General features: G+C 72.6%; 46 protein-coding genes and 7 pseudogenes (1 of these 53 cut by a window edge). 35 read left to right on the forward strand and 18 right to left on the reverse strand.

All coding sequences use genetic code 11. From position 1 onward, the window contains the following. Window positions 1–73: 73 nt before the first annotated feature. Both ACQEVS_RS20535 and ACQEVS_RS20540 read right to left on the reverse strand, forming a co-directional pair. Window positions 74–619, reverse strand: coding sequence for a class I SAM-dependent methyltransferase (locus tag ACQEVS_RS20535; protein ID WP_433027745.1), 546 nt, complete (start codon window positions 617–619; stop codon window positions 74–76). 183 nt (window positions 620–802) lie between these two features. After that, window positions 803–1249, reverse strand: a complete 447-nt coding sequence (locus ACQEVS_RS20540) for a glycine-rich domain-containing protein (RefSeq protein WP_433022420.1) — start codon at window positions 1247–1249, stop codon at window positions 803–805. A gap of 191 nt (window positions 1250–1440) precedes the next feature. Here ACQEVS_RS20540 and ACQEVS_RS20545 point away from each other — a divergent pair. From ACQEVS_RS20545 to ACQEVS_RS20560, 4 genes and pseudogenes are all read left to right on the forward strand, one after another. Beyond that, window positions 1441–1620: pseudogene (locus tag ACQEVS_RS20545) on the forward strand (helix-turn-helix domain-containing protein); the annotation flags it as partial. A 208-nt stretch (window positions 1621–1828) separates the two neighbouring features. After that, on the forward strand, window positions 1829–2728 hold the full coding sequence (locus tag ACQEVS_RS20550; RefSeq protein WP_433028184.1) for a transcriptional regulator: 900 nt from the start codon (window positions 1829–1831) through the stop codon (window positions 2726–2728). Window positions 2729–2944: 216 nt separating this feature from the next. Then, a complete protein-coding gene (locus tag ACQEVS_RS20555; protein ID WP_433022422.1) occupies window positions 2945–3652 on the forward strand; it encodes a toxin-antitoxin system YwqK family antitoxin in 708 nt (235 codons plus the stop codon). Window positions 3653–3997: 345 nt separating this feature from the next. After that, window positions 3998–4516, forward strand: a complete 519-nt coding sequence (locus tag ACQEVS_RS20560) for a cupin domain-containing protein (protein WP_433022424.1) — start codon at window positions 3998–4000, stop codon at window positions 4514–4516. 4 nt (window positions 4517–4520) lie between these two features. Here the strand turns inward: ACQEVS_RS20560 and ACQEVS_RS20565 are convergent, their stop codons facing one another. From ACQEVS_RS20565 to ACQEVS_RS20575, 3 genes are all read right to left on the reverse strand, one after another. Further along, window positions 4521–4931: a VOC family protein gene (locus ACQEVS_RS20565; RefSeq protein ID WP_433022426.1), complete on the reverse strand. Its 411-nt coding sequence runs from the start codon at window positions 4929–4931 to the stop codon at window positions 4521–4523. Between the two features lie 134 nt (window positions 4932–5065). Next, complete coding sequence (locus ACQEVS_RS20570) at window positions 5066–5470, reverse strand: helix-turn-helix domain-containing protein (RefSeq protein ID WP_433022428.1); 405 nt, start codon at window positions 5468–5470, stop codon at window positions 5066–5068. Window positions 5471–5518: 48 nt separating this feature from the next. Then, window positions 5519–6067: a protease inhibitor I42 family protein gene (locus ACQEVS_RS20575; protein ID WP_433022430.1), complete on the reverse strand. Its 549-nt coding sequence runs from the start codon at window positions 6065–6067 to the stop codon at window positions 5519–5521. Window positions 6068–6187: 120 nt separating this feature from the next. Between ACQEVS_RS20575 and ACQEVS_RS20580 the strand changes: the two genes are divergently transcribed. From ACQEVS_RS20580 to ACQEVS_RS20610, 7 genes and pseudogenes are all read left to right on the forward strand, one after another. Then, the gene (locus ACQEVS_RS20580; RefSeq protein WP_433022432.1) at window positions 6188–6919 is read left to right on the forward strand and encodes a hypothetical protein; all 732 of its coding nucleotides are present in this window, start codon (window positions 6188–6190) and stop codon (window positions 6917–6919) included. Window positions 6920–7185: 266 nt separating this feature from the next. Then, window positions 7186–8463 carry an APC family permease gene (locus ACQEVS_RS20585; protein ID WP_433022434.1) on the forward strand — a complete coding sequence of 426 codons (1278 nt, stop codon included), beginning with the start codon at window positions 7186–7188 and terminating at the stop codon, window positions 8461–8463. A gap of 436 nt (window positions 8464–8899) precedes the next feature. Further along, a pseudogene (locus ACQEVS_RS20590) lies at window positions 8900–10401 on the forward strand (aldehyde dehydrogenase family protein). Window positions 10402–10772: 371 nt separating this feature from the next. Beyond that, window positions 10773–12335, forward strand: coding sequence for a GMC family oxidoreductase (locus ACQEVS_RS20595; RefSeq protein ID WP_433022436.1), 1563 nt, complete (start codon window positions 10773–10775; stop codon window positions 12333–12335). A gap of 323 nt (window positions 12336–12658) precedes the next feature. Beyond that, window positions 12659–13759: pseudogene (locus tag ACQEVS_RS20600) on the forward strand (quaternary amine ABC transporter ATP-binding protein); the annotation flags it as partial. Beyond that, window positions 13756–15705, forward strand: coding sequence for an ABC transporter permease (locus ACQEVS_RS20605; RefSeq protein WP_433022438.1), 1950 nt, complete (start codon window positions 13756–13758; stop codon window positions 15703–15705). The pseudogene ACQEVS_RS20600 and the gene ACQEVS_RS20605, both read left to right, overlap by 4 nt. Next, window positions 15695–16657 carry an ABC transporter substrate-binding protein gene (locus ACQEVS_RS20610; RefSeq protein ID WP_433022440.1) on the forward strand — a complete coding sequence of 321 codons (963 nt, stop codon included), beginning with the start codon at window positions 15695–15697 and terminating at the stop codon, window positions 16655–16657. Before ACQEVS_RS20605 ends, ACQEVS_RS20610 begins: the two co-directional genes overlap by 11 nt. 3 nt (window positions 16658–16660) lie before the next feature. On the opposite strand, the gene ACQEVS_RS20615 is transcribed toward ACQEVS_RS20610, so the two are convergent. The 3 genes from ACQEVS_RS20615 to ACQEVS_RS20625 form a co-directional block, all read right to left on the reverse strand. Continuing rightward, window positions 16661–17566 (reverse strand): aminoglycoside phosphotransferase family protein, encoded by a 906-nt coding sequence (locus ACQEVS_RS20615; RefSeq protein WP_433022442.1) that lies wholly within the window; start codon window positions 17564–17566, stop codon window positions 16661–16663. Between the two features lie 342 nt (window positions 17567–17908). Continuing rightward, window positions 17909–18628: an isocitrate lyase/PEP mutase family protein gene (locus ACQEVS_RS20620; RefSeq protein WP_433022444.1), complete on the reverse strand. Its 720-nt coding sequence runs from the start codon at window positions 18626–18628 to the stop codon at window positions 17909–17911. Continuing rightward, entirely contained in the window at window positions 18628–19125 is a 498-nt protein-coding gene (locus ACQEVS_RS20625; RefSeq protein WP_433022446.1) for a carboxymuconolactone decarboxylase family protein, read from the reverse strand. Before ACQEVS_RS20625 ends, ACQEVS_RS20620 begins: the two co-directional genes overlap by 1 nt. Before the next feature lie 218 nt (window positions 19126–19343). Here ACQEVS_RS20625 and ACQEVS_RS20630 point away from each other — a divergent pair. From ACQEVS_RS20630 to ACQEVS_RS20640, 3 genes and pseudogenes are all read left to right on the forward strand, one after another. Further along, window positions 19344–20785: pseudogene (locus ACQEVS_RS20630) on the forward strand (PLP-dependent aminotransferase family protein). Between the two features lie 81 nt (window positions 20786–20866). Further along, window positions 20867–21238, forward strand: coding sequence for a hypothetical protein (locus ACQEVS_RS20635; protein WP_433022448.1), 372 nt, complete (start codon window positions 20867–20869; stop codon window positions 21236–21238). A 5-nt stretch (window positions 21239–21243) separates the two neighbouring features. Then, a pseudogene (locus ACQEVS_RS20640) lies at window positions 21244–22490 on the forward strand (glutathionylspermidine synthase family protein). A gap of 140 nt (window positions 22491–22630) precedes the next feature. Here the strand turns inward: ACQEVS_RS20640 and rocD are convergent. After that, window positions 22631–23836 (reverse strand): ornithine--oxo-acid transaminase, encoded by a 1206-nt coding sequence (rocD, locus tag ACQEVS_RS20645; RefSeq protein ID WP_433022450.1) that lies wholly within the window; start codon window positions 23834–23836, stop codon window positions 22631–22633. Window positions 23837–23938: 102 nt separating this feature from the next. Between rocD and trpS the strand changes: the two genes are divergently transcribed. The 3 genes and pseudogenes from trpS (at window position 23939) to ACQEVS_RS20660 (ending at window position 26715) form a co-directional block, all read left to right on the forward strand. Next, on the forward strand, window positions 23939–24952 hold the full coding sequence (gene trpS / locus ACQEVS_RS20650) for a tryptophan--tRNA ligase (protein WP_433022453.1): 1014 nt from the start codon (window positions 23939–23941) through the stop codon (window positions 24950–24952). A 194-nt stretch (window positions 24953–25146) separates the two neighbouring features. Further along, window positions 25147–25737: a 2'-5' RNA ligase family protein gene (locus ACQEVS_RS20655; RefSeq protein WP_433022455.1), complete on the forward strand. Its 591-nt coding sequence runs from the start codon at window positions 25147–25149 to the stop codon at window positions 25735–25737. A gap of 88 nt (window positions 25738–25825) precedes the next feature. Further along, window positions 25826–26715 (forward strand): annotated as a pseudogene (locus ACQEVS_RS20660) (YihY/virulence factor BrkB family protein). Window positions 26716–26760: 45 nt separating this feature from the next. Here ACQEVS_RS20660 and ACQEVS_RS20665 read toward each other — a convergent pair. After that, complete coding sequence (locus ACQEVS_RS20665; protein WP_433027748.1) at window positions 26761–27864, reverse strand: D-alanyl-D-alanine carboxypeptidase family protein; 1104 nt, start codon at window positions 27862–27864, stop codon at window positions 26761–26763. Between the two features lie 381 nt (window positions 27865–28245). Here ACQEVS_RS20665 and ACQEVS_RS20670 point away from each other — a divergent pair, with 381 nt between their 5' ends. From ACQEVS_RS20670 to ACQEVS_RS20690, 5 genes are all read left to right on the forward strand, one after another. Further along, the gene (locus ACQEVS_RS20670; protein WP_433022457.1) at window positions 28246–28527 is read left to right on the forward strand and encodes an SCO4848 family membrane protein; all 282 of its coding nucleotides are present in this window, start codon (window positions 28246–28248) and stop codon (window positions 28525–28527) included. 123 nt (window positions 28528–28650) lie between these two features. Beyond that, on the forward strand, window positions 28651–30219 hold the full coding sequence (locus ACQEVS_RS20675) for an ABC transporter substrate-binding protein (protein WP_433022459.1): 1569 nt from the start codon (window positions 28651–28653) through the stop codon (window positions 30217–30219). 267 nt (window positions 30220–30486) lie between these two features. After that, window positions 30487–30918: an SgcJ/EcaC family oxidoreductase gene (locus ACQEVS_RS20680; protein ID WP_433022461.1), complete on the forward strand. Its 432-nt coding sequence runs from the start codon at window positions 30487–30489 to the stop codon at window positions 30916–30918. Window positions 30919–31023: 105 nt separating this feature from the next. Then, on the forward strand, window positions 31024–32016 hold the full coding sequence (locus tag ACQEVS_RS20685) for an aldo/keto reductase (protein ID WP_433022463.1): 993 nt from the start codon (window positions 31024–31026) through the stop codon (window positions 32014–32016). A gap of 38 nt (window positions 32017–32054) precedes the next feature. Continuing rightward, a complete protein-coding gene (locus ACQEVS_RS20690) occupies window positions 32055–32594 on the forward strand; it encodes a PadR family transcriptional regulator (RefSeq protein WP_433022465.1) in 540 nt (179 codons plus the stop codon). Between the two features lie 59 nt (window positions 32595–32653). Here ACQEVS_RS20690 and ACQEVS_RS20695 read toward each other — a convergent pair whose 3' ends face one another. Genes ACQEVS_RS20695 through sdhC form a run of 4 tightly spaced genes read right to left on the reverse strand, consistent with a single transcriptional unit; the run spans window position 32654 to window position 36046 of the window. Next, a complete protein-coding gene (locus ACQEVS_RS20695; RefSeq protein WP_433022467.1) occupies window positions 32654–33412 on the reverse strand; it encodes a succinate dehydrogenase iron-sulfur subunit in 759 nt (252 codons plus the stop codon). Continuing rightward, window positions 33412–35166 (reverse strand): succinate dehydrogenase flavoprotein subunit, encoded by a 1755-nt coding sequence (sdhA, locus tag ACQEVS_RS20700; RefSeq protein WP_433022469.1) that lies wholly within the window; start codon window positions 35164–35166, stop codon window positions 33412–33414. The genes ACQEVS_RS20695 and sdhA overlap by 1 nt, the downstream gene beginning before the upstream one ends. Window positions 35167–35186: 20 nt before the next feature. Beyond that, entirely contained in the window at window positions 35187–35657 is a 471-nt protein-coding gene (locus ACQEVS_RS20705; protein ID WP_433022471.1) for a succinate dehydrogenase hydrophobic membrane anchor subunit, read from the reverse strand. A gap of 8 nt (window positions 35658–35665) precedes the next feature. Next, the gene (gene sdhC / locus ACQEVS_RS20710; RefSeq protein ID WP_433022473.1) at window positions 35666–36046 is read right to left on the reverse strand and encodes a succinate dehydrogenase, cytochrome b556 subunit; all 381 of its coding nucleotides are present in this window, start codon (window positions 36044–36046) and stop codon (window positions 35666–35668) included. Between the two features lie 334 nt (window positions 36047–36380). Between sdhC and ACQEVS_RS20715 the strand changes: the two genes are divergently transcribed. From ACQEVS_RS20715 to ACQEVS_RS20745, 7 genes and pseudogenes are all read left to right on the forward strand, one after another. Next, complete coding sequence (locus tag ACQEVS_RS20715) at window positions 36381–38048, forward strand: beta-N-acetylhexosaminidase (protein ID WP_433022475.1); 1668 nt, start codon at window positions 36381–36383, stop codon at window positions 38046–38048. Between the two features lie 219 nt (window positions 38049–38267). Beyond that, complete coding sequence (locus tag ACQEVS_RS20720; protein WP_433022478.1) at window positions 38268–40346, forward strand: glycosyltransferase; 2079 nt, start codon at window positions 38268–38270, stop codon at window positions 40344–40346. Window positions 40347–41145: 799 nt separating this feature from the next. Beyond that, window positions 41146–42372 (forward strand): DUF4328 domain-containing protein, encoded by a 1227-nt coding sequence (locus tag ACQEVS_RS20725; protein ID WP_433022480.1) that lies wholly within the window; start codon window positions 41146–41148, stop codon window positions 42370–42372. A gap of 34 nt (window positions 42373–42406) precedes the next feature. Next, entirely contained in the window at window positions 42407–43132 is a 726-nt protein-coding gene (locus ACQEVS_RS20730; protein ID WP_433022482.1) for an RNA polymerase sigma factor, read from the forward strand. Next, complete coding sequence (locus ACQEVS_RS20735; protein ID WP_433022484.1) at window positions 43132–44298, forward strand: hypothetical protein; 1167 nt, start codon at window positions 43132–43134, stop codon at window positions 44296–44298. Before ACQEVS_RS20730 ends, ACQEVS_RS20735 begins: the two co-directional genes overlap by 1 nt. Window positions 44299–45071: 773 nt before the next feature. Continuing rightward, window positions 45072–46672: pseudogene (locus tag ACQEVS_RS20740) on the forward strand (acyl-CoA mutase large subunit family protein). Window positions 46673–46712: 40 nt separating this feature from the next. Then, window positions 46713–46925 carry a hypothetical protein gene (locus ACQEVS_RS20745; RefSeq protein WP_223768675.1) on the forward strand — a complete coding sequence of 71 codons (213 nt, stop codon included), beginning with the start codon at window positions 46713–46715 and terminating at the stop codon, window positions 46923–46925. Window positions 46926–46963: 38 nt separating this feature from the next. Here the strand turns inward: ACQEVS_RS20745 and ACQEVS_RS20750 are convergent, their stop codons facing one another. Continuing rightward, window positions 46964–48478 carry an alpha/beta hydrolase gene (locus tag ACQEVS_RS20750; protein ID WP_433022487.1) on the reverse strand — a complete coding sequence of 505 codons (1515 nt, stop codon included), beginning with the start codon at window positions 48476–48478 and terminating at the stop codon, window positions 46964–46966. Between the two features lie 182 nt (window positions 48479–48660). Beyond that, window positions 48661–49020, reverse strand: a complete 360-nt coding sequence (locus ACQEVS_RS20755; RefSeq protein ID WP_433022489.1) for an ADP-ribosylation/crystallin J1 — start codon at window positions 49018–49020, stop codon at window positions 48661–48663. A 221-nt stretch (window positions 49021–49241) separates the two neighbouring features. Between ACQEVS_RS20755 and ACQEVS_RS20760 the strand changes: the two genes are divergently transcribed. From ACQEVS_RS20760 to ACQEVS_RS20775, 4 genes are all read left to right on the forward strand, one after another. Continuing rightward, window positions 49242–50675: an amidase gene (locus ACQEVS_RS20760; RefSeq protein ID WP_433022491.1), complete on the forward strand. Its 1434-nt coding sequence runs from the start codon at window positions 49242–49244 to the stop codon at window positions 50673–50675. A gap of 320 nt (window positions 50676–50995) precedes the next feature. Next, on the forward strand, window positions 50996–51265 hold the full coding sequence (locus tag ACQEVS_RS20765; RefSeq protein ID WP_433022493.1) for a hypothetical protein: 270 nt from the start codon (window positions 50996–50998) through the stop codon (window positions 51263–51265). Window positions 51266–51572: 307 nt separating this feature from the next. After that, window positions 51573–51890: a hypothetical protein gene (locus ACQEVS_RS20770; protein WP_433022495.1), complete on the forward strand. Its 318-nt coding sequence runs from the start codon at window positions 51573–51575 to the stop codon at window positions 51888–51890. A 126-nt stretch (window positions 51891–52016) separates the two neighbouring features. After that, the gene (locus ACQEVS_RS20775) at window positions 52017–53483 is read left to right on the forward strand and encodes a hypothetical protein (RefSeq protein ID WP_433022497.1); all 1467 of its coding nucleotides are present in this window, start codon (window positions 52017–52019) and stop codon (window positions 53481–53483) included. A gap of 14 nt (window positions 53484–53497) precedes the next feature. Here ACQEVS_RS20775 and ACQEVS_RS20780 read toward each other — a convergent pair whose 3' ends face one another. Continuing rightward, entirely contained in the window at window positions 53498–54199 is a 702-nt protein-coding gene (locus tag ACQEVS_RS20780; RefSeq protein ID WP_433022499.1) for a FadR/GntR family transcriptional regulator, read from the reverse strand. Window positions 54200–54336: 137 nt separating this feature from the next. Here ACQEVS_RS20780 and ACQEVS_RS20785 point away from each other — a divergent pair, with 137 nt between their 5' ends. Both ACQEVS_RS20785 and ACQEVS_RS20790 read left to right on the forward strand, forming a co-directional pair. Next, window positions 54337–54900 carry a gluconokinase gene (locus ACQEVS_RS20785; RefSeq protein ID WP_433022501.1) on the forward strand — a complete coding sequence of 188 codons (564 nt, stop codon included), beginning with the start codon at window positions 54337–54339 and terminating at the stop codon, window positions 54898–54900. A 320-nt stretch (window positions 54901–55220) separates the two neighbouring features. Next, window positions 55221–56618: a GntP family permease gene (locus ACQEVS_RS20790; RefSeq protein WP_433022503.1), complete on the forward strand. Its 1398-nt coding sequence runs from the start codon at window positions 55221–55223 to the stop codon at window positions 56616–56618. An 83-nt stretch (window positions 56619–56701) separates the two neighbouring features. Here the strand turns inward: ACQEVS_RS20790 and ACQEVS_RS20795 are convergent, their stop codons facing one another. Continuing rightward, a protein-coding gene (locus ACQEVS_RS20795; protein ID WP_433022505.1) for an FAD-dependent monooxygenase crosses the window boundary here: on the reverse strand, window positions 56702–56751 show its end. Its footprint extends 1471 nt past the window's final position; 50 of the gene's 1521 nt are visible here — the last part of the coding sequence; its start codon lies beyond the right edge, outside the window — the gene reads right to left on this strand; the stop codon is at window positions 56702–56704.

Consider the following 56751-nt stretch of genomic DNA (forward strand, 5'->3'; position numbering starts at 1 on the left):
GAGCAGCGTGCCCAGGGCCTCATCGCCCGGCGGGGGATGATCCGGGCGTCGACGTCGTCGAAGCCGTGGCGCTTCAGCAGCTTGGCCCACATGTGGGGGCGTACTGCCAGCGCAGGACGGTCAGTTCGCGCTCGCGTCCTTCCAGCCACTTGCCGTGCATCCGCTGGGGCCCGTACACGTCGGGGGCGGGCTCGGCGTGGCTGAAGACGAAGATGCCGCCGGGGGCGAGCCGCTTGGCGACCAGAGGCAGGAGCCGGTCGGGGTCGGTGAACCACGCCGCGCCCCACATGGAGTAGATCGCGTCGTACTCGGTGGCCTCGGTGACGAGGAAATCGCACACGTCGGCGTGAACGAAGGTGACGTTCGGCTCGTCCGTCCACCAGCGGCGGGCGCGCTCGACCTGGTAGGCGGAGAAGTCCACGGCGGTCACCTGGGCGCCGCGACGTGCGAGGTAGACGGCGTCTGCCCCTTCTCCGGGCCCGAGTTCCAGGACGGTGCGCGGTGTGCCGAGAAGTTCCGGGCCGGGACCGTGGCCGGGGAACTGCGTCCACTCGAACCGGTCGGGCGCGGGGGCGGGCTGCTCGCCCTCCCCCGGTATGGCTTGTAGAGGTTCCAGTATTCGGCGGGGGTGAGGGGCGGGCGGGGCATGGAGCTCCTCGCGGGGAACGGCGGGCCACGTGAGTTCGCCACCGTATCGGCGCTGCTCTGTCGCCGAGGCGTGTGCGCCGAACTCCGTCCGCTTGGCCCATGGAACGGCCCGGAGACGCTCGCGGCGTCCCCGGGCCTGACCGTTCCGGTTCGCTCAGTGGCAGCTGGTGCCCTGGGCGCACGGCCCGCACTTGGCGTAGTCGGCCTCCCAGAGCTTCCAGTCCACCTCAAAACCGTTCCCGGCGATGATCTTCGCGGTGCGTTCGACTGACCCGTCGTACTTGAACTCGATCTCGGGGATGTGCTCCAGGAACCGGCCCTGGAAGTGCTCGTGGCAGAACTGCCTGTAGTTCTTGGTGTCCAGGATGAAGGTGTGCACGGCGATGTCCACGGTTCGTCCGCAGCACATCTCCAGCTTCTGCCCCCACTTCTCCATCGCCGTGATCAGGTACGAGACGGCCGCGTGGAACAAGCGGTTGGCGTACACCTCGTCGAACGGGTAGTCCCGCATCAGCAGCTGGATCTCCCGCTCCCACACCTCGGGCTTCACGTAGTCCCGAGGGTCGCGGACCTTCGGCCTGGCCTCGACTGCCGTTGCCATGCTGTCCTCCCTGCTGCTCGAAGCTGCCGCCCCGCGAGCCGGGGCGTGCCTCCAGTTCACCGTCGGCAGCGGGCCTGTGGCGATCGATTGCCGCTGGTCGCACACGGTGTGCAGATGCTGCACGCGCTCTCGACGGCCGCCGGGCCCGCGCGTACGGTAAGCGCGCCGGTCCTGTGCCCGCTGGAGGTGTGGTGAGCACCGATGCGCTGTGGAGAACCCCGGAAGCTGTCACCCTGGTCGCCCGCCGTCAGGCTGGGGCGCTCATCCGGCTCGGGCGGATCCACCTCGGGTGGCGCCAGGCCGATCTCGGGCGCCGAGTGGGCTGTTCGGCCTCGACGGTCTCCCGCCTGGAGCGCAGCGGCACGCCCGACATCGGGCTACTGCGGCGCGCCGCCCGCGAGGTGGGGTTACCGACAGATGTTCTGGCCGCAGCCGTCGGCCTCGGACCGGGGGCGCCTACTACAGTGGCGCCGTCCGGTCAGTGTCCCGTCGAGGAGGACCCGTTGCGCCGCCGCTCACTTCTCGCCGCAGCCGGAGCCGCCGTCCCTCTCCCGCGCCTGGCCGGTATCGACGAGGCGCTTGCCGCTCCTCCCGAGCCGCACAGCCCTGCGATCGCCGTCGCCCCGCGCCTGGCCCGCGCACGCGTTGTTCGACGCCGGCCGCCACGCCCGGCTCCTCGACGCGCTGCCCACGCTCCTGACTGACGCCGGCGCCGCCACCGCCACCCGCACGGACGCCACGTACGCGACCCTTTCATCCTGCTACGCCCTGGCCTCGCGCGTCCTGACGAAGATCGGCCAGTACGAGCGTTCCCGAATCACCGCCGACCGGGCCATCACATACGCGGACCTCTCCGGCGACCCCATCGCCACCGCCGCCGCGTCGCGCGAGCTGAGCATCGTCCTGCGGCACCAGGGCCGGCCGGAGGCCGCCCAGCGCCTTGTCGACAGCGCCCTGGTCGCCGTCGAACGGACCGGCCTGGCCACCCAGGCGCAGGCCATGGCGTACGCGCAGATGCTGTGCACCACCTCGTACACCGCCGCCCGGGCCGGCCACCGCGACCAGGCCCTTGCCCTGATCGCCGAAGCCTCGCGGGCGGCCCGCCGGCTGCCGGACGCGCCGCCGGCGGTAGCCGCGTTCTCCATCAGCCCGGCGGCCGTCACCCTCTACGAAGTCGGCGTCCACTGGGCACTCGGCGACGCCGGCGCGGCCCTCCACGTCGGCCGCGAGCTGCGCCCCGGCCAGTTCCCGACGGCCGAACGGAAGGCCCGCATGCACACCGACCTCGCCCGCGCCTGGTGGCAGTGGGGCAAACCCCAACAGACCGCCGACGCTCTCCTGGAGGCCCTGCGTGCTTCCCCGGCCGAGGTCCGGGATCGGCCGGCGATCCGCCGCGTTGCTGTGGATCTGGTCCACCGGCACCCCCACACGGCGGGGCGGCGGGAACTCGCCTCGGGCATCGGGCTGCGTGCCCGGTAGCGCTCACCGTGTCCCATGCCGGGAGGGGGCGTTACGACGGCATGGATGAGCTGGAGCAACTGCCCGGCGACGGCTGGGTGACGACGGCGCTGCTTCTCTGCGGCGAGCCGGGTGTATCCGCTGCGCTGCGGTTGTCCGGTGGCGGGAACCCGCCGGATCATGCCGGGCGTCGTACAGCAATAGGGCGGTTCGTTCGCTCCAGGGAGAGGTGGATCCATGCGCCGTGATCGGCCGACCGACGATCAGTTGACGAGGGTTTTCGCCACCGTGCTGAAAGAGGTGCTGAGCGGACAGGGTCTGCGGAACCACACCGGCCTCGACATGGAAACGGATGACGCCCTGTGGGAGATCGTCAAGTATGGCCCGGGGGCCCCTCCCGAGCTCGTCGACGCCGCCCGTGCCGCCTTCGCCGGACAACTGGACGGCAGCAACGCCGCGCGTTGGCGCGCAGAGCTCACGCGCAAGTTCGGACCCCGCCGGCAGCCCGCCGCCGAGCATGAGCCAGGGCCCAGCGGCTCCGAGGCTCGCGGTGGTGCCGAGCTGCCGGTGAAGCCGCTCAAGGCGACGCCGACCTCCGTGCGGGCGGTACGCATCAAAGGCGATCAGACCTACTTGGATGAGTACGGGCGCACCTGCTACGAAGGGCAACTCTTCACCGGTGAAGTCGAGGAACTGGCGGACAACGGGCACATCTTGTCGCTCGGCACCTACTTCCAGGGCATCGAGCACGGGCGGCAGCAGGAGTGGTGGCCGGACGGGACCAAGCGGGTCGAGGGCGTGACCATCATGGGGGCCGCGGTAGGTGAGTGGCGGTACTGGCATGCCAACGGTCGGCTGTCGGAGTTGGTCGCCCTCGACGAGAACGGCCGGGAGAAGACGAGAAAGCGCTGGAATGCCTTGGGTGAGGTGAGCATGGATCTGTGACGCGACGGGCCTGATCCTGAAACAGGATCACCGAAGAGCTCGCGCCACCCGCCAGGAGGGGCAGGCCGGTGCATCTCCGTGGAAGCGGATGGCGCCCACCCCAGACGGGCGTCCGCCATGGCCGCGGTGGACGCGGCTCGGCGCCCAAGCGAACCCCGTGGGCGCGGCAACTGCCGCCGGTGTAGCTGGCCTGACGCCTCGTGCAGACGTCACACAACCTGGGCCAGGCCCTGCGAAGTGGCCCATGTTTCCCTGGCGGAAGTGGACCAATCCCTTGGGGCGGTCTGCCCCTAGTCTGATCGACGAGCGGCGGGAACGCGCCGCACGATCAGGGGGAACGCCACCATGGCCAGCACCAGCACCAGCACCAGCACCAGCACCAGCGCCGGCTTCGCCGCCGTCCTCACCCGGGCCGCCGAGGCCGAGACCGCGAGCGACCCGAGCAGCGTGATGACGCTGCTGGCGGACTCCGACACCACCGGCGGTCTGCTGACCAGCTACCGCTCGACCTTCGCCGAGGGGGCCGTCGGGGCGCCGGCGCACTTCCACACGCGTGCCGCCGAGATGTTCTTCGTCGTCGACGGCTCGCTCCGCGTGCTGGTGGACCAGGAGATCAAGGTTCTGAACAGCGGGGACTTCCTCCTCGTCCCGCCGAACATGCCGCATGCCTTCGCCGCCGCCCCGGGCCGCACGGCCGACGTCCTGTTCGCCTTCACGCCCGGCATGGCGCGTTTCGACTACCTGCGGCTGCTGGGACGGGTCATGCGCGGCGAAGCCGGTGTCGACGAGATCAGGGAGTCCTCGGAGCGGTTCGACAACCACTACGTGGACAGCCCGGTCTGGAACGCCGCGCTCGGCGTGTGACGCGTCAGTTCTTCGGCTGAGTGAAACGGATGCGGTTTCCGAAGGGGTCGCGAAGGCCGCAGTCCGTGCCGTACGGGCGCTCGGTGGGCTCTTCGGTGAACTCGACGCCCTGGGCGAGCAGCGTCTCGTACGTCTTGCGGCAGTCGTCGGTGGTGAGGATGAGCCAGCCGGCCATCGCGCCCTTGGTGACCAGGTCGCGGACCTGGGCGGCGGTCTCCTCGGACATGGCCGGGGCGCCCGGCTTCTCCAGCAGGATCTGGCGGTCGGGGTGGCCGGGGACGTGGACGGTGAGCCAGCGCATGAAGCCCATGTCGACGTCGGCGCCGACCTCCAGGCCGAGCTTGCCGACGTAGAAGTCGAGGGCCTCGTCCTGGTCGAGGACGAATATCTGCGAGTGCGTGATGGCGGTGAACATGCGTCTTACGTTAGTGAGCGGACGCGGCGGAAACTTATCCGAAACTGCTCTGTTCCGCCGGATCGGGTGCCGGACGCCGGGCGTCGGACGCTGAGGGCCGGGACTGAGGGTAGGACGCCCATGCGCTCTCGCACTCAGGCGCTCGGCCGCGCGCTCGGCCGCGTCCAGGCCATCGCGAAGCACGTCGGCACCCTCGCGGCCGTCGCCTCCTTGCGGTACGCGCGCGGCGAGCGGCCGACGATGTCGCGGAAGGTGCGGCTGAAGGTGCCCGGGCTGCCGAAGCCGACCTCGAAGCAGATGTCGGTCACGCTGCGGTCGGTGTCGCGCAGCAGGGACATGGCGCGTTCGACGCGCCGGCGTTGCAGGTAGCGGTGGGGCGTCTCGCCGAACGTGGCCCGGAAGACGCGGATGAAATGGGCCTCCGACACGTGGGCGATCCGGGCCAGTGCCGGAACGTCCAGCGGCTGCGCGTAGGCGCGGTCCATGGCGTCCCGGGCGCGGAGCATGCGGCGGTTGGTCTCTTCGGTGGCGCGGCTCACAGGGGTATCCCACCATGCCCCTCGGTGACGCCGAAGCCCGGTCCGGGCTCAGCGCACGGTCACGGGGTACGTGACCGACCGGGCGAGGTCCGGCGAGTAGCAGCCCGCCTTGCGATCGGAGCCACAGCGGTTGGTGAGGACGATGCGTGTGGTGCCGGTGCCGGCGGCCTCGAACGTGAAGTACAGGGTGTGGCTGGAACCGATCAGTTCCCTCTCCTGCGCCGTCTGGTAGCTGCTGGTGCCGGTGGGGCGGGTGATGCCACGGTCGGGGCCGGGGGCGGACAGTTCCCAGTGCAGACGCGCGGACGCGCTCTCCCGCATCGCGATCGTGAAGCGTTCCCCGGGCCGGACGGTGAGCGTGCCCTCCGTGCGGTCGCGCGGGTTCGGCCGCGCCGGGTCGTACGGCGGCATCCGGTCCTCGTGGACCGTGCCGAGCCCGGCGGGACGCCGCCGGTCGTGGTCTCCGCCTCCGGTTTCGTGCCGGCCCTTGCCCTGACCGGTCTCCCCGCCCCCGCAGGCGGTCAGAGTGAGCGTCAGCAAGGCCGCGCCCAGGGGCAGAAGGGCGGTACGGCCGGAGGGTCTCTTCGTGCTGTTCACGCGGCCATGTTCGCGGGTGCGGACGGAAGATGACCATCCGGATCCGCTCGCCACGGCGTCGCCACGGTCTCGCCGCGACGTCGCCCCGGCGATGTCAGTGGGTGGCCTTAACGTGCTGCCATGACGTCGTTCTTCACGCGCTACGCGCGGCAGGGTGAGCACGAGCAGGTCTGGAACGAGCTGCGCGCGCTGGGGCCGGTGCCCGGGGCGCTCCGGGAGGATGTGGAGGCGGTGGCCGCGGCCACCATGGAACGGGTGGCGCGGCACGTGGTCCGGCTCGCGGAGGCGCTGCCCGAGCTGGGATTCGTCCCGGCCGCGGAGGGCGTAGCGCCGCATCGGCCGCCCACGGCGGGCACGCCGGACCTCGTGCGCGCGATGGAGGAGACCGTCGGCGTCCTGCCCGCCGCGCTCAAGGCGAGCTTCCTGACCGTGGGCGACGTGTCGTTCCTCGGCGACTGCCCGGCGCTCGGGCTGCACTACCACGAGGGCCCCCTGCCCCGGACGGGCCCGCCCGGCGACGGTTACCCCGATCCCCTGGACGTCGCGGGCGTCGAGCACCTGCGGTACGAGTGGGACGCGTACGCGGAAGACGAGGAGGAAGAAGGCGAGTTCCTCTTCTCCCTCGCGCCCGACGAGTACCACAAGGCCAACATCAGCGGCGGCACGCACGACGTCGTCCTCCCCGACCCCCGCGCCGACCCCGAGGTGTACGGAGTGAGCGGCCGCAAGGGCATCACGCTGGTCGAGTACCTGAGGACGTCCATAGCCTGGGGCGGGCTCCCCGGCTGGGAGTTCGCCCCGGGCCCGGCCCCGGACGCCCTCGGCCGGCTGGCCGTCCGCCCCGACTTCTGAATCGCCCGGGCGACTTCCCGGCCACCGGACGGCCCTCGCCATCAACCACCGGTCACTTGACGTGAGTTGGTCGTGTCACCGGGTCAACGTGGGGATGGTGGGGATCACGTGGGGAACGCGTACGTCACAGCACACGGGGATACCACACGGGGATACCGCTTTCACACGCGTTTCCTCCTTGCCGGAGTCCTGATCCCTCCGGCTCTTTCCAGGACGTGCGGCGCCCTGCCGCCCGTCACGCTCCGGCCGCGCGGAGGAAGACGCGTATGAGCGGGTTGCGGAAGTCGCTGGGCGGTGCCGTCGGCACCTTCCTCGCGCTGTCCACCATCCTGGGCAGCGGCATGATGATCCTGCCCGGGACCAGCTACCAGGAGCTGGGCCGGTCCGCGTGGCTGCCCTGGGCCGTCGCCGCCGTGTCGGTCGTCCCGCTGCTGTACTGCTATGCCTGGCTGGGGCGCCGCCACCCGTCGGCGGCCGGGGTCGCCCACTACTCCGAGGTGGCGTTCGGCCGGTCCGCCGGGCGTTCCGCCGGCCTGCTGGCCGTTCTCGCGCTGGTGGCCGGCATCCCGGCGACCGCCGTCACCGGGGGACGCTACGCCGCCCGGTTCTCCGGTCTGCCGAGCCTGACCTGGCTGTTCCCGGTCGCCGTCCTGGTGGTCGCCACCGTGATCGGGTGCCTCGGAACCAGTGTGTCGGGAAAGGTCCAGGTCGGCCTGGTCCTCGGGTTGTTCGCCCTGGTCACCTGTATCGCGCTGGTCGCGCTCGGGGCGCACGGAGTGCGGGCACCGAGCACCGCGCTGCCGCCGGCCGGGAAGCTGGGCGGCGTCCTGACCGCCGTCTACGTCGCCTTCACCGGCTGGGAGACGGTGGCGTTCACCTTCGAGGAGCACAAACGGCCCGACGCCATCCCGCGCATCTTCGCCGCCTCCTACGTGATCGTGGTGGCTCTGTACGGGCTGGTGCTGCTGGGTCTGTTCAGCGCGGTGGACCCGGGGGACAAGGCCCTGGGGGAGGCCCCGCTGCTGCGGCTGGCGGAGCGCTCACTCGGTGATCTCGGCCGGCCGGTGACACTGGCGCTGGTCGTCGCCGCCATCGCCGCGAACGTGTGCGCCTCCGTGCTGGCGCTGTCCCGGCTGGTCTACGGCATGGCGCGCGACGGCTACCTGCCCGGCCCGCTGGCCCGAATACGCGACCGGGACGGCAACCCGGTGACGTCCGTGCTGGCGGCCGGTGCCGTACTGACCCTGATCGCGCTGCTGGGCTCGACGGGCGTCATGTCGTTCCGACTCCTCTTCGTGCTGTCCGGAGGCATCTACTTCGTGCTCTACGGCCTGGGGGCGGCCTCGTACGCGAAGCTCGCCGGCCCCGGCGCGCCCGTGGCGGTCGCCGTACTGTGCGCGGCCACCGTGATCGCCGTGACCGTGCTCGCCGGTCCGTCGATGTGGGCGTGCTGGGCCTTGCTCGCGGCCGTCTGGGCGGTGACGGCCGTCCTCGCACGACGCCCGGCCCCGGCCGAGCCCGAACGCGAGACCGCGGACCGGTGAGGGCGAGCGGCTCCGGAGCGGACCGGCGACGCGGCGCGGGCCGCCGAAGCCGGCGACGCTGCGCAGGCCGACGAAGACCGTCCGTCGGGGCGCCGTCGTGGGCGCTGCCCTGTCCTCCTCCGGGCGGCCGGTCCCCGCTGCCCGGTTCCCAGGGCAGCGCCTCCCGGCCCGGGAGGACCCAGGAGGCGATGACCGGCCGCCCGCCTGCTCGCTCGCCTGCCCGCCCGCCCGCGGATGCCGCCTACCGGACCACCGGACCACCCGACGAAACGGAGGTGATTCCAGTGACTTAGGTCACTCTATGGGTAAAAGGAGGCATGGGTGCCCCGCATTCGGTTAGGCGCGGCCCGTTGACGGCCGAGCTCTGTGCTCTCCGGCGAGCTCCTCGCTCCGGCCGTCGGCGGCACCGCACGAAGACCGGAAGCAGAGGAAGAACATGTCGGCAGTCGAGACGATCCACGTGAACGGGAGGTGGCGTGCCGCCGCCTCCGGCGCTCAGCGGGAGGTGCTCGACCCTGCCGACGCCAAGGTCCTCGCCGTGGTCTCCGAAGGGGGACGGAGGACACGGACGCCGCCGTGGCCGCCGCCCGGGCCGCGTTCGACGAGGGCCCCTGGCCGGGAACCCCCGTCGCCGAGCGTGCCGCGCTGCTGCGCCGCGTCGCGGACCTGCTCCAGCGGGACCGCGAAGAGATCGCGCTCATCGAGAGCCGCGACACCGGCAAGACGCTGGAGGAGGGCCGGGTCGACGTCGACGACGTCACCAACGCCTTCCGGTACTTCGCCGACCTCGTGGTGAACGAGAGCGGCGGCCGGGTCGTCGACGCGGGCAGCCCCGAGGTGCACAGCGTGGTCGTGCACGAGCCGGTCGGCGTCTGCGCGCTGATCACGCCGTGGAACTACCCGCTGCTCCAGGCCAGTTGGAAGATCGCGCCGGCGCTGGCCGCGGGCAACACCTTCGTGATCAAGCCCAGTGAGGTCACGCCGCTCTCGACCGTGCACCTGGTCCGTCTCCTCGCCGAGGCAGGACTGCCCGCCGGCGCCGCCAACATCGTCACCGGCGCGGGCGACCCGGTCGGTGCCCGGTTGTCCGAGCACCCCGACGTCGACCTGGTCTCCTTCACCGGCGGCCTGGCCAGCGGCACCCGCGTGATGCGCGCCGCCGCTCCCACGGTGAAGAAGGTCGCGCTCGAACTCGGCGGCAAGAACCCCAACGTCGTCTTCGCCGACGCCTGCGCCACCGACGAGGGCTTCGACACCGCCGTCGACCAGGCGCTCAACGCCGCCTTCATCCACAGCGGCCAGGTTTGCTCGGCCGGCTCCCGGCTGATCATCGAGGCGTCCGTCCGCGAGCGCTTCGTCGCCGAACTCGCCCGCCGCGCCGAGCGGATCCGCCTCGGCCGCGGCACCGAGCCGGGTGTCGAGTGCGGACCGCTCGTCTCCGCCGCGCAGTTGGAGAAGACCGAGGCGTACGTCGCCTCCGCGCTCGCCGAGGGCGCGGTCCTGCGCTGCGGCGGCGCCCGCCCCGAGCCCAGCGACGTCCGGCCCGCCACCGGCTACTTCTACGAGCCGACCGTCCTCGACCGCTGCACGCGCGGCATGAAGGTCGTCCGCGAGGAGACCTTCGGCCCCATCCTCACCGTCGAGACCTTCCGCACCGAGGACGAGGCCGTCGCGCTCGCCAACGACACCGAGTACGGGCTCGCCGGCGCCGTCTGGACCCGGGACGCGGGCCGCGCCCGCCGGGTCGCCGGCCGGCTGCGGCACGGCACGGTGTGGATCAACGACTACCACCCCTACCTGCCGCAGGCGGAGTGGGGCGGCTTCGGCAAGTCCGGCACCGGCCGCGAGCTGGGGCCCTCCGGACTCGCCGAGTACCGGGAGGCCAAGCACATCTACCAGAACCTCGCCCCCACGCCCGTGCGCTGGTTCGCCGGCTGACCCGGCCCCACGCACGTCGTGACCGAAGGGAGTCCGGGACCGTACCGCCGCCACACCCCGCGGCGTACGCACCCGGACGCCGGCCAAGCAGGACACCGGCGAGGCAGGACACCGGCGAGGCAGGACATCGGCGAGGCAGGACCCCGGAAAGGCGGGACGCCCGCAAGGCAGGGCACCGGCCCCGCGCGACGGAACGCACCACCACCGGAGCGCGGGCCCGGCCCGTCACACCCCGGTACGTCCGGCCGGCCGCCTGCCCCGACGTTCGGCCCACCCGTCCTTCACTCCCCACCCCCTCTCAAGCCACGCACAACAGCACGACCCAGCGCAGTACCTTCCGCGACAACTCCACCCCAGAGGAGCACTCCCGTATGCCCCCCGCAGTTGAGAAGATCACGGCTGACTACGTCGTCGTCGGCGGCGGAACCGCCGGCTCGGTCATCGCGTCCCGCCTCGTCGAGGACCCCGGCACGAGCGTCGTCGTCATCGAGGGCGGTCCCACGGACATCGACCGCCCCGACGTCCTCACCCTGCGCCGCTGGCTCGGTCTGCTCGGCGGCGAGCTCGACTACGACTACCCCACCGTCGAGCAGCCGCGCGGCAATTCGCACATCCGGCACAGCCGCGCCCGTGTGCTCGGCGGGTGCTCCTCGCACAACACCCTGATCTCCTTCAAGCCGCTGCCCGGCGACTGGGACGAGTGGGCCGCCGCCGGTGCCGAGGGCTGGGACTGGGCGTCCATGGACCCGTACTTCGAGCGGTTGCGGAACAACATCGTCCCGGTCGACGAGAAGGACCGGAACGCCATCGCCCGCGACTTCGTCGAGGCCGCGCAGGAGGCCGCCGACGTGCCGCGCGTGGAGGGCTTCAACAAGGAGCCGTTCCACGAGGGCGTCGGCTTCTTCGACCTCGCGTACCACCCCGAGAACAACAAGCGTTCCTCCGCGTCCGTCGCCTACCTCCACCCCCACATCGAGGCCGGCGACCGTCCCAACCTCCGCATCCTGCTGGAGACCTGGGCGCACAAGCTGGAGCTGGACGGCACCCGGGCCACCGGCGTCCGCGCCCGCACCAAGGACGGGCGGGAACTGCTGGTCGAGGCCGGCCGCGAGGTGATCCTCTGCGCCGGCGCGGTCGACACCCCCCGGCTGCTGATGCACTCCGGCGTCGGTCCCAAGGCGGATCTGGAGGCGCTGGGCATCCCGGTGGTCCACGACCTGCCGGGCGTCGGCGAGAACCTGCTCGACCACCCCGAGTCGGTGATCGTCTGGGAGACGAACGGGCCGATCCCCGAGAACTCGGCGATGGACTCCGACGCGGGCCTCTTCGTCCGCCGCGACCCGGACTCCGACGGGCCGGACCTGATGTTCCACTTCTACCAGATCCCGTTCACCGACAACCCCGAGCGGCTGGGCTACGAGAAGCCCGCGCACGGCGTGTCGATGACGCCCAACATCCCCAAGCCGCGCAGCCGCGGCCGCCTCTACCTCACCAGCGCCGACCCCGAGGTCAAGCCGGCCCTGGACTTCCGGTACTTCACCGACGAGGAGGACTACGACGCGCGCACGCTCGTCGACGGCATCCGCCTCGCCCGTGAGATAGCGAAGACCGAACCGCTGGCCGGCTGGCTCAAGCGCGAGGTGTGCCCCGGTCCGGAGGTCACCTCCGACGAGGAGATCAGCGAGTACGCGCGCAAGGTCGCGCACACCGTCTACCACCCGGCCGGCACCTGCCGGATGGGCGCGGTGACCGACGACCAGGCCGTCGTCGACCCCGAGCTGCGGATCCGCGGCCTGGAGGGCGTGCGGATCGCCGACGCGTCGGTCTTCCCGACGATGACGGCGGTCAACCCGATGATCGGCGTGCTGATGGTGGGGGAGAAGTGCGCGGAACTGCTTGTGTCGGGCCCGACCGAGAGGGGTGACGGCCAGTGAGCGGAGCCGACACCGTCGACCGTACGCCCGACGCCGGTTCCTCGCGGACCGCCGCCGCCAAGTCCACCCGCCGCGAAGCCACTTCGGCCGGGCGGACGCCCACCGCCGAGTCGGGGGCCCGTCGCGCCGCCGAGTCGGTGGCCCGTCGCGCCGCCGAGCCGGCCGGGACGAACGCCGCGGCCGAGCCGGCCGGGAACCCCGCCGCCGAGCCCGCGACGAACCCCGGCGGCGAGTCCGCCCGCACCGCCCCGGCCACTGCCGCCGACCGCGCCACTGCCGCCGGCCACGCCACCACCGCCGACCGTGCCCCCGAGCCCGGCCACGCCACGGCCGCCGACCGCGCCCCCGACCACGGCGGCACCGCCGCCCCCGTCTTCTCCGTCCGCAACCTGTGGAAGGTCTTCGGCCACCGCCCCGACCGCGTCCCGGGCAGCGACCTGGCCGACCTCACCCCCGAGGAACTGCGCGAGAAGGCCGGCTGCACGGTCGCCGTCCGCGACGTGTCGTTCGACGTCCGGCCGGGTGAGGTCTTCGTCGTCATGGGCCTCTCCGGCTCCGGCAAGTCCACGCTCGTCCGGTGCCTCACCCGCCTCATCGAGCCCACCAGCGGCAGCATCGCCATCGACGGCGAGGACGTCCGCTCCATGGACAAGAACGCCCTGCGCGAACTGCGCCGGCACCGTGCCGCCATGGTCTTCCAGCACTTCGGCCTGCTGCCGCACCGCACCGTGCTCGACAACGTCGCCTACGGCCTGGAGATCCAGGGCATGGCCAAGGCCGAACGCCGGGCCCGCGCCGCCGAGATGGTCGACAAGGTCGGCCTGGCCGGCATGGAGGCCCGCCGCCCCGGCCAGCTCTCCGGCGGCCAGCAGCAGCGCGTCGGCCTGGCCCGCGCCCTCGCCGCCGACCCCGAAGTCCTGCTGTTCGACGAGCCGTTCAGCGCCCTCGACCCGCTGATCCGCCGCGACATGCAGGAGGAGGTCGTCCGGCTGCACCGGGACGAGGGCCGGACCATGGTCTTCATCACCCACGACCTCTCCGAGGCGCTCCGCATCGGCGACCGGATCGCGCTGATGCGCGGCGGCCGGGTCGTGCAGTGCGGCACCCCGGAGGAGATCGTCGGTTCCCCGGCCGACGACTACGTCCGCGACTTCGTCCAGGACGTCCCCCGTGAGCAGGTCCTCACCGTCCGGCGCGCCATGCGCCCCGCCACCCTCGGCGAGGCGCGCGGGGACAGCCCCACCGTGACGGCCGGTACGACCGTGGCCGAGGCCATCGACGTCGTCGCCCGCGACGGCAAGCCGGCCCGCGTCCTGGACGGCGGCCGCTGTGTGGGGATCGTCGACTTCAAGTGCCTCCTGAACGTCGTCGCGGGACTGGACGGTCCACAGCGCGGCGGACGCCTGGAGAAAGCGGCCGCATGAGCACCACCAGCACCACCCCCACCCTCGCCACGGCCCCGGACACCGCCCGGTTCCGGGCGCTCCTCCGCCGTCCGGCCGCCCGCAAGGTCCTGGCCCTGGCCGTGGCCGGGCTGGTCCTCGCCCCCTTCGCCCACGCGGTGTGGGGGAGCGGCGGCTGGCCGCACGCGCTGACCGTCTCGCTGGACGAGCCGCTGCGCTCGGCCGGCGACTGGATCGTGGACAACCGTGACAGCCACTGGCTGTTCCTGTACTTCTTCGGCCACATCAGCAACGTCATCATCGGCGCCGTGCACCTCGTCTACGTCGTGCTGCTCGCCCTCGGCTGGGCCGGTGTGACGGCCGGTGCCGCGCTCGTGGCCTGGCGCGCCGCGGGCGTCCGGGCCGCCGTGACGGCCGTGGCGTCGTTCGCCGTCTGCGGCCTGCTGGACATGTGGGTGCCGACGATGCGGACGCTCGCGCTGATGGCCGTCGCCGTCGCCGCGTCCGTCCTCGTCGGCGCGCTCCTCGGCCTCGCGGCCGGGCTGTCCGACCGGACGTTCCGGGTGCTGCGGCCCGTCCTGGACACCATGCAGGCGCTGCCCGCCTTCGCCTATCTGCTGCCCGTCGTCCTCGTCTTCGGCATCGGCGTGGCCCCCGCGGTCCTCGCCACCGTCGTCTACGCGGCGCCGCCGATGGCCCGGCTCACCGCGCTCGGCCTGCGCTCCACCGACGCCGGCGTCATGGAGGCCGTGGAGTCCCTCGGCGCCACCGGCTGGCAGCGGCTGGTCACGGCACGCCTGCCGATGGCCCGCAAGCAGCTGCTGCTGGGCCTGAACCAGACGATCATGATGGCGCTGTCCATGGCCGTCATCGCGTCCGTCATCGGCGCGGACGGCCTCGGCGACCGCGTCTACCAGGCGCTCTCCACCGTCGACGTGGGCGCCGCGCTGGCCGCCGGCATCCCGATCGTGCTGCTGGCGATCGTCCTCGACCGGACCACCTCGGGAGGCTCCGACGGCACCCCCGTCCGCCGGGGCCACCCCGCGGTCGGCTGGGCGCTCGCCGCGGCGCTGGTCGCCGGCTTCGCCCTGACCCGCTCGCACGACTGGCCGCGCGGCTGGACGGTCGCCGTCACCGAGCCCGTCAACCGGGCGAAGGACTGGATGGTCGACCACCTCTACTCGGGCATCCCGGGCATCGGCGGCACCGCCGACTGGGCGGCCCACTACACCGGCTGGGTCCTCGACCCGCTGCGCGACGGCCTCCAGGCGCTGCCCTGGTGGGGCGCCGTGCTGCTGGTCGCCGCCCTGGCCTGGTCCATCGGCACCTGGCGCACCACCCTGACGGCCGTCCTGTCGCTCTCCGCGATCGGCGTGCTCGGCCGCTGGGACAGCGCCATGGACACCCTGTCGCAGGTGCTCGCCGCCGTGGCCGTGACGCTCGTCCTCGGCTTCGCCGTCGCCGTGGCGGTGGCCCGCAGCCGGCGGACCGAACGGCTGCTGCGGCCGGTGCTGGACGTGTTCCAGACCATGCCGCAGTTCGTCTACCTCATCCCGGTGGTCGCGCTGTTCGGCGTGGGCCGGGCCCCCGCCGCCGCGGCGGCCGTCGTCTACGCGCTGCCCGCCGTCATCCGCATCGCGGGCGAGGGGCTGCGGCAGGCCGACCCGCGGGCCATGGAGTCGTCGACGTCCATGGGCGCCACCGGCCGGCAGCAGCTGCTCCAGGTCCAGTTCCCGCTGGCCCGCAACGAACTGCTGCTCGCCGTCAACCAGGCCGTGGTGCTCGTGCTGTCCGTGGTCATCATCGGCGCCCTGGTGGGCGGCGGCGGCCTCGGCTACGAGGTGGTCTTCGGCCTCGCCCGCGGCGACCTGGCCACCGGCCTCGTCGCCGGCGCCTCGATCGCCTGCCTGGGCCTGATGCTCGACCGGGTCACCCAGCCGACGAAGGGAGCGCGCGATGCGCGGTAAGTGGATCGCGGGGGCGGCGGCCCTCGGCCTCCTTACGCTGACCGGCTGCGGCGCGGCCGACATGACCAAGCAGGGCTCGCCGTACGCCAACGCGGCCGGTACGAAGTCCGTGACGCTCTCCGTGCAGTCCTGGGTCGGCGCCCGCGCCAACACGGCCGTCGCCCAGTACCTGCTGGAACACGAGCTCGGCTACCGCGTCGACACCGTCCAGGTCGACGAGGTCCCCGCCTGGGACGCGCTCAGCCAGGGCCGGGTGGACGCCATCATGGAGGACTGGGGCCACCCCGAGCAGGAGAAGCGGTACGTCAGCGACAAGAAGACCGTCGCGGACGGCGGCGACCTGGGGGTCACCGGCCACATCGGCTGGTGGGTCCCCAAGTACTTCGCCGACGCCCACCCCGACGTCACCGACTGGCGGAACCTCAACAAGTACGCCTCGCAGCTCCGCACCCCGGAGAGCCGCGGCAAGGGCCAGCTCCTCGACGGCTCGCCGTCGTACGTCACCCACGACAAGGCGCTGGTGGACAACCTCAAGCTCGACTACCAGGTCGTCTTCGCCGGCTCCGAGGCGGCGCAGATCACCCAGATCAAGCAGTTCGCCAAGGACCGCAAGCCGTTCCTGACGTACTGGTACGAGCCGCAGTGGCTGTTCAACGAGGTGCCGATGGTGGAGGTCAAGCTTCCGCCGTACTCGGACGCCTGCGCGGCGAAGGGCGACAAGGACCCCGACTCCGTCGACTGCGCCTACCCGACCACCCCGCTGAAGAAGTTCCTCAACGCCGACTTCGCCCGCAAGGGTGGCGACGCGGCCCGCTTCCTCAAGAAGTTCCACTGGACGAAGCAGGACCAGAACGAGGTCGCCCAGCTGATGGCCGAGGACAAGCTGCCGGCCGACAAGGCGGCGGCGAAGTGGGTCAAGGCACACCCGGAGGTGTGGAAGAAGTGGCTGTAGACCTCAGCTGATTCCCGCGGTGAGCAGCCCGGCCGCGTGGTCGTACATCCCCACGAGCCACTCCGGGTCACCGTGGTCGCGCCCCCACAACGCGGCCTGGACACAGCGCAACTGCGCCCACCTGACCGTCCTTCCACGGTCCAGCTCCGCCGCCTCGGCGAACACCGCGAGGCGGCGGAGCAGCGCCGCGCCCAGGTCCGGGGCGGCGAGCAGGTCGACGGCCCGGCTCCGCAGGAGGGTGAACGCGTCGTAGGCCGGGTCGCCGACGAAGCCCTTCGGATCGATGGCGAGCCACGGCTCACGCTCACCGCGCAGCACGTTGGCGGCGTGCAGATCGCCGTGGAGGAGCGTGTCCGGCTGGTCGGGAGCCAGCTCGCGGACGGTGGCGAGCGCCGCCCCGAGCACGGCGTCCGGCAGCGGCCCGCGCGCGGCTGCCGCGCGGAGTTCCGCCTCCCACGTCCCGGCCCGCTCGCGCAGCCGCGGCAGGCCGGGCGGCGCGGGGACGGCCAGGCGCCGGGCGAGCCGGCCGGCGGCGGCCATGGCCTCCTCGGCGTCCGGGAGTTCGGCGAGCGAGTCGGAGCCCGCCCGCTCCAGCAGCATCGCGAACCGCGCGTCGTCGCGTTCGAGGAGACGGACGGCGCCGCGTCCGGCCCAGACGGCGAAGGCGTCGGGCTCGTGGACGTTCCCGGGGTGCGGGAACGACACCTTCAGCACGGCGGGCGCGCTGTCGGCCCGCCGGACGGGGACGACGACGCCGACCTGCCCGTGGACGACGGACCCGTCCCGGACGCAGTGCCACCGCCCGAGCAGCTCCTCGACGATGCCGGGCAGCCGGCCGAGCCAGGCGCGCCCGGCGTCGCCTTCCCGGCCGGTGGTGGACTGGGCGAAGGCTTCGGGTATCAGGTGCATCAGGTCACGGTAACCGCCTTGGGAGGGCGGTGATTTGGGGCCCGGCCGGCAGGCCCGGCGAGGAACGCCTCCTCACCGGGAACGCGTCTCCGTCGGGAATGCGTCTCCGCCAGGAACGTCTCCCTGCCGGGTACGCCTCCCTGCCGGGTACGCCTCCCCGCCGGGTACGCCTCCCCGCCGGGAACGCGTCTCCACCGGGGAATGCCTCCCTGCCGGGTACGCCTCCCCGGCGGGAACGCGTCTCCACCGGGGAACGCCTCCCCGGCGGGAATGCCTCCCCGACGGCAACGCCTCCCCGGCGGGAATGCCTCCCCGGCGGGAACGCCTCCCCGCCGGAACGCCTCACGCCAACCGCAACCCGGCAGCCACGTCACCCGCCGCCGCCATCGCGCGCACGTACATCCCCTTGCCGAACGTGATCCGCCCGGCGCCCAGCGGTCCGAGCCGCCGGACGGCCGAAGCGTCCGGCGCGGAAAGGGCGTTGACCGGGACGCCGGCCGCCGCGGCGATCCCGGCGAGCGCCTCCTCGGGGGCCGTGATCGGGTAGACGCAGTCCGCGCCCGCGGCCGCGTACAGCCGGGCCCGCTCCCGCGCGTCCTCGTCGGAGGCGCCGCGCAGATAGCTGTCGATCCGGGCGTTGAGGAACAGGGCGTTCCCGGCCTCCGCGCGGACGGCCGCCAGCCGGTCGGCCTGCTCGCGCGGGTCCACGAGTCGCCCGGTGGCCCGGTCGGTGTCCTCCAGGTTGCAGCCGACCGCACCGGTCTCCAGGAGGCGTTCGACCAGTTCCCGGGGCGCGAGCCCGTAGCCGTCCTCCAGGTCGGCGGAGACGGGCACGTCGACCGCCCGTACGACGCGGGCGACGGCCGCGAACATCTCCGCCGGCGGAACGTCACCGTCCGCCACGCCCAGCGAGGCGGCCACCGCCGCGCTGGGTGTGGCCAGCGCGGCGAAGCCGGCGTCGGCGAAGGCGCGGGCGCTGCCCGCGTCCCACGGGCCGGCCAGCACCAGCGGATCACCGGCCGGCCGGCCGTGGTGCAGGGCGCGGAACGCCGCGGCCGTCATCAACGGGCCTGGTAGGTGCCGGGCACGGCGCGGGTGGTCACGGCGAAGCGGTTCCACGCGTTGATCGCGACGATCACGGCGATGAGCTGGGCCAGTTCCTTCTCGTCGAAGATGTCGGCGGCCTCGTCCCAGACCTCGTCCGGCACGAATCCGTCGGTGATCACGGTGACGGCCTCGGTGAGGGCGAGCGCGGCCTGCTCCTTCTCGGTGTAGTAGCCGGTCGCCTCCCGCCAGGCGCTCAGCAGGTAGATGCGGTCCTCGGACTCGCCGGCCTTCCGGGCGTCCTTGGTGTGCATGTCGAGGCAGAACGCGCAGTGGTTGAGCTGCGAGGCACGGATCTTGACCAGTTCGACGAGGGTGTGGTCCAAGCCCTCGATTGCGGCCCGCTCCAGGGCGTACATCGCCTTGTAGACGTTGGGGGCGGCCTGCGCGTACTCCATCCGCGGGCCGTGCTGGTGGGTGCCGGTGGGTGCGGTGTTCTTCGTGTTCTCCGTCATGACACCGACCCTACGGCCGGGGCAGCCCACGGGTATGGTCCACTTCCATGGAGAAAACATGGGCCACTTCGGGGGCTTCGGACGTGGCTCCGGATGCGGATCCGGCTTCGGGTTCGGCTTCGGATCTTGCTTCGGATTCGGCTTCCGATGCGGCTTCGGGCACGCCTTCCGGGACCTCGGCCGCCTCCGAACGCCGAGGGAGAGCCTCCGGGGCCGACCTGCACCTCGACCTCTCCGGGCCGGGCGGAGTGCGTGCCGCGCTGGTCAGGGCGCTGCGGGACGCCGTGCGCTCCGGACGGCTCGCCCCCGGCACCCGGCTGCCGTCCTCCCGCTCCCTCGCGGGCGACCTCGGCATGGCCCGCAATACCGTCGCCGAGGCGTACGGCGAGCTGGTGGCCGAGGGCTGGCTCACCGCCCGGCAGGGCTCGGGCACCCGAGTGGCCCAGTCGCCCGCCGTGCGGCCGGCCGCTCCCGGCCGGGCCGCTTCCCCCGTCCGGTCCACGGCGGCGGGCCGGTCCGCGTCCGCCGGGGGGCCCGTACGGCCGCCCGCGCGCCCCTGCACGACCTGCGCACCGGCACCGCGGACATCGCCTCCTTCCCGCGCACCGCCTGGGCCGCGGCGGCCCGCCGCGCGCTCACCGCCGCACCCAACGAGGCGTTCGGGTACGGCGACGTACGCGGCCGCGTCGAACTGCGCACCGCCCTCGCCGACTACCTCGCGCGGGCCCGAGGCGTACGCACCGACCCCGAACGGATCATCATCTGCGGGGGCTTCATGCAGGGCCTCGCCCTCCTCGGGGGCGTCCTGCGGCGGCGGGGGACGCTCGCCGCGGCGGTCGAGTCGTACGGTTTCTGGCAGCACCACGACGTGTTCACCCGGGCGGGCCTGCGCCAGGTGCCGCTTCCGGTCGACGGCCGGGGCGCCGACGTCACCGTGCTGGACGGGCGGCGGGACGTCGGCGCGGTCCTCCTCACCCCCGCCCACCAGTTCCCTACCGGCGTCCCCCTCCACCCCGACCGCCGGACCGCCGTCGTCGAATGGGCCGGGCGCACCGGCGGTCTGGTCGTGGAGGACGACTACGACGGCGAGTTCCGGTACGACGGACGGCAGGTCGGCGCCCTCCAGGGGCTGGCCCCGGACCGCGTCGTCTACTGCGGCACCACGAGCAAGTCGCTGTCGCCCGCCCTGCGGCTGTCCTGGATGGCGCTGCCGGAGGACCTGGCCGCCGAGGTGGCGCGGGCCAAGGCGACGACGGGGGAGTGGCGCACGGGCACCCTGGAACAGCTGACGCTCGCCGAGTTCATCACCTCCGGCGCGTACGACCGGCACGTCCGCTCGATGCGGCTGCGCTACCGGCGCCGCCGCGACCGGCTCGTCGCCGCGCTCGCCGAGCACGCCCCGCACATCCGGGTCACCGGCATCGCGGCCGGCCTGCACGTCGTCCTCGAACTCCCGCCCGGAACCGAACAGTCCACCCTCCAAGCCGCGCACTGGCAGGGGCTGGCCCTGGAGGGGCTGAGCCGCTACCGGCACGCCGCCGCGCCGGCCCTCCCGCCCGGCGGCCCCGACGGCGTGATCGTCGCCTACGGGACCCCGGCCGACCACACGTTCCCCGGCGTCCTGGAGGCCCTGCTGAGGTCGCTGCCGCCGGCGGACTGAGGGAGCCCGGGGCGTTGTCAGTGCCCGGGTCTATCGTGGAACAGACAGCCGAACACACGGTTGTACGACGGGGGAAGAAGAATGGGACAGAACGCCTCACGGCGCCGACTCCGGTCCAGCACGGTTGTCCTGGGCAGCATGGGCGTCCTCGCCGCGGCCCTCACCTCGTGCGGGTCCGAACCGGACAAACGCTGTGTCGATCCGAACAGTTACGACATGGCGCGCGGCTACCGGGTGCTGGACTCGAAGGCGTGCAAGAACACGACGTCATCGGGCTCGGCGGGTTCGTCATCGGGCTCGTCCGGCGCGTCCGGCAGATCCGGCACGTCCTCGGGCCGCTGGTACTACGGCGCCGACCGCAAGTCCAACGGCTACGCCGACAGCGGTACGTTCAGCAAGAGCCAGGCCGTCGACCGCGGCGGCTTCGGCTGTTCCGGCTCCGGAGGCGGGTGACCGCCGTGCGCCGCCACCGCACCACCCCGCGCCCCGGCTGGCAGGAGACCGTCGAGGAACAGGGCCTGATCTACCCGCTGACCCGCCACTCCGACGGCGAGCTCCGCCCGTACTGGGACGAGAGCGCCTACTACTCCTTCACCCTGCCCGAGATCGAGGCGCTGGAGGAGACCGTCACCGAGCTGCACACCATGTGCCTGGCCGCCGCCGCACACATCGTGGACACCGGCCGCTTCACCGACCTGGGCATCACCGACCCCGGCTGACCGCCCTGATAACCGAATCCTGGCACCGCAGGGATGAACTCCCTTCCCTCTACGGCCGTTTCGACCTCCATTACGACGGAACCGGCCCCGCCAAGCTGCTGGAGTACAACGCCGACACCCCCACCTCCCTGGTGGAGGCCGCGAGCCCGCAGTGGTTCTGGATGGAGGAGCGCTTCGCCGGCGTTCCGGACGCCGACCAGTGGAACTCCCTGCACGAACGCCTCGTCGACGCCTGGCGCCGGCAGTCCGCCCTGCTCCCGCCCGGCACGCCGGTCCACTTCGCCCACTCCGCCGGCGACGAGATCGGCGAGGACCTGATGACCGTCGCCTACCTCCGCGAGACCGCCGCCCAGGCCGGCCTGGAGACCCGTGCCATCTCCATGGAGAACATCGGCTGGGACCGCATATCCCACCGCTTCGTCGACGAGCGCTACGGCTTCCTCCGCGCCTGCTTCAAGCTCTACCCCTGGGAATGGCTGGTCTCCGACGACTTTGGCCCCCACGTCCTGGACACCCTCGACAACGGCGGCGGCACGGGGTCCACGCTGTGGATCGAGCCGGCGTGGAAGATGCTGCTGTCCAACAAGGCGCTGCTGGCCGTGCTGTGGGAGCTGTACCCCGGCCACCCGAACCTCCTCCCGGCGTACCTGGACGGCCCACGGGACCTCGCCCGCACGACGGGCTACGTCGCGAAGCCGCTGCTCGGGCGCGAGGGCGCGGGGGTCTCCATCCACCCGCCGAGCGACGCGGCCCCAGCCCTCCGGGACGAGCCCTGCTGCTACCAGGAGCTGGCGCCCCTACCGTCGTTCGACGGGAACCACGTGGTGCTGGGCACGTGGGTGGTCGAGGACGAGCCGGCGGGGCTCGGCATACGGGAGTCCTCCGGCCTGGTCACGGACGGCTACGCGCGCTTCCTGCCGCACGTGATCCTCCCCAGCCCCGCCCCTCCCGTTTCTGACGGGGGCGGGCCCCCGTCAGCCCCCTGAACGCGGCTGCGCCGCGTGGCCTCAAACGCCGGCCGGGCTGGTGGCGCGCCCGGGCACACATTTCAGCCCGTCTGGGGGGTCTGGGGCGCGGCCCCAGGAAGCGGCGAAGGGGTGGGGCCGGGGCACACCACCCCCCGCCGTCAGCCCACCAGCACCGCTCGCAACTGCTCCAGTCCCCAGTCCAGATCCTCCTTGGAGATCACCAGCGGCGGCGCGATCCGGATCGTCGACCCGTGGGTGTCCTTCACCAGTACCCCCCGTTCCATGAGCCGCTCGGACACCTCCCGGCCCGTTCCCAGCGACGGGGCGATGTCGACGCCGGCCCAGAGTCCCCGCCCGCGGACCGACTGCACCGCGCCCGTGCCGACGAGGAGTCCGAGCTCGTGGTGGAGGTGTTCGCCGAGGCGGGTGGCGCGCTCCTGGTATTCACCCGTCTTGAGGATGGCGATCACCTCCAGGGCGACGGCGCAGGCGAGCGGGTTGCCGCCGAAGGTGGAGCCGTGTTCGCCGGGGCGGAAGACGCCGAGGACGTCGCGGTCGGCGGCGACGGCGGAGACGGGTACGACGCCGCCGCCGAGGGCCTTGCCCAGGACGTACATGTCGGGCACGACGTCCTCGTGGTCGCAGGCGAAGGTGTGGCCGGTGCGCCCGAGGGCGGACTGGATCTCGTCGGCGATGAAGAGCACGTTCCGCTCGGTGGTCAGCCGCCGTACCCCGGGCAGGTAGCCGGGCGGCGGGACGAGGACGCCCGCCTCGCCCTGGATCGGTTCCAGGAGCACCGCCACGGTGTCCTCGTCGATGGCCGCCTCCAGGGCGGCCAGGTCGCCGTAGGGCACGATCTCGAAGCCGGGGGTGTAGGGGCCGTAGTCGGCGCGGGCCTCGGGGTCGGTGGAGAAGCTGACGATGGTGGTGGTGCGGCCGTGGAAGTTGTTGTCGGCCACGATGATCTTCGCCCGGCCGTCCGGCACGCCCTTGACCCGGTACCCCCACTTCCGCGCCGTCTTGATGGCGGTCTCGATCGCCTCCGCGCCGGTGTTCATCGGCAGCACCATGTCCTTGCCGCAGAGCGCGGCGAGCTCGGTACAGAACTCGGCGTACCGGTCGTGGTGGAACGCCCGGGACGTGAGCGTCACCCGTTCGAGCTGTGCCTTGGCGGCGTCGAGGAGACGGCGGTTGCCGTGGCCGAAATTGAGCGCCGAGTATCCGGCGAGCATGTCGAGGTAGCGGCGCCCCTCGACGTCGGTCATCCACGCGCCCTCCGCGGTCGCCACCACGACCGGCAGGGGGTGGTAGTTGTGCGCGCCGTGGGCCTCGGCGGCGGCGATGCTGCGTTCGGTGGCGTTCAACGTGTGCTCCGTTCGGGTCGGGGCATGCGGTTGTCCGCCTTTCTAACACCGACGCAGCCACCGCCGGACCGAGTCGGCGCCGGTACCTGAGAGAATGTGCGCATGGCCCTTGATCGTCCGCGCGCACTGTCCGGTATCCAGCCCACCGCCGGCTCCTTCCACCTCGGCAACTACCTCGGTGCCATCCGGCAGTACGTGGCCCTGCAGGAGACGCACGACGCGTTCTACATGGTCGTCGACCTGCACGCGATCACCGTCCCGCAGGACCCCGCGGAGCTGCGCGCCAACACCCGCGTCGCCGCCGCCCAGCTGCTCGCCGCCGGCCTCGACCCCGAGCGCTGCACGCTGTTCATCCAGAGCCATGTCCCCGAGCACGCGCAGCTCGGCTGGGTGATGAACTGCCTCACCGGCTTCGGCGAGGCGTCCCGCATGACCCAGTTCAAGGACAAGTCGGCCAAGCAGGGCGCCGACCGGACGACGGTCGGCCTCTTCACGTACCCGGTCCTCCAGGTCGCCGACATCCTGCTGTACCAGGCGAACGCCGTCCCGGTCGGCGAGGACCAGCGCCAGCACATCGAGCTGACCCGCGACCTCGCCGAGCGCTTCAACGGCCGGTTCGGCGACACGTTCACGCTGCCCGCCGCGCACATCGTCCGCGAGACGGCGAAGATCTACGACCTCCAGGACCCGACGGCCAAGATGAGCAAGTCGGCGTCCACCGCCAAGGGTCTGATCAACCTGCTCGACGAGCCCAAGGTCTCCGCGAAGAAGATCAAGAGCGCCGTCACCGACACCGACACGGTGATCCGCTTCGACCCCGAGGAGAAGCCGGGCGTCAGCAACCTGCTCACGATCTACTCCACGCTCACCGGGACGGGAATCGCGGAACTGGAGCAGAAGTACGAGGGCAAGGGCTACGGTGCGCTCAAGACCGACCTCGCCGACGTGATGGTGGAGTGGGTGACACCGTTCCGTGCCCGTACACAGGAATATCTGGACGACCCGGAGACGCTGGACTCTGTCCTGGCCAAGGGCGCCGAGAAGGCACGCGCCGTCGCGGCCGAGACCCTCGCCCAGGCGTACGACAAGGTGGGCTTCCTGCCCGCCAAGCACTGAGCCGCTCCGGCATCGGGCGGCACGGGGTGGCACCGGGCGTGAGAAGTCCGTCACACCGGACAAGTCCGGACGGCCCGAAGGCGCAGGGAGGACGGCCGTCCTCCCGCGCCGGGTACCAGGACACCTGGCAGGGAACGCGGCGCAGCCGCCACACTGACCACGGGGACCTACAGGCGCACAGGAGGGAGAACTCGATGGGGACCGTAACGCTCGGCGTTTCGATCGCGGTCCCGGAGCCGTACGGCAGCTTCCTCCAGAAGCGCCGCGAGGGCTTCGGGGACCCCCACGCGCACGGCATCCCCACCCATGTCACCCTCCTCCCGCCCACCGAGGTCGAGGCGTCGTCGCTCCCCGTGATCGAGGCGTTCCTCGCCGAGGTCGCCGCGGCCGGCCGCCCGTTCCCCATGCGGCTGGCCGGGACGGGCACCTTCCGTCCGCTCTCGCCGGTGGTCTTCGTCAACGTGGTGGAGGGCTCCGCCGCCTGCTCCTGGCTGCAGAAGCGGATCCGGGACGCGGCCGGCCCGCTGGCCCGCGAGCTCCAGTTCCCGTACCACCCGCACGTGACCGTCGCCCACGGCATCGCCGAGGAGGCCATGGACCGGGCCTACGAGGAGCTGGCGGACTACGAGGCGGCCTGGACGATCGACGGCTTCGCCCTGTACGAGCAGGGGGCCGACGGCATCTGGCGGCTGGACCGCGAGTACCCCTTCGGCCGGCCGGGCCCCGTCCCGGCCGCCCTGCCCCGCCAGACGGGCGCGTCCCGGCCGCCGGCCGCCTCCCGCTGAGCGCCCGCGGCGCGGATCGACCGGAGTGCGCCCTTGGCGCGCACCCCTCCGGGCGGTGAGCGGCGCCCGCATGGGGTAGACGTGGATCATGGACTGGTTGATCCGGCTGCCGGTGGTCGGGCCCGCCGTGGCCCGGCTGATGCGGACGCACGCGTGGCGCTCGTACGAGACCCTGGACCGCGTGAAGTGGACGCGGCTCGCCGCGGCGATCACCTTCACCAGCTTCGTCGCCCTGTTCCCGCTGCTCACCCTGGGCGCGGCCGTCGCCGCCGCGATACTCAGCGACAAGCAGGTACAGGACCTGGAGCAGAAGCTCGCCGAGCAGGTGCCCGGCATCTCCGGCGCCCTCGACATCGGCTCGCTGGTGGACAACGCGGGCACCGTCGGCGTCGTGGCCGGTGCCCTGCTGCTGTTCACCGGCGTCAACTGGATCGGCACCCTGCGCGAGTGCCTGCGGGCCGTGTGGGAGCTGGAGGAGAGCCCCGGCAACCCGTTCCTGCTGCGGCTGCGGGACGCGGGGGTGCTGCTCGGCTTCGGCGGGACCACCCTGCTGTCGCTCGGCTGCTCGACGTTCGCCACGACGGCCGTCACCTGGTCGGCGGACAAGACCGGCCTGCCCACCGCCGGCGTCGGCGGCGCCCTGCTGACCGTCGCGGGGTTCTGCGCCGCCGCGCTCGCCGACTTCCTCCTGCTGCTCTACGTCCTGACCCGGCTGCCCCGCGTCCAGCCCGCCCCCGCACCCTGCTGGCCGCCGCGCTGCTCGGCGCGGTCGGCCTGGAGGTGCTCAAGCTGGTGCTCGGCGGCTATCTGAGCGGCGTGGCGGCCAAGAGCATGTACGGCGCGTTCGGCACCCCGATCGCCCTGCTGCTGTGGATCAACTTCATCGCCAAGCTGCTGCTGTTCTGCGCCGCCTGGACGGCCACCACCCGGCACGACAAGGCCGACGCGGACCTGCTGGCGGAGGACTCGCACGAGTGACGGGCGCCTCCGGCCGGCAGGCCGGGCGGCGCCCGCCGCCGGGGTTCAGGACCGGCCGCCCCGCCGCTTGGCCAGGTCCGGCAGCGGCCACCGGCGGTGCACCACGTACGCCGCCGCGGCCAGCGCCACCACCGAGGCGCCGGTGATGCCCACGGCCGTCCACATCCCGCCACCGCCCGACCCGGACGACCCGGCGACCGACGCCTGCGCCTTGTCACCGGCCTGGCCCCCGGACTTCCCGCCGTCCTTCCCGGCCGCGTTCAGCGGCGCGACGAGCGTCCCGACGGGCTTGACGTGGCCGGTCGCCTCGAAGCCCCAGTCCAGCAGCTGCGCCGCCTCCTTGTAGACCTCGTTGGGCTCCTTGGTCTCCGGGTTCATCACGGTCACCAGGAGCTTGCGGTCACCGTGCTGGGCGACGCCGGTGAAGGTGTTCCCGGCGTTGGTCGTGGAGCCGTTCTTCACCCCCGCGATCCCCTTGTAGAAGGGCACGCCCTGGCCGGTGAGCAGCCGGTTGGTGTTCTGGATGCCGAACGTCTCCCGCTTCCCGTCCTTCCGCTCCTCGCCGGGGAACCGGGCGGTGGCGGTCGAGCAGTACTTCCGGAAGTCCGGCTTCTGGAGGCCGGAACGGGCGAACAGGGTGAGGTCGTACGCGCTGGAGACCTGCCCGTCGGCGTCGTAGCCGTCCGGGGTGACGACGTGCGTGTCGTTTGCCTGGAGCTCCTCGGCGTGCGCCTGCATGTCGCGGACGGTCTGCTGGACACCGCCGTTCATGGAGGACAGCACGTGCACCGCGTCGTTGCCCGAGCGGAGGAAGACGCCGAGCCAGAGGTCCTCGACGGTGTAGGTCGAGTCCTCCTTCAGCCCGACCTGGCTGCTGCCCTCGCCCATGCCCTCCAGATCGGCGGGGAGGACCTTGTGCCGCTGCTCCTTCGGGAACTTGGGCAGCAGGGTGTCGGCGAAGAGCATCTTCAGCGTGGAGGCCGGCGCGAGCCGCCAGTGGGCGTTCTTCGCCGCCAGCACCTCGCCGGACTCGGCGTCGGCGATCAGCCAGGCGTCCCCGCTGAGGTCCTTCGGCAGCTCGGGCGCGCCCGGCTGCGGCAGCACCTGGACGCCCGGTTTGCCCAGCAGCTCGCCGCCGACCTCGGACATCTTCACCGGGGGCTGTCTGGGCGGCCGGCCCTTGCCGTCGGCGGGGCCCCGCTCGGCTTCCCGCTCGGCGTCCCTCCGGGGACCGTGCTCGGGGTCCCGGGGACGGACGGGGTATGGCTGGAGGAAGGGGCGTGCGGGGAGGGCGGGGCCGCGAGCGCCGGCGCGGCGGCGGCCAGGGGGAGCAGGAACGAGGCGGAGGCGGCCACCAGGGCCGCGCCACGGCGGCGGGCCGTCGCTGAGCCCGTCGCGTTCGGTGATGTCGTCATCGGCACGCCGGTGAACGTACCGTTCCGCCCGTTCCCCGAGGGCGAAGCGGTGGCCCGGGCTTCCGCCGAGGACCCGATAGGACCAGTGCGTGCCGCGGATCGCATACTGAAACCCATGGTGAATCCCTCCGGCTCGACAGCCCCTCGCACCCCCGCGTCCCTCTCCCGCCCCGTCTCCTGGTTCCTGCTCGCCTTCGGCGTATGGAGCTGGTTCATCTGGATCACTTTCGCAAAGAATCTCTGGAAGGACGGGAGCGGGCTCGCCTTCGACGACGCGGGTGAGCCCACCGCGTACTTCTGGGTGCATCTGCTGCTGGCGGTCACCTCTTTCCTTCTGGGGACGGTCGTCGGCCTCATCGGGTTGCGTGGTGTCAGGGCGTTGCGGCGCACCTCATAGCGGTTCCCCGGGCGCGGCCCCTGACAGCCTGTCGGCCACGGAAGTCGATCACTTGGCCGATTCCCCGGACGTGCGCGCGTTCGTGTGTTTAGGTGAGGCGCGTCACGGAAAGGGGGCGCAGCCATGCGTGGGGTCCGGAGGCGAAGCCGCAGCAAGGTCGTTGTGGCGGCGTTGGCGCTGATGTCGGTGGGGCTGAGCGGCTGTTCGAGTCTGTCGTCGGACGACGAGGACGAGAAGCCGATCATCGTGGGGACGACGGATTCGGCCATCGGGCTGGATCCGGCCGGTGTCTACGACGTCGGATCGTGGTCGCTTTTCGGCAATGTCTACCAGACGCTGCTGACGTTCACGCCGGGCACCGACAAGCCGACGCCCGATGCCGCCAAGAGCTGCGGTTTCCGGGACATCGAACGGCGGACCTACACCTGCGTCCTGCGATCCGGGCTGAAGTTCGCCAACGGGCACGATCTCACCGCCCAGGACGTCAAGTTCTCCTTCGACCGGATCCTCCGCATCAAGTCGGACCAGGGGCCCGCGGTGCTGCTGGAGACGCTGGAGTCGGTGAGCACCGAGGGGAACGACAAGGTGACCTTCCGGCTGCGCACGCCGGACGCCACCTTCCCCTCCAAGATTGCGTCCGGGGTGGGGTCGATCGTGGACAGCCGCGCCTATCCGGCCGGCAAGCTGCGGACGGGCGACGAACTGGACGGCTCCGGCCCCTACCGACTGACGGCCTTCCAGGCCGACGGCAAGGCGGAGTTGAAGCCGAACCCGCACTACAAGGGCGCCAACCGGACGTCCGGAAAGCCCGTCACCGTCCGGTACTTCCGCAGCCCCAAGGAGCTCATGGCCGCCTGGAAGCGGCAGGACGTCGACGTCGCCTCCCGCGACCTGCCGGCCGCCGACGTCGCCAAACTCACCCTCGGGAACAACGACTTCAGGGTCACCGAGAACGCCTCGGCGAGCACCCGTTTCCTGGCCTTCAACCTGAAGAGCAAGGCCCCGGTGAAGGACGTCGCCGTCCGTCGCGCGGTCGCGTCCGTCCTGGACCGGGTGGCGGTGGCGCGGGACGTCCACTACCGGACGGTCGAACCGCTCTACTCCCTCATCCCGCAGGGCCTCTTCGGGCATACGACGTCCTTCTTCGACCGCTATCCGCGCCCGGACGCGGACGCCGCCGGCCGGCTGCTGCGGTCGGCGGGCGTGACGACGCCGGTGCGCTTCAAGCTGGCCTATTCCAAGGGCGTCTCCACGGACGAGGAGACGGCCCTGATCAAGAAACAGCTGGAGGCCACGGGCCTGTTCCGGATCGACACGGAGCACGTGGAGTGGGCGCGGTTCCAGCAGGGCCGGGCCAAGGGCGAGTACGACGCGTACCTCCTGGGATGGGTCGCCGACTACCCGGACGCCGACACGTTCACCAGCCCGCTGGTGGGCACCGGGAACACGCTCTACTCGGGCTACTCCAACGACCGCATCGACAAGTTGATCCGCGACGCCCAGCGGAACGGCCGGCGCGACGGGAGCACGGACGACTACCGCACCATCCAGAAGATCATCGCGGAGGACGTGCCGCTGCTGCCGCTGTGGCAGAAGAAGGAGTTCGTGGTGAGCAAGGAATCCATCTCGGGAGCGCAGTATCTGAGGGATGGTTCGGGGCTGTGGCGGCTGTGGCGCCTGGACAGGATCTGACCGGCCGGCCGCGGCTCGGACCGGCCGGCCCCGTCCCGACCTGACGAACTCCGCCCCCGGCCGACGGAACACCGGCCGGCGGCGGACCGCTTCCCTCCGTTCCCCGGGCCCCGTTCCCTCCGTCCTCCGGACCCCGCGCCCGGAATCAAAGCCTCCGCGCCGCCCGTCCGACCGCCTTGACCTCGACCGGAGTTGAGGTTGTTGAGTGGGGGACATCGGCCCGGACGGGCCGGAGCCCGGAACAAGGCAAGGAAAGCGGTATTCACCATGGCAACGACCAGCGAATTCCACGATGTCGTCCCCGCCGACGTCGCCGCCGCCGTACGCGACGTCGTCCGCTCCCTCCAGGACGCGTTCAACGCCAAGGACGCCACGGCCCTGGCCGCGTGCTACGCGCGGAACGCCACCTGGACCAACGCCATGGGCAAGCGCCTCACCGGCCGTGAGGAGATCACCGAGACGTCCCGGAAGGTGTTCCCCGTCCTGCCGGACCAGCCGGTCCGCTACGACGTCGTCCGGATGTTCGCCATCCGGCCCGAGGTGATCGCCGTCAACGTCGTCCAGACACCGGTCTCCCCGGCGGGCGACGCCGTCGAGGGGGACAAGGGCGCGCCGCTCTACGTCATCTCGAAGGAAAATGACGGCTGGAAGATCATCGCCGGGATGAACGGCTTCCTCACCGACCCGGCGACGGACTGAAACCGCTCCCCGGGCCTTCCCGCGGGCGGCGCTTGACTTCGAGTGCGCTCGAACTCCTAACGTCTGGGACGACAGCGCAGCACAACGCCGCAGGAGGCACCGGAGATGACCAGCATTCCCACCCGACGACTCGGCGGACTCACGGTCGGCGCCCAGGGCCTCGGCTGCATGGGCATGAGCCACGCGTACGGCGCGTCGGACGACGAGCAGTCGATCGCCACCCTGCACCGGGCCCTCGACCTGGGCGTCACCCTCCTCGACACCTCCGACTTCTACGGCGGCGGCGACAACGAGGAGCTGATCGGCCGGGCCCTCGCCACTCCGGGCCGGCGCGAACAGGCCGTGGTGGCCACCAAGTTCGGCTTCGCCAACCGGCTGGGCGAGCCCACCGTGATCCGCGGCGACGCGGCGTACGTCCGGCAGGCGTGCGAGGCGTCGCTGCGCCGGCTCGGCCTCGACCACATCGACCTCTACTACGCGCACCGGGTCGACCGGAACGTGCCCATCGAGGAGACCGTGGGGGCGATGGCCGAGCTGGTGGCGGAGGGCAAGGTGCGCCACCTCGGCCTCTCCGAGGCGAGCGCCGACACCATCCGCCGGGCGCACGCCGTCCACCCGATCGCCGCGCTGCAGAGCGAGTGGTCGCTCTGGACCCGCGACATCGAGGCCGAGGTGCTGCCCGTCTGCCGCGAACTCGGCGTCGGCATCGTCCCGTTCTCGCCCCTCGGCCGCGGCTTCCTCACCGGCCGCTACACCTCGGTGGACGCGCTGGAGCAGACGGACATCCGGCGCACCCAGCCGCGCTTCGCCGACGGCAACCTGGAGAAGAACCTGGCCATCGTCGAGCGGCTGGAGGCGCTGGCCGCCGACCGCGGCGTGACCGCCGGCCAGCTCGCCCTGGCCTGGGTCCAGCACCGCGGCGACGACGTCGTCCCGATCCCCGGCACCCGCCGCGAGAAGTACCTGACGGAGAACGTCGCGGCCGCCGGCCTCGAACTCTCCGCGGACGAGCTCGCCGCCATCGACGCGGCGGCCCCGGCCGACGCAATCGCCGGCTCGCGGTACGACGAGACCAGCCTGACCTTCGTCGACGCCTGACCCCAAGGGCCCCCGGCCCCGCGGCTAAGCTCTCCGGCATGTCCGGCCTGTTGGATCTCGCCATCCTGGGGTTCCTCCACGAGGAACCCCAGCACGGCTATGAGCTGCGCACCCGCATCGCCCGCCTCACGGGTCACGTCAAGGCGATCAGCCACGGCACCCTCTACCCGGCGATCAAGCGCATGGAGGCGGCCGGACTGCTGGTCCGGGAGTCGCGGCAGGGGGCGGTGGCGGCGCCGCGGCACGTGCTCAGCCTGACCGAGGAGGGCCGGCGGGCGCTCCTGGAGCGGCTGCGGCGGCCCGAGGAGCCGTTCGTCACCGACGAGAACCGCTGGTTCGTGCTCCTCGCCTTCCTCCGCCACCTGGCGGACCGGCAGGCGCAGGCCGACGTCCTGCAGCGACGGCTGGCGTTCCTCCGGGAGCCGAGCAGCTTCTTCCACGACGGCGACCGGCCGCTGCGCGTCGAGGACGTGGACGACCCGTTCCGGCGCGGCGTCCTCACCATCGCCCGCGCCACCTCCCGGGCCGAACTGGCCTGGCTGGAGGAGACGATCGCGGAGCTGGAACGGCCGGGGTGAACGCCGAAGGGCCCCGCTCCCAAGCAGGGGAGCGGGGCCCTTCGTACGTACGACGGGGATCAGAAGCGGCGCGTGATCAGCGCTCGCTTGACCTCCTGGATCGCCTTCGTCACCTCGATGCCGCGCGGGCAGGCGTCGGTGCAGTTGAAGGTGGTCCGGCAGCGCCAGACGCCGTCCTTGTCGTTCAGGATCTCCAGCCGCTGCTCCCCGGCCTCGTCACGCGAGTCGAAGATGAAGCGGTGCGCGTTGACGATCGCCGCCGGGCCGAAGTACTGGCCGTCGTTCCAGAACACCGGGCACGAGGACGTGCACGCGGCGCACAGGATGCACTTGGTGGTGTCGTCGAAGCGCTCGCGGTCCTCGGCGGACTGCAGGCGCTCGCGCGTCGGCTCGTTGCCCTTGGTGATCAGGAACGGCATCACGTCCCGGTACGCCTGGAAGAAGGGCTCCATGTCGACCACGAGGTCCTTCAGGACCGTGAGGCCCTTGATGGGCTCCACCGTGATCGGCTTGTCCGGGTTGATGTCCTTGATCAGGGTCTTGCACGCGAGGCGGTTGCGGCCGTTGATGCGCATGGCGTCGGAGCCGCAGATGCCGTGGGCGCAGGACCGGCGGAAGGTCAGCGAACCGTCCAGGTCCCACTTGATCTTGTGCAGACCGTCGAGCACGCGCTCCTTCGGGTCGATGTCGACCTCGAAGTCCTGCCAGGTCGCCTCGGCGGAGACCTCCGGGTTGAACCGGCGGACGCGGAAGGTGACCGTGATGTAGGGGGAGGCCTTGCTCGCGGCCTCCACCTTGTCTTCGATCGCGGTGCTCATCAGTACTTACGCTCCATGGGCTGGTAGCGGGTCTGCACGACCGGCTTGTAGTCGAGCCGGATCGAATCCCTGCCGTCCGCGTCGACCTCGCGGTACGCCATGGTGTGGCGCATGAAGTTGACGTCGTCGCGGTTGGGGTAGTCCTCGCGGTAGTGACCGCCGCGGGACTCCTTCCGCGCGAGTGCGGAGACCGCCATGACCTCGGCCAGGTCGAGCAGGTTGCCCAGCTCGATGGCCTCCAGCAGGTCGGTGTTGAAGCGCTTGCCCTTGTCCTGGATGGACACGTTCTTGTAGCGCTTGCGCAGCTCGGCGATCTTCTCGACGGCCGTCTTGATGGTCTGCTCGGTGCGGAAGACCATGACGTTGGCGTCCATGGTCTCCTGCAGCTCCTTGCGGAGCTCGGCGACCCGCTCGCTGCCCGTGGACTCGCGCAGCCGCTCGACCTGCTCCTGGACGAACGCGGCCGGGTCCTCCGGCAGCTCGACGAAGTCGGCCTTGTGCGCGTACTCGGCGGCGGCGATGCCCGCGCGCTTGCCGAAGACGTTGATGTCCAGCAGCGAGTTGGTGCCCAGGCGGTTGGCGCCGTGGACGGACACGCAGGCGACCTCGCCGGCGGCGTACAGGCCCGGCACGACGGTGTCGTTGTCGGCCAGCACCTCGCCCTCGACGTTGGTCGGGATGCCGCCCATGGCGTAGTGCGCGGTGGGCTGGATCGGGATCGGGTCCGTGTAGGGCTCGATGCCGAGGTAGGTGCGCGCGAACTCGGTGATGTCCGGCAGCTTGGCGTCCAGCTGCTCCGGCGGCAGGTGCGTCAGGTCCAGGTAGACGTGGTCGCCCTCGGGACCGCAGCCGCGGCCCTCGCGGATCTCCGTGTAGATGGAGCGCGAGACGACGTCACGGGACGCGAGGTCCTTCATGACCGGCGCGTACTTCTCCATGAAGCGCTCGCCGTCCTTGTTGCGGAGGATGCCGCCCTCACCGCGGGCGCCCTCCGTCAGCAGGATGCCCATGCGCCAGATGCCCGTCGGGTGGAACTGGAAGAACTCCATGTCCTCCAGCGGCAGGCCGCGCCGGTAGCAGGCGGCCTGGCCGTCACCGGTGAGGGTGTGCGCGTTGGAGGTCACCTTGAAGAACTTGCCGGTGCCGCCGGAGGCGTAGATGACCGACTTCGCCTGGAAGATGTGGATCTCGCCGGTGGCCAGCTCGTAGGCGACCACACCGGCGGACTTCTTGACCCCGTCCACCTCGGTGATCAGCTGGTCGAGGACGTAGAACTCGTTGAAGAACTCCACGCCCTCCTTGACGCAGTTCTGGTACAGCGTCTGGAGGATCATGTGGCCGGTGCGGTCCGCGGCGTAGCAGGACCGGCGGACCGGGGCCTCGCCGTGGTTGCGCGAGTGACCGCCGAAGCGGCGCTGGTCGATGGTGCCGTCCGGGGTGCGGTTGAACGGCAGGCCCATCTTCTCCAGGTCGAGGACCGCGTCGATGGCCTCCTTCGCCAGGATCTCGGCGGCGTCCTGGTCGACCAGGTAGTCACCGCCCTTGACCGTGTCGAAGGTGTGCCACTCCCAGTTGTCCTCCTCGACGTTGGCGAGGGCGGCGGCCATGCCGCCCTGGGCCGCGCCGGTGTGGGAGCGGGTGGGGTACAGCTTGGTGAGCACCGCGGTGCGGCTGCGCTTGGTCGACTCGATGGCCGCGCGCATGCCGGCGCCACCGGCGCCGACGATGACGGTGTCGTACTTGTGGATCTTCATGGTCGCGTCAGCCCCGGGCTCTAGCGGATGTTCGGGTCGAAGGTGAAGATCACCAGCGTGCCCAGCAGGACGGTGAACACCGTGGCGGTGTACAGCAGCATCTTCAGCCAGAAGCGGGTGTTGGCCCGCTCCGCGTAGTCGTTGATGACCGTACGGAGGCCGTTGGCGCCGTGCAGCATGGCGAGCCACAGCATGATCAGGTCCCACGCCTGCCAGAACGGCGAGGCCCAGCGGCCCGCCACGAAGGCGAAGCCGATCTTGGTGACACCGCCGTCCAGCACCAGCTGGATCAGGAGGTGGCCCAGGACCAGGACGACGAGCACGATGCCGGACAGCCGCATGAACAGCCAGCCGTACAGCTCGAAGTTGGTGCGGGTCGACTTCGGCGTCTTCTTGGTGCGCTTGCGCGGCGCCTCGATGACCGGCGCCGGGTTGTCGACGTCGTAGAGGGAGACGCCTTCGGCGGTCGCGGGGGTGGTTTCAGCGGACATGTCTTGCGTCAGCTCCCGAACAGCGTGTGCAGCGTGTGGCTGAGCACGGGGTAGAAGGCGCCGGCCATCAGGACGATCCAGACGCCCACGACGGTCCACAGCATCTGCTTCTGGTACCGCGGGCCCTTGGACCAGAAGTCCACCGCGATGACGCGGAGGCCGTTGAGCGCGTGGAAGAGGATGGCGGCGACGAGGCCGTACTCCATCACATTGACGACGGGTGTCTTGTACGTCGCGACGACGTCGTCGTACGCCTCGGGGGAGACGCGGACGAGAGCGGTGTCCAGGACGTGCACGAACAGGAAGAAGAAAATGAGGACGCCGGTGACTCGGTGAGCCACCCAGGACCACATGCCTTCCCGGCCGCGGTACAGCGTTCCAGCCGACACGGAAAACCCTCCGGGAGCGGGGATTGGGGGCTGCCGCCAGCTTGTAACCCAGTCAGGACTGCACTGTCGGTCGGGCCCGGCCGGGTACGGTCCACCGGCCCTGGCCATCGTAGCGACGCCTTGTCGGTTCGGTCGCGCGGGGTCGGTCGGGTGTGATCAAACTGGCATGTACGGGTCGGCGGGGGTGGACCAGAGCCGCATGGGGCGGCATGGTTGGCCGAATGGCCCTGACCCCTGCCCGAAATTCACCCATAAGAGAGAGTTTTCGGGCGAGTATTCGAGACTGCGGGCGGCGGAAAGAACTATCTTTTCCGCGATTGGGAGGTTTTGCTCCATGGGACTGCCTGTCAGAATCACCCGTATCGCCCGTCCCCCGCGGGGCAGGCGTGTCGCGGCCCGCCGACCGTACGCCGTCCTCGCGCTCCTCGCCGCGGTCGCCCTGCCGGCCGCCGCCGGCTGCGCCCACGACGGCGGGGGCGCGTCCTCCGGATCCACCGGCCGGAGCGCCGGGCGGGACGACGACCGCTCCACCCAGGCGGCGGCGCCGTCCTCCGCCGCCCAGGTCACACCCGTCACCGGGACGCCCCGCACCGCCCCGGCCGTCCGCTCCTTCACCGCCCGCGGCGGCCCCGGCTGGCGGCCCTCCTCCGCCGTCCGCGTCGTCACCGACCCGGACGGGCCCCTCGCCGACGAGGCCCGGCTGCTGGCCGGTGAGCTGAAGATCACCATCGCCCCCGGGCCGGCCCGCGCCGGAGACGTCGAACTCGCGATCCGCCCCGGCCAGCGCGGCGGCCCCGAGAGCTACGAGCTGACCACCCGCGACGGCAGGGTCCTCATCACCGCCCCCGACGAGGCCGGCGTCTTCTACGGCACCCGCACCCTCGTCCAGTCCGTCCGCTCCGGCGGCGGCCTCCCCGAGGGCGTCATCGCCGACGCCCCCGACCGGCCGCAGCGCGGACTCCAGCTCGACATCGCGCGCAAGCACTTCACCGCCGAGTGGATCGAGGCCCGGCTGCGCGAGATGGCCGACCTCAAGCTCAACCAGCTCGGCCTGCACTTCTCCGACGACCAGGGCTTCCGCGTCGAGAGCGCGAGCCACCCCGAGATCGTCTCCCCGGAGCACCTCACCAAGGCCGAGGTCCGCCGCATCGTCGCCCTCGCCACGTCGCTGCACATCACCGTCGTCCCCGAGATCGACTCGCCCGGCCACCTCGGCGCCGTCCTCAAGGCCCACCCGGACCTCCAGCTCAGGGACGCGACCGGGACCCCCTCCCGGGGCGCCGTCGACATCTCCCTGCCGGGCGCGGCGCGCATCGTCGACGACCTGCTGCGCGAGTTCACCCCCCTCTTCCCCGGCCCGTACTGGCACCTGGGCGGCGACGAGTACCGGGCGCTGACGGCCCGCGACCCGCAGGCGTCCTACCCGCACCTTGCCGACCTCGCCCGGCAGCGCTACGGCTCGCAGGGCCGGGTGCAGGACCTGGCCACCGCCTGGCTCAACGACCGGGCCGCGGTCGTGCGCTCCCTCGGCCGGAAGGCCAAGGCGTGGAACGACGGCTTCTTCCGCGGCGGCCTCGTCGCCCCCGACCAGGCCATCGAGGTCGAGTACTGGACCGGCCGCGAACTCGGCGCCCGGGACCCGCAGGAATACCTGAACGAGGGACGTACGGTCGTCAACCTCAACGACCAGTACCTCTACTACGTGCTCGGGGAACCGAACGAGTTCCGCTACCCCACCGGCGAGCTGATCTACAAGGAGTGGTCCCCGGCCGTGCTGCGCGGCACCACGCCCGTGGCGGCCGGGACGGCGGACCCGCGCCGGGTGCCGGGCGGCCGGTTCGCCGTCTGGTGCGACCACCCCGACGCGCAGACCCCCGACCAGGTGGCAAACGGAATCCGGCTGCCGCTCGCCGCGGTCTCCCAGCGGCTGTGGGACCCCCGCCCGCCGAAGCTGCCCTGGCAGGAGTTCGGCGCCCTGTACACCGCCGTCCGAGGGGGCTGAAGTCCCGGCGCCGAGTGGGCTTTCGACCGGTTTGCCGGGCCTGGGGGGCGCCCCGGAGACGGGCGCTCCCCACACATCTCCAAAGCGGGCTAGCCTCCGGGTTGAACCATGCGCGGCGTCCGGTCGTTGTCCAAGCGGAAGGCATCGGCCGGTGCGCGGCGCAGCTGTCCACGGCGGACGTGCGCGCTCGCGCGCCCATCGCACTGAACGAGGGCCCGGATGAAGATCGAATTCCTGCTGCACAATGCGTACGGCATCGGCGGAACCATCCGTTCGACCGTCAACCTCGCCACCGCCCTCGCCGACCGGCACGAGGTCCGCATCATCAGCGTCAACCGTCCCGTGGACGAGCCCGAGCTCACGATCGACCCGCGCGTCCGGCTGACCCCCCTCGTCGACATGCGCGAGGGCACGGACGGCGACGAGTACGGGGCACCCCTCAACCAGCGGCCCAGCGAGATCTTCCGCGACGAGCGCATCGACAACGGCCGGATGGCCGCCACCGCCCTCACCGACGAACGCGTCGCTGCCCACCTCGCGGCCACCGACGCGGACGTCGTCATCGCCACCCGCCCCAAGCTCATCGGCTACCTCGCCCGTTACGGCAGCGACCGCTACCTCCGCCTCGGCCAGGAGCACCTCACCCACGAGGCGCACGTCCCCGAGCTGCACGCCGTCATGGACCCGGCCATCGCCGCCCTCGACGCCTTCGTCACCGTCTCCGAGGCCGACGCCGGCCACTACCGCGACGCCCTGCCCGCCGACCGCCGCGCCCAGGTGCTGTCCGTCCCCAACGCCGTCCCCGCCCCCGCCGCCGCGCCCTCCGACGGCAAGTCGAAGATCATCGTCTCGGCCGGGCGGCTCGTCGGCGTCAAACGCTACGACCGGCTCATCAACGCCTTCGCCAAGATCGCCGACGAGCGCCCCGACTGGCAGCTCCGCATCTACGGCCGCGGCACCTCCAAGGCCAAGCTCCGCCGCCAGATCGAGGACCTGGGCCTCTACGAGCGGATCACCCTCATGGGCGCCCGCTCGCCCATCGAGACCGAGTGGGCCAAGGGCGCCGTCGCCGCCGTCGCCTCCGACGCCGAGTCCTTCGGCATGACCATCGTCGAGGCCATGCACGCCGGACTGCCGGTGATCGCCACCGACTGCCCCTACGGCCCCCGCGAGATCCTCAACGACGGCACCGACGGCATCCTCGTCCCGCTCTCCCCGCAGAGCGAGGCCGACAGCGTCGACGCCTACGCGGAGGCGCTGCTCAAGCTCACCGGCGACGACGGGCTCCGCACCCGGCTCGGCGCCGCGGCCCGCGCCGCCGCCCACCGCTACGAGCCCGACGCCATCGCACAGCGCTACGAGCGGCTCTTCGAGGAGCTCCGCCCCGGCTGCACCGCCCCCGCGAAGAAGGGCGGCCTGCTGCGCGGCCTCTTCGGCGGCGGCCGCAAGCAACAGCCCGCACCCGCGGTTTCCGCGTCCACCGAGACCGCCCACCCCGAGGCGCGCTGCGCCGTCGCCGCCGACGGCTCCCTCGTCTTCCGGGTGCGCGCCGAGCAGCTCACCGCCGACGACTCCCACCTGCTGCTCCGCCACCGCGGCAGCAAGGGCAAGGAGGCCGTCCGCGTCCCGCTCCGGCGGACCCCCGGCGCCGACTGGGCCGAGGCCCGCGTCGAGCGCGCCGCGCACACCCTGCCCGAGGGACGCTGGGACAGCTACGCCGAGCGCAAGGCCGACAAGTCGCGGCGCCGGCTGACCGCCGTCCTCGTCGAGCAGCAGGCCCTGCTCGGGCTGGGCCTCCAGACCGGGCCGTCCGGCGTCTCGCCCTGGATCCCGTACGAGACCAGCGACGGCTTCCTCGCCGTCCGCACCTGGCTGCGCGAGCGGCACGCCGAGGTGACGGACGTCCGGGTGGGCCCGGCCGAGGAGGGCGCGCTGACCGTCACCGTCGCCGCCCACGGCGTCGAACTCCGCGACGGCGCCGAGCTGATCGGCCGGCTGCGCGGCGCCGACGGCGAGGTGGCCGATGTCCGCGCGCCGCTGGAGGGCGGCACCGGACGGCTGCCGTACGAGCCGATGTGGCGGCGCAGGGGCGAGGAGCAGGACCTGTGGGACCTGTACGTTCGCCCCGGCGCGGGCGCCGCTCCGGTCCGGCTGGGCCGGCTGGCCGGCGACTTCGCGGACCGCAAGGGGATCGACACCTTCCCGGCGGCGGACCGCGACGGCGTGCGACTGCGGCCGTTCTTCACGGTGACGAACGACCTGACGGTCTCGGTGAAGGACATCGCCGGGGACGAGTGACGCGGGCTCCGGGGGCTGGCGGGGGCGAATGAGGCGGGCGCCGGGCGCTGACGGGGGCGCGTGACGCGGGTCCCGGGCCCTGGCGGGGGTGAGTGACGCGGTCCCGCGGGTCCCGGGCACCGGCCGAAGCGAGTGACGCGGGTCCCGGGCAGCGGCGGGGGCGAGTGACGTGGGCTCCGGGCTCCGGCGGGGACGAGTGATGCGGTCCCGCGGGTCCCGGGCTCCGGCGGGGGCGCGGAGACGGCCGGGCCACCACCCCCACAGGAGAGGCCGCGGCCGTCGCCCGCCGCGCGCCTTGGTGAGGCACGCACTTCCCTCAGCGCCGAACGGCCGGATTTCGTCACACCACGCACGGGGGAGCGGGTCGCCGACCGGCCTCGGCCGGGCTCCGGACACCGGCCGAGGCTCTTCCGGGCGCCTTCCGGATGCCTTGCCGATGCCTTCCGTGGCCGGTTCCCTCCGGTCGGCCGCTCCCGTCCGGTCCCTTCTGGACGCGAGCGGTCCGTTGCCCGTAACGTGCGGGCCGCGTCGCCGGTGGGCGCGCGGCGGCCCTCGGCCGCCGCCCCGCCCGTCAGGCCGGCGCCGACGAGCAGTCGACTCACCGGCGCCGATCCGCCGGTGCCGTTCCGGCGTTCCGTGGGGGGACGAAGAGATGTATCCGTGCGGTCGATGCCGTGCCGCCGCCGTGGGACCGGACGGCCGCTGCGCGGCGTGCGGGGCCGAGCAGCGGGGACCGGAGGGGGCCGCGGCGCCGGCCGGACAGCCCGAACCGCCGCCTCGCCCGTCCCATGTGCCTCAGATGCCTCCTGTGCCTCCGCTGCCGCCCACGGCCGGAACGCCGTTCGCCACCGGGGCGCCCGATCCCGAACCCCTGGCGGGGATCGACCTGCGCCGTGGGGTGCGGATCTCGCTCACCACCGTCCTGACCCTGGCGCTGCTCGGGCTGCTGCTGCTCGCCGCCGCCCGGTTCCAGCAACGCGGCGCGCTCGCCGACGTGCTGGCGGAGGGCGTCGTGCTCAGCGACGAGACGGCGGACAAGGCGAACCAGGCGGACACCTTCTTCGCCTCGGTCTCCCTCGTGACCACCGTGCTCGGACTGGGCACGGCCGGCCTGTGGGCGGTCTGGTTCCGGCGGGTGCGGCTCAACGCCGAGGTGCTCGCGCCCGGCACCCACCGCTTCGGGAGCGGCTGGGCCGCGGGCGCCTGGTTCACCCCGGTGGTCAACCTGTGGTTCCCCAAGCAGATCGCCAACGACGTCTACCGCGCGTCCGCCCCCGCCGGTCCGCAGAGCGTGCGCAAGGGGCTGCTCAACGCGTGGTGGGTGAGCGGGATCGTGGCCGGCGCCCTCGCGGGGGCGAGCGCCTTCGGCTACGCGCTGACCGAGGCGAAAATGCGCCGCGACTTCCGGCTCGAACGGTTCGACGCCTGGGAGGACGACGTCCGCAATCTGAGGACGCTGGCCGGGGCGAGCGCCTTCGGGTACCTGCTGTGTGCCGTCGCGGGCGCCCTTGCGCTGCTGGTGGTACGGCAGTTGACACGGATGCAGGAGGAACGGGCGCTGATGGGGCCGGAGTACGAGGGCCTGGCGTACGGGCACCTCGCCCAGGGCCTCGCCGGCGCCCCTGATCCGTACGCGGCGACCGGCCCTGACCCGTACGCGGCCGCGGGCCCTTACCCGGCCGCCGGTCCGCACGCGGCTCCCGGCCCGTACGGAGCCCCCGCCTCGCACGCGGCCCCCTGGCCGTACCCCCAACCCCACCCGGCGCCCGGGCCGTACGGTGCCCCTGGGTCGTACGGGACGCCCGGGGTGCCGCCCGGGCCCTATCCGGCCACCGGACCGTACGCTCCCTACCTGCCACCAGGGCAGGGCCCGTTGCCCGGGGCGCCGGTCGGCCCGTACGGTCCTTCGTACGGGCCGTCGTACGGCGCGCCGAGCGGTTCGCCGTACGGTCCTCCGCCCGATGCGGGAAGTTCCGTGCCGAACCCCTACAACGGTGAGCCCGACGGCGGACCCGCGCATTACTGATTCATGAGTTCTGCAAGTGATGCAGGATGTGGGTGTGCAGGGGGATGACGCTGAGCTGACCGTCGCGGTACGCGCGGCGCAGGGCGGGGACGAGACGGCCTTCCGCGCGGTCTACCGGTCCGTCCAGCCCCGCCTGCTCGGGTACGTGCGCACGCTCGTCGGCGAGACCGACGCCGAGGACGTGGCGTCCGAGACCTGGCTCCAAATCGCCCGCGACATCGACCGGTTCACCGGCGACGCCGACCGCTTCCGCGGCTGGGCCGCCCGCATCGCCCGCAACCGCGCCCTCGACCACATACGGATGCGCGGCCGGCGGCCCGTGATCGGCGGCGACGACAGCGAACTCACCGGCCGTGCCGGGGACTCCGACACCGCGGGCGAGGCGCTGGAGGCCCTGGGGACCGCACGTGTCCTCGCGCTGGTCGCCCGCCTGCCGCAGGACCAGGCGGAGGCCGTCGTCCTCCGCGTGGTCGTCGGCCTCGACGCCGCCACCGCCGCGGAGGTGCTGGGCAAGCGGCCCGGCGCTGTCCGCACGGCGGCCCACCGCGGCCTGCGCAGGCTCGCGCAGCTGATGAACGGTCCGGACCGGACCGGAGACGCCGGCGAGGTTGGGGAGGGCGCGAAGAACGGGGAGGGAGGGGCCGGCGGGACAGGACAGCCGGGTCCGGACGGCATCCCCGGACAGCGAAGATCACCCACCGGCTCACGTTCTCCTCGCGGTGTGACGCGATTGGGCGCGCGGACGCAGAAAGACATGTGATGGCGGACGACCACGAGCACGACTGGTTGCGGCACGACGACCGGTTGGACGGAACGGCACTCGCCTCCTGCGCCGCGTGCGACTCCTGTGCCTCCTGTGCCTCCCGCACACCGCCCCTCGACCCCGAGCAGGCGGACGCCGCCCTGGCCGCGCTCCGCGCCCTGGCCGCTCCCGATCCGGAGTCGGGCGGCCCCTTGCCGGGCGAGGACGCCGCCGTCGCCGCCTTCCTCGCCGCCCGCCGAGCCGAACCGGCCGAACGGGCGCTGGATGAAGCTGCGTTGACGCCGTCGCCGCCCGTGGTCATCGGTTCCGGCCCCGGGGCGGACGAAGGCGAGACCCGGGAACCGCGCGGGGGGTGGACGCGGGCCGGGCGCACCGGGAGGGACGGCGCGCGCGGCGGCGGGACCGGCCCGCGCGGCCGGAGCACCGACCGTGCCGGCCGGCACGGAACGCGTTCCCTGCCGCACCGGCGCCCCGCCCGGGCCGTGCTGGCCGCGGCCCTGGCCGCGTGCGCGCTGAGCGGCATCGCCGTCCTCTCGGGCATCGTCGCCGTCCCCACGCCGTTCACCGCCGCCGGCCACGGGCCGGCCGCGGTGGGCGACCGGGCGGGCACCGTGGGCGGAGACGGCCCGCACACCGCCCGGCCCAGTCCCTCCCGTTCCGCCTCCCCCGGCCCGGCCGACGGCCGCGCCGAGGGAGGACGCGACGGGAAGGGAGCGGACGGGCACCTCCTCCCGCCCCCCGCCGGCCCCTCGCCCTCCGGGCACGGCACACCCCGCCCGGGCGAACGGTCCTCGGCAGGGCCCGGCGCGGGCGGGGACGAGGAGACGGCCTCCCCGTACCGGGGGGACGCCGACGGCGACACCGAACAGGCCGTCGGCCTCTGCCGCGACTACCTCACCCGGGGCAAGTGGCGCGAACAGGCGGACGAGGACGCCGTCCACGCCCTCGAACGCCGTGCCGGCGGTCCGTCCGGCGTCCGCGCCTACTGCACCCGCCTCGTCCACGACCACGACCAGGTCGCCGGCGAGGGCGACGGGAGCGCCGGCGGAGACGGAGGCGACGGTGAGAACGAGGACGACAAGGGGGACGGCGGGGACGGCGGGGACGAGGAGGGTGACAGAGGGAGCGTCGACGACAGTGCTCACCAAGCCGGCGACATCTGAGCCACCCATGACACCCACGTCACCTGCGCCACCCAGGCCACCCGCGCCAGCCGCGCCGCCCACGGCGACCGCGATGGCCCCAACGATCCTGGCGGACACGGCGATCCGGCCGGCCATGGGCGCGCCGACGGACCGTATGCCGGATGAGGCGAGGACCAGGGCGACGGACGAGGCGGTGAACCGGAGTGCCGCTCCCCGACCCGGATCCCACCCGTTCCGGCCACCCGTTCCGCCCACCCGGCTCCGCACCCCGACCACCGACCGCCGACCGCCCCCGCCGCCGACCGCCACGGCGGAAGGCTCCCCGGTCGGCCCCTCCGGTGAGCCCGCCGGCAGCGCCGGCCCGGGTGGCGCCGGCGGAGCGGTCGCCCCGCGTACCGCGCCCCGCGTACCGCGCCCCGCGCACCGCGCCCCGCGCCCCGCGCCCCGCGCACCACGCGCCGCGGCTCAGCGCCACGGAGCCCCGCACGTCACCGGCCGGTACGCCGGGTGTGACGCTTTCCGGGGGCGTGGCGCTGTAGGGAGTGGGCCGACTGGTCATCGGCCGCGCGGAAGCCGCAGTTCCCCCCATGCCGCAGGCTCCGCGCAACAGCGCGGGCGGGGTACGTCCCCCCGGCCCTGCCCGCGCTCCTCCTCCCGTCCGGCTCCCCGCCACCCTCCCTCCCCCCTCCGACGTCCCACCCGCGATCCGGCCTGCGCGTCCCCTGACAGTGCCGCCCGGCCGTCGCTACAGTCCGGTTTCTCGTAAGCGAGGTCGGCGGGAGGCGTCAGCCATGGCACAGGAGCCGGAAACCACCCGTACCACCGAGTCGGGCCTCGGCGTCCGGCCCGTCTACGGGCCCGAGGCGCTCGAAGGCTGGGACCCCGCGGCCCGGCTCGGCGAACCCGGCGCGTACCCCTTCACCCGCGGCGTCCACCCGTCCATGTACACCGGGCGGCCCTGGACCATGCGGCAGTACGCCGGGTTCGGCACCGCGGCCGAGTCCAACGCCCGCTACCGGCAGCTCATCGCCCACGGCGGCCACGGCCTCTCCGTCGCCTTCGACCTGCCCACCCAGATGGGCCACGACTCCGACGCGCCCGAGGCCCGGGGCGAGGTCGGCAAGGTCGGCGTCGCCGTGGACTCCGTCGAGGACATGCGCGTCCTCTTCGACGGCATCCCCCTGGACCGGGTCTCCACCTCCATGACCATCAACGCCCCGGCCGCCCTGCTGCTGCTCATGTACCAGATCGTGGCCGAGGAACAGGGCGTCCCCGCGGACCGGCTGACCGGGACCGTCCAGAACGACGTCCTCAAGGAGTACATCGCCCGGGGGACCTACATCTTCCCGCCCGCTCCCACCCTGCGCCTCACCTCCGACATCTTCCGCTACTGCCACACCGGGATCCCCCGGTGGAACACCATCTCCATCTCCGGCTACCACATGGCCGAGGCCGGCGCCTCACCCGCGCAGGAGATCGCCTTCACGCTGACGAACGGCATCGAGTACGTCCGCGCCGCCGTCGCCGCCGGTATGGACGTCGACGACTTCGCCCCCCGGCTCTCCTTCTTCTTCGTCGCCCGCACCACCCTCCTCGAAGAGGTCGCCAAGTTCCGCGCGGCCCGCCGGATCTGGGCCGGCGTGATGCGCGACCGGTTCGGCGCCCGCGACCCCCGCTCGTGGATGCTGCGGTTCCACACCCAGACCGCCGGCGTCCAACTCACCGCCCAGCAGCCCGAGGTGAACCTGGTCCGGGTGACCGTCCAGGCCCTCGCCGCCGTGCTCGGGGGCACCCAGTCCCTGCACACCAACTCCTACGACGAGGCCATCGCCCTCCCCACCGACAAGGCCGCCCGCCTCGCCCTGCGCACCCAGCAGGTCCTCGCCCACGAGACCGACGTGACCGCCACGGTCGACCCGTTCGCCGGCTCGTACGCCGTCGAGTCCCTCACCGACGACCTGGAACGGGCCGTCCTCGACCTCATGACCCGGATCGACGACATGGGCGGCGCGGTGGTCGCCATCGAACGCGGCTTCCAGAAGGCCGAGATCGAACGCAACGCCTACCGCATCGCCCGGGAGACCGACGACGGCGACCGCGTGGTCGTCGGCGTCAACCGCTTCCGGCTCGACGAGGAGGAGCCGTACGAACCCCTCCGCGTCGACCCCGCCATCGAGGCCCGCCAGTGCGAACGCCTCGCCGCCCTGCGCGCCGCCCGCGACGGGCGGGCGGTGGACACCGCCCTCGCGCGGCTACGGGAGGCGGCGTCCGGCACGTCGGAGAACGTCCTCCCCCGATGAAGGAGGCCCTGCGCGCCCGCGCCACGGTCGGCGAGGTGTGCGGGGCGCTCCGTGAGGTCTGGGGTTCCCACGTGCCCACCGAGAGTTTCTGACCGCTCCCTCCCCGTCCGGTGGATTTGCGACACTGGACCGATGTCCGCACCCCGCCGCACCTGCCCCGTCTGCTCCCGCGAGATCGCCGTCGTGGGCGGCCGCTACGCCCGCCACGACCCACCCGGCCGCAGGGTCTCCTACGAACTGGTCTCCTGCCCCGGCTCGCGCCGCTCGGCTCCCCTCCTGGCCACCGAACCCCGGCTGTTCGACCCGGAGGAGCCGCCGATGGACGGGCAGGGGCAGTTGTTCTGACGGAAGGGGCGGCAGGAAAGAGGCCGGCCGCCAGCCGGCTAGCCGGCGCAGACCACGTCCTTCCCGGGCCGCTTCCCGGTGCGGAGGAAGTCGGTGACCTTCCGGTCCCCGCAGGCGTTCCCGCCGCTCAGGTACACGCCGTGGCCTCCGGCGTCCACCGAGACGAGCCGGGCCCGCTGCCCCAGCGCCTCCCGCATCTTCAGCGCGCCGAAGTACGGTGTCGCCGGGTCACGCAGGTTCTGGACCATCAGGATGTTCGACGGGCCGTCGGAGGTGATCCGGGTGGGTTCCTCGGCGGGGGTCCACTTCCAGAAGGCGCACGGGAAGACACCGACCGGCATGCCTCCGGTGAGCGGGTACCGTGCGCGGTCGGCCGCCACGGCCCGGGCGGTCGCCGGTATGGAACGCGGCCAACGGACGTCGTTGCACACGGTCGCGACCGTCACGGCGGCCTCGTGCTCGGGCACGGAACCGGCCAGCGCGGACGGCAGGGCCGGCGTCGCCCGCGGGTCCCGGGCGTCCTTGATCAGCTGCGCGACGTCGGTGAAGGCCCGGTCGCTGTACAGCGCCATCTGCAGCGCCTGCCGCAGCCGGTTGCCGGTGAGGGCCTTGCCGGGGGTGGTGGTCGGCTTCGGGTGGTGGTCGAGCCGCTCCGCCAGGGCGAGGACCATCGGGCGGACGTCCCCCGGCTCCCGGGCGAGCCGGAGGCCGCCCTTGCCCTCCGGGCCGTCCTGCTCGCGGGCCGGGTCGGCCGCCCACCGGGCGAAGTCGGGGAACCGCTGCTCCAGGGCCGGCGCCATGTTCGCCGACCAGCCGCGCGCCACCCGCCTCGGATCGGGATCGTCGTTGCTGTCCAGCACCCAGCGGTCGGTGCGGTCCGGGTACTTCTGCGCGTACTGCGCGGCGACGTAGGTGCCGTACGAGGTGCCGTGCGCGGAGAGCTTCTCCTCGCCCAGCGCCTGCCGGAACGACTCGATGTCCCGCACCTCGTTGGCCGTGCTCATGCTGCGGAGCAGCGGACCGCCGTTCCGGGCGCAGGCGTCGGCGATGCGACGGGCGCGGCGCACGCTGTCCGAGACGTCGCCACCCGGTCCGGGCCAGGGGCGGAGGTTGACGAGGTCCCGGTCCTCGTCGCTCAGGCCACAGCCCGTGCGCTCGCTCCCGCCGATCCCTCGCGGGTCCAGGGCGACGAGGTCGTAGACGCCTTCCAGCTCCTTCTGCAGCGCCTTCCCCTTCTGGGCCAGCCGCTGCGTCCCCGAACCGCCGGGCCCGCCGGGAATGACGATCAACGTGCCCCGCCGGGCCTCGGGACGGTCGCTGAGCACCCGGGACACCCCGAGCCGGGTGCGCGGCCCGTCCGGATCCCGGTAGTCGAGCGGCACGGAGAGCTCGGCGCACTCCTGCCGCTCCGGTCCGCCCTCCTGGGCGCAGGGTCTCCAACGGAGCGTCGGAGGCGATGAGTCGGCCGCTTGCGCGGGCGCGGCCGAGAGGGTGACGGCGACGGCGGATGCGGACAGGGCGAGGAGAAGGCCGGAACGGGCGCGTTGCGTCATGCCCTCAAGGCTGGCCGAAGCGGCGGCTCCAGGGATATCGGGGAAACCCCCCAATCGCGGGTGGGGGTTCCCTTCAGGGAAGCGTTCGAGTCCGGGTCGCGCCGAACGGAATCCGGGGCGCCGCGCCGGCCAACCGCGTCAACCCGCCACGCTCATACGGGCGTTACACCGCCACGAAGCCGTCACGAAAAGGAATGCACGACCTCGATCGTTCCGACGATGTGCCGATTGAAGACGTCCAGCTCCTCGGCCGGCACCCAGAGTTCGAGAATGGTGCGCCCGCCTGCCTGCCGCACGGGGTATCGGGTCAGGAATTCCGCGTCCATCGCGAAACGGGTGACATAACCGGCCCCGTCGTGGCGGACGTTCCAGTCCCGGGCGATCCTGATCGCGTAGTCCTCGTTGAGCACCGGATAGAAGATCGGCTGCTCCGGCAGCCGCGGCGGCCAGGCCCGCCAGTCGAGCTCCTCCAGCAGGGCGAGCTCCTTGGGCCCGACAGGGCGCCAGAGCGTGGTGGTGGAGGGGGCGGTGCGGCTGGTCATGGATCTGGTTCCGGTTTCGTTCTCGGCCCGCGCCGGTTCGGGCGGCGGGCGGTTTTCGGGGACTTTACCGAGACGGGCGGAGACAGGCGACGGAATTGCCGGTCCGCGCGCTCCCCTGGGGCGTCATCCGTGTGACGCAGCTCTCCTCTCCCGTGGGCTCGTCCCGGTCGGACGGGCGCGCCTACCGTGAGGGGAACGGTCCGGCGGGGAAGGGGCTTGCGGTGGCGCGGTTCGAGGGCTGTGAGTCGGACGGGATCGCGGGGTTGTCGCGGGCACTGGAGCAAGGTGAGGTGTCGGCGCGGCAGTTGGCGCTGGAAGCGCTGCGGCGGATCGAAGCGACGCAAGGGACGTTGAACGCCTTCCGGTGGGTGCGGGACGAGGGTGCCCTGCGGGACGCCGACGCGGCGGACCGGCGGCTGCGGGCGGGGGAGCGGGGAGCGCTGCTCGGTGTGCCCGTGGCCGTCAAAGACGACATGGACGTGGCCGGCCTGCCCACCGCCTTCGGCTGCCCCGGCGACTTCCCGGCGAAGCGGGCCGACAGCGAGGCCGTGCGCCGGCTCCGGGCCGCCGGGGCCGTGGTCGTCGGGAAGACCAACACACCCGAGCTGGGGCAGTGGCCGGTGACCGAGGGACCGGCGTTCGGCGTGACGCGGAACCCGTGGAACACCGCGTACACGCCCGGTGGTTCGTCCGGCGGCTCGGCGGCGGCCGTCGCCGCCGGGATCGTACCGGCGGCCCTCGGCTCGGACGGGGCCGGGTCCGTCCGCATCCCGGCCGCCTGGACCCACCTGGTGGGGATCAAGCCGCAGCGGGGGCGGATCTCCGCGTGGCCGGAGCGCGAGGCGTTCCGCGGGCTGACGTGCGGCGGGGTGCTGGCCCGCACGGTCGCGGACGCGGCGCTGCTGCTGGCCGCCGTGAGCGGCTCGCACGCCGGCGACCTGCACCGGCCCGCCGCGGTCGACGTCGTCGCCGCCTTGGCGCACGCCCCGCGACGGCTGCGGATCGCGCTCTCGCTGCGGCCGGCGTTCGCCGCGGTGCGGCACCGGCTCGACCCCCGGGTGCGGGCCGCGACCGTACGGACCGCGGAGCGGCTGGAGGCGCTGGGGCACGAAGTGGTGCCCGAGGAACCGCGGTTCGGGCCGGTGGGGCTGACGTTCGTGCCCCGGTCCATGTCCGGGGTGCGCGAGTGGGCGGGCAGGGTCCCCGAACGGCGGCTGCTCGACGGGCGGACGCACCTCAACGCGCGCGGCGGACTGGTGCTCGGCGGCGCCGTCCTGCGCGCGGCCCGCGCGGCGGAAGCGCCCCTGCGGGTGCGGATGAACGCGCTGTTCGGCCGCTACGACGTGCTGCTCACGCCGACCACGGCCGCGCCGCCGCTGCCCGTCGGGGCGCTGGACGGGCTCTCCGGCCGGGAGACGAACTCGCTGATGATCACGGCGTGTCCGTACGCCTGGCCGTGGAACGTCCTGGGCTGGCCCGCCGTGAACGTCCCGGCCGGGTTCACGGCGGACGGGCTGCCGCTCGGCTCCCAGCTGCTGGGCCCGGCCGGTGCCGAACCGCTGCTGGTGTCGCTGGCGGCGCAACTGGAGTCGCACGAGCGGTGGTTCGAACACCGGCCTCCGGCGGCCTGGGGTGCGGGGGAGGCCGTGGCGTAGGGGAGGCGGCCTGCGGGGCGTGAACTGCCGTACGGGGGAAGGTTTCTTCTTTGGGCACTGCTTCAGGAAGGGCGGATTCTCCCTGTAAGTCCCTATTATTTCCCGGTACTCCATCCGACATGCCGTAGATGCCCAATCCGGCCCCAGACGCAACCCGTCCGAGTGAGACGTCGAGTGATGCCGTGCTCGCGATGCGTATCCGGCGCTAGCCTCCTTGCGGGATGGCGGGGCCAGGTAGGTCCACGGGTGTGCCGGGCAGTGGTGCCGCGGCGGGCCGCGGGGGCCGGATGGGACGGCGCCGTCCGGAGGGAGGGAAGACGATGAGAACCGCTGTGACCTTCGGGGAGCTCGCCGCGCTCCACGGCGAGGAACTGCCGCCTCGTACGGTGCTGTCCAGCCTGGCGGCGGGGAACGCGGATCCGTCGTTGTACCCCATGCTGGTCAGATCCGAGCACGGTACGACCGTCGTCTACGCCTGCCAGTACCGGCAGGAGGCGGGCAGCCCCGAGCTTCTGGCGGCGCTGGGGCTGGCGCCCAGCACCCCGGGGCACACGATCACCTGCATCCCCGCGGGCATCTCCAGCCGCTGACCACACCGGCCGGTCGTACAAGAAGCACCGTGCACCGCGACCGGCCGAAGACCACTCGACCCCGCCGTCGGCGACGTCACCGTACGCGGCGCGGCGGTGCTGCCCGCTCCCACCAGAGACAACCAAGGTCTCATCCCCGGAGACCGTCCGGCCGGGGATGGAGTACCCGGTCCCGTCGGTCCGGCGGCCGGGTACGGAGGCCCGGCGAGTGCGGTCCATCAGGGCATTCCCAGGGCATCCAGCACGTCCCAGGGCACCCAGCACCTTCCCACCCAGCACGTTCCACGTACCAGAGAAAGGGAATGGAATGGACAACCTCATCAGCTTCGAAGAGCTCGCCGAGGTCTCGGGCGAGGTACTGCCCGAGCGTACGGTCATGGGCATCATGGCCGTCCCCTTCGGCCCCGGTGACGGCGGCGCCGGCAGCGCCGCCGGCAGCTCGTCGAGCGCGACCGGCGGCGGCGTCCTCGCCCCCGCCCCGAGCGACCACGGCACGACGATGCTGTCGTCCTGCCAGTCCCTCGACCACCCGCAGACCGCGGGCCTGCTCGGTTCGCTCGGTCTGCCGTCCCAGAACACGACCACCAGCGTCACCTGCACGCCCGCGGCGATCTCCAGCCACTGATCCCTCCCGGGCCACCGGCCCGGTAGCGGAACGCCGCACTCGCCCGGTGGGGGAGGGCCGTGTGCCCTCGGTCCTCCCCCGCTGCGCCAGGGGACCCGTTGTCCGACACCCTTTCGGAGCGCACCCATGACCCTGCCCTTCGTCCCGGGAGCCGGCCGTACCGGATCCTCCCCGGGACGGCTGCCGGCCCCGGCCCGGCGGGCGGCCGGAGAGCCCCGGCTGGTGCCCGGCACCGAACTCGTCGGCGAGTTCGAGGGGTCCGGCTACCGCGACCCGCCACAGCTGGTCTGCCGGCCCGACGGACAACTGGTGCGCCTGCCCGGCCTGCTGTACCAGGTCGTACGGGCCCTGGACGGCCGCCACGAAGGCCGTCGCGACGGGCACCACGACGGCCACCACGACGAGCGTGCCGCGGCACGACGGCCGGGGGACGAGGCCGGGTCGACGGGCACCGGAAAGGACGCGCCGGGCGGCGGCTCCGTCATGACGCGCGTGGCGGACGAGCTGAGCCGGGAGACCGGACGGCGGTTCACCGCCGAACACGTTGCGTACCTCATCGACGAGAAGCTCGCCCCCCTCGCCCTCACCACCTACAGCGACGGCTCCCCGCCACCGCCGGCCCGCCGGAGCGATCCCTTCCTCGCCTTCCGGTTCCGGCTCGCGGTGCTGCCCGAGCGCGTCACCTGGTTCGTCTCCGGCCTCTTCGCCTGGCTCTTCCACCCGTTGGCGGTGTACCTCGCGGTCTGCGTCTTCGTGGTCGGCGAGACGTGGGTGTGGGCGTCCCCGGAGACCGTGACCGCCCTGCAGGCGGTGCTCACCGCCCCGGGCAGCGTCCTCCTCGTGGTGTTCCTGGCCATCGCCTCCTGCGTCTTCCACGAGTGGGGGCACGGCGCCGCCTGCCGGTATGGAGGTGTGCGGCCCGGTGCCATGGGCTGCGGCATCTACCTCGTCTGGCCCGCCTTCTACACCGACATCACCAACTCGTACCGGCTCGGCCGGGCCGGGCGGATTCGGGCCGACCTGGGCGGCGTCTACTTCAACGCGCTGTTCGTCCTGGGCCTGCTGGGGCTGTACGCGGCCACGGGCTTCCAGCCGCTCCTGGTGGCGATCGTCGCCGTCAACCTGGAGATCGTCCAACAGCTGCTGCCCACCCTGCGGTTCGACGGCTACTACATCGTCGCCGACCTCGTCGGCATCCCCGACCTCTTCTCCTACATCGGGCCCATCCTCAAGCGCGTGCTGCTCCGGCGCCCGGCGGACGAGCGGCTCCGCGCCCTCAAGCGATGGCCTCAGATCGTGGTGGCGTGCTGGGTGCTGTGCCTGATACCGGTGCTCCTGCTCCAGGTCGGCATCCTCCTGCTCAACCTGCCCCGACTCCTCGCCGCCGACTGGCGGAAGGCCCAGTGGCTGCTGGAGAACGCGGGCGCGTCCGGCCATCAGATCCTCGGCACGGTCTCGGCCTGTCTGCAGATCGTGCTGCTCGCCCTGCCCATCGCCGGACTGCTGCTCGCCCTGGTGCGGCCGACGCGCTCGCTCCTCCGATTCCTGGGCCGCAAGGCGGGGTTGAGCGGCGAGGCGTCCCCCGGGACGTGACGCCGAGCGCGCTGCTACGGCGCCAGGATGTCCAGCTCGGCCATCGCGCCGCTGGCGATCTCGCGGGTGAGTGCCTCCGCGCGTTCCGCGTCATGGAGGCGGACCGCCTCGGCCACTTGCACGTGGAGGGTGACCGCGGCCGGATCCGGGTCGGTGAACATCACCTGGTGCCGGGTCCGGCCGGTGAGCACCTCGGCGACGACGTCGCCGAGGCGGGCGAACATCTCATTGCCCGAGGCGCGCAGGACGACGCGGTGGAACGCGATGTCGTGCAGCAGGTAGGCGTCCAGTTGCTGGCCCCGTGAGGTGGCGACCATCCCGAGCGCGTGCTCGGTGAGTTCGGCGCACTGCTCCGGGGTGGCCAGGCGGGCGGCGAGTCCCGCCGCGACGGGTTCGACGGCGGAGCGGAGGACGGTCAGCGACCGCAGCTGCCGGGGGCGGTCCGGGCCGGCCAGCCGCCAGCGGATGACCTGCGGGTCGTAGACGTTCCACTCCTCGGTCGGCAGCACCGTCACGCCGACCCGCCGCCGCGAGCTGACCAGGTGCATGGACTCCAGGACGCGTATCACCTCGCGGACGACCGTGCGCGAGACCCGGAAGCGCTCCTCCAGCTCGTCCGTGCGCAGCACGCTCCCCGGCGGGTATGCGCCCGCCGTGATCGCGGGTCCCAGGGACTCCAGCACCCGTGCGTGCGGTCCCTGCCCATGGTTGGCCATGGGATCAGCCTACGTGTCCATGGCGACCCCGATTAAGTATGACGTTTGGGTCACAGTGACTTGATACGTCGTACTTCATCGGGTTCAGTGGAGCGGCAGCCGGCGCCGAGGAAGACGCCGGAGACAGTGAGGTGCACATGACCACCGCCGACAGCGGAGCCGCCCCCGGCGACGGGATCCCCGGCGCTCCCACGCCCCCGGCGGCCTGCCGGGTCGTCGTCGTGATGGGCGTCGCCGGTACCGGCAAGACCACCGTCGGCCCCCTCGTGGCGGACGCCCTGGGCGTCCCCTACGCCGAGGGCGACGACTTCCACCCGCCCGCCAACATCGCGAAGATGTCGTCCGGCGTCCCCCTGGACGACGCCGACCGGGCTCCCTGGCTCGACGCGATCGGCGCCTGGGCGCGCGGCCGCGCGGACCGGGGCGGAGTGGTCAGCTGCTCCGCGCTGAAACGCGCGTACCGCGACCGGCTCCGGGCCGCCGCGCCGGGCGTCGTGTTCCTGCACCTCACCGGCGACCGCGAACTGATCGCCGGCCGGATGGCCGCCCGCAAGGGCCACTTCATGACCACCCGGCTGCTGGACTCGCAGTTCGCCACCCTGGAACCGCTGGGCACGGACGAGGCGGGTGCCGCCGTGGACGTCGCCCCGGAGGCGGCCGTCATCGCCGAGCGCGCGGTCGCCGCCTTGCGAGACGTCTGACGTCTGACACCTGCACGCCGGTACGCCGGCACGCAGGTCAGGCCGCGTCGGCGGGCGTCGGGGACAGCCGGACACCGGGGACGGCCGGGCATCCACGGCCGATCCCGAACGGACCGCGACGGCCCGGCGGGCAGGGCACCCCGAGGCCGTACCCGAGCGTCCACGCCGTCCACGGTGACCGCACCGCCGGCACCCGGCACCCGCCGCTGACACCCGCGACCGAGCGAAACCGCGCCCGACCCGGGCCCCTGGGCCCCCGCCCCCGGCGGGGCCCGCACCCCGCGGCTCCCGCCGCACCCCCTCACACCCAAGGAAGCCCCGTGAGCACTCTCAGCGTCGAGATGCTGGCCGCGGCCCCCGCCGAACCGATCACCTCGGCGGGCCACGCACAGCTGGGCATCGCCGTCCTCGTCGGCATCGCCGTCATCGTCCTCCTCATCACCCGCCTCAGACTGCACGCCTTCCTGGCGCTGACCATCGGTTCGCTGGTGCTCGGCGCCGCCGCCGGGGCGCCGCTGGACAAGGCCATCGCCAGCTTCAGTACCGGACTGGGTTCGACGGTCGCCGGGGTCGGCGTCCTCATCGCCCTCGGCGCGATACTCGGCAAGCTGCTCGCCGACTCCGGCGGCGCCGACCAGATCGTTGACACGATCCTGGCCAGGGCGAGCGCCCGGTCCATGCCCTGGGCCGTCGTCCTCATCGCGGGGGTCATCGGCCTGCCGCTGTTCTTCGAGGTGGGGATCGTGCTGCTGATCCCCGTGGTGCTGCTGGTGGCCAAGCGCGGCGGGTTCTCCCTGATGCGCATCGGCATCCCGGCCCTGGCGGGCCTCTCCGTGATGCACGGCATGGTCCCGCCGCACCCCGGGCCGCTGGCCGCGATCGACGCGATCGGGGCCGACCTCGGGGTGACCCTCGCCCTCGGTGTGCTGATCGCCGTGCCGACCGCGGTGATCGCCGGGCCGCTGTTCTCCCGCTTCGCCGCCCGCTGGGTGGACGTGCCCCCGCCCGAGAAGCTGATGCCCCAGCGCCCGTCCGAGGAACTGGAGCGCCGCCCGGGCTTCGGCGTCACCGTCGCCACCGTCCTGCTGCCGGTGGTGCTGATGCTGGTCAAGGCACTTGTGGACGTGGTCGTGGACGATCCGAAGAACCATGTCCAGCGGGTCGCGGACGTCGTCGGCTCCCCGCTGATCGCGCTGCTCGCGGCCGTCCTCGTCGGCATGGTGACCCTCGGCCGGGCCGCCGGCTTCGGCCGCGACCGGCTGGCCTCGACCGTCGAGAAGTCGCTGGCCCCGATCGCCGGCATCCTGCTGATCGTCGGCGCGGGCGGCGGCTTCAAGCAGACGCTGATCGACGTCGGCGTCGGCCGGATGATCCTCGACTTCTCCAAGGACTGGTCGGTCTCCGCCCTGCTTCTGGCCTGGCTGATCGCGGTCGGCATCCGGCTCGCGACCGGCTCCGCCACTGTGGCGACCATCTCGGCCGCGGGGCTGGTGGCGCCGCTCGCGGCCGACATGAGCACCACCCACACCGCCCTCCTCGTCCTGTCCGTCGGCGCCGGCTCGGTCTTCTTCAGCCATGTGAACGACGCGGGCTTCTGGATGGTGAAGGAGTACTTCGGCCTGGAGGTCGGGCAGACGCTCAAGACCTGGTCGGTGATGGAGACGATCATCTCGGTGGTGGGGCTGGGGTTCGTGATGCTGCTGTCGCTGGTGGTCTAGGGGCGGCCGGCGGGGGCCCGCCGCCCGGGTCCCCGCCTTCAAGGGCTACGCCCGCCTTCACGGGTTACGCCCACCTTCAAGGGCTACGCCCCCACCACCTCCGCCAGGTACTTCCGCACCTCCGCCGCGTCCT

It is taken from the genome of Streptomyces sp. CA-181903 (assembly GCF_050937075.1).
Lineage (GTDB): Bacteria > Actinomycetota > Actinomycetes > Streptomycetales > Streptomycetaceae > Streptomyces.

Bases quoted from the DNA above. Each gene is read 5' to 3' on its own strand.
- ACQEVS_RS20540 (WP_433022420.1), bottom strand. From the start codon at position 1,249: ATGGCAACGGCAGTCGAGGCCAGGCCGAAGGTCCGCGACCCTCGGGAC.
- ACQEVS_RS20555 (WP_433022422.1), top strand. From the start codon at position 2,945: ATGCGCCGTGATCGGCCGACCGACGATCAGTTGACGAGGGTTTTCGCC.
- ACQEVS_RS20560 (WP_433022424.1), top strand. From the start codon at position 3,998: ATGGCCAGCACCAGCACCAGCACCAGCACCAGCACCAGCGCCGGCTTC.
- ACQEVS_RS20565 (WP_433022426.1), bottom strand. From the start codon at position 4,931: ATGTTCACCGCCATCACGCACTCGCAGATATTCGTCCTCGACCAGGAC.
- ACQEVS_RS20580 (WP_433022432.1), top strand. From the start codon at position 6,188: ATGACGTCGTTCTTCACGCGCTACGCGCGGCAGGGTGAGCACGAGCAG.
- ACQEVS_RS20585 (WP_433022434.1), top strand. From the start codon at position 7,186: ATGAGCGGGTTGCGGAAGTCGCTGGGCGGTGCCGTCGGCACCTTCCTC.
- ACQEVS_RS20595 (WP_433022436.1), top strand. From the start codon at position 10,773: ATGCCCCCCGCAGTTGAGAAGATCACGGCTGACTACGTCGTCGTCGGC.
- ACQEVS_RS20605 (WP_433022438.1), top strand. From the start codon at position 13,756: ATGAGCACCACCAGCACCACCCCCACCCTCGCCACGGCCCCGGACACC.
- ACQEVS_RS20610 (WP_433022440.1), top strand. From the start codon at position 15,695: ATGCGCGGTAAGTGGATCGCGGGGGCGGCGGCCCTCGGCCTCCTTACG.
- ACQEVS_RS20615 (WP_433022442.1), bottom strand. From the start codon at position 17,566: ATGCACCTGATACCCGAAGCCTTCGCCCAGTCCACCACCGGCCGGGAA.
- ACQEVS_RS20620 (WP_433022444.1), bottom strand. From the start codon at position 18,628: ATGACGGCCGCGGCGTTCCGCGCCCTGCACCACGGCCGGCCGGCCGGT.
- ACQEVS_RS20625 (WP_433022446.1), bottom strand. From the start codon at position 19,125: ATGACGGAGAACACGAAGAACACCGCACCCACCGGCACCCACCAGCAC.
- ACQEVS_RS20635 (WP_433022448.1), top strand. From the start codon at position 20,867: ATGGGACAGAACGCCTCACGGCGCCGACTCCGGTCCAGCACGGTTGTC.
- trpS (WP_433022453.1), top strand. From the start codon at position 23,939: ATGGCCCTTGATCGTCCGCGCGCACTGTCCGGTATCCAGCCCACCGCC.
- ACQEVS_RS20655 (WP_433022455.1), top strand. From the start codon at position 25,147: ATGGGGACCGTAACGCTCGGCGTTTCGATCGCGGTCCCGGAGCCGTAC.
- ACQEVS_RS20665 (WP_433027748.1), bottom strand. From the start codon at position 27,864: ATGTCCGAGGTCGGCGGCGAGCTGCTGGGCAAACCGGGCGTCCAGGTG.
- ACQEVS_RS20670 (WP_433022457.1), top strand. From the start codon at position 28,246: ATGGTGAATCCCTCCGGCTCGACAGCCCCTCGCACCCCCGCGTCCCTC.
- ACQEVS_RS20675 (WP_433022459.1), top strand. From the start codon at position 28,651: ATGCGTGGGGTCCGGAGGCGAAGCCGCAGCAAGGTCGTTGTGGCGGCG.
- ACQEVS_RS20680 (WP_433022461.1), top strand. From the start codon at position 30,487: ATGGCAACGACCAGCGAATTCCACGATGTCGTCCCCGCCGACGTCGCC.
- ACQEVS_RS20685 (WP_433022463.1), top strand. From the start codon at position 31,024: ATGACCAGCATTCCCACCCGACGACTCGGCGGACTCACGGTCGGCGCC.
- ACQEVS_RS20690 (WP_433022465.1), top strand. From the start codon at position 32,055: ATGTCCGGCCTGTTGGATCTCGCCATCCTGGGGTTCCTCCACGAGGAA.
- ACQEVS_RS20695 (WP_433022467.1), bottom strand. From the start codon at position 33,412: ATGAGCACCGCGATCGAAGACAAGGTGGAGGCCGCGAGCAAGGCCTCC.
- sdhA (WP_433022469.1), bottom strand. From the start codon at position 35,166: ATGAAGATCCACAAGTACGACACCGTCATCGTCGGCGCCGGTGGCGCC.
- ACQEVS_RS20705 (WP_433022471.1), bottom strand. From the start codon at position 35,657: ATGTCCGCTGAAACCACCCCCGCGACCGCCGAAGGCGTCTCCCTCTAC.
- ACQEVS_RS20715 (WP_433022475.1), top strand. From the start codon at position 36,381: ATGGGACTGCCTGTCAGAATCACCCGTATCGCCCGTCCCCCGCGGGGC.
- ACQEVS_RS20720 (WP_433022478.1), top strand. From the start codon at position 38,268: ATGAAGATCGAATTCCTGCTGCACAATGCGTACGGCATCGGCGGAACC.
- ACQEVS_RS20725 (WP_433022480.1), top strand. From the start codon at position 41,146: ATGCCTCCTGTGCCTCCGCTGCCGCCCACGGCCGGAACGCCGTTCGCC.
- ACQEVS_RS20735 (WP_433022484.1), top strand. From the start codon at position 43,132: ATGGCGGACGACCACGAGCACGACTGGTTGCGGCACGACGACCGGTTG.
- ACQEVS_RS20745 (WP_223768675.1), top strand. From the start codon at position 46,713: ATGTCCGCACCCCGCCGCACCTGCCCCGTCTGCTCCCGCGAGATCGCC.
- ACQEVS_RS20750 (WP_433022487.1), bottom strand. From the start codon at position 48,478: ATGACGCAACGCGCCCGTTCCGGCCTTCTCCTCGCCCTGTCCGCATCC.
- ACQEVS_RS20755 (WP_433022489.1), bottom strand. From the start codon at position 49,020: ATGACCAGCCGCACCGCCCCCTCCACCACCACGCTCTGGCGCCCTGTC.
- ACQEVS_RS20765 (WP_433022493.1), top strand. From the start codon at position 50,996: ATGAGAACCGCTGTGACCTTCGGGGAGCTCGCCGCGCTCCACGGCGAG.
- ACQEVS_RS20770 (WP_433022495.1), top strand. From the start codon at position 51,573: ATGGACAACCTCATCAGCTTCGAAGAGCTCGCCGAGGTCTCGGGCGAG.
- ACQEVS_RS20775 (WP_433022497.1), top strand. From the start codon at position 52,017: ATGACCCTGCCCTTCGTCCCGGGAGCCGGCCGTACCGGATCCTCCCCG.
- ACQEVS_RS20780 (WP_433022499.1), bottom strand. From the start codon at position 54,199: ATGGCCAACCATGGGCAGGGACCGCACGCACGGGTGCTGGAGTCCCTG.
- ACQEVS_RS20785 (WP_433022501.1), top strand. From the start codon at position 54,337: ATGACCACCGCCGACAGCGGAGCCGCCCCCGGCGACGGGATCCCCGGC.